Origin of the sequence: Agromyces litoreus (genome assembly GCF_040496015.1) — a bacterium.
Classification (GTDB): domain Bacteria; phylum Actinomycetota; class Actinomycetes; order Actinomycetales; family Microbacteriaceae; genus Agromyces; species Agromyces litoreus.
Genome location: NZ_JBEPKA010000015.1, coordinates 1 through 56,334, shown reverse-complemented (window position 1 = coordinate 56,334; position 56,334 = coordinate 1). Strand labels below are relative to the sequence as shown.

Here is a 56,334-nt window from a genome sequence, read left to right as displayed (position 1 = left end):
GCCGCCAAGGGCCGCATCGCGGAGGGCGCCGACGCCGACCTGGTCGTCCTGGCGCCCGACGAGCCGTTCACGGTGGATGCCGGGGCGCTGCACCACCGGCACCCCATCACGCCGTACGACGGGATGGACCTCGTCGGCGTGGTGCGGGCGACCTACCTCGCCGGGGTCGAGGTCGACGGCGCCGTCCCGCGCGGGAGGCTCCTGCGGCGGGCAGGATCGGAGGGTGGGCCGGGCGATGACGCTTGACGGGTTCAACGATGCCGACCGCGACGACGCGATCGCGTTCCTGCGGCCCTGCCTCGACGTGGACCGCTGGTGCGCCGATCTCGCCGACGGCCGCCCGTACGCGTCCGTGGACGCGCTCGCGGCACGGGCCGAGGCGGCGGCGTCGCCGTTCACGCGTGCCGAGGTCGACGGGGCGCTCGCCCACCATCCGCGCATCGGCGAGCGACCGGCGGGCTCGGGTGCCGAGGCGGCGATGTCGCGTGCCGAGCAGGCCGGCGTCGATCCCGCCGACGCCGAGGTCGCCGCCGCGCTCGAACGAGGCAACCGCGCCTACGAGGAGCGGTTCGGCCGCGTGTTCCTCATCCGCGCCGCGGGCCGGTCCTCGCGCGACATCCTCGAGGCGCTGAGCGAGCGCCTCACCCACACGGCGGAGGAGGAGGAGCCCGTCGTCGCCGACCAGCTCCGACAGATCGCCGTGCTCCGACTGAAGGGACTCCTCGCATGAGCACCGCCGACCGCCCCGCCACGCGCATCACGACCCACGTGCTCGACGCCACGAGCGGTCGGCCCGCCGAGGGGGTCGCCGTCGAGCTGTTCGCCCGGGCGCCGTCCGCGGGCGACGATCACGGGTCCTCGCCCGGTCGATGGCGTCGTCTGGACGCCGCTGCCACCGACGCCGACGGCCGGATCTCCCGGATCGGACCGGACGCCCTGCCGCCCGGCGACTACCGCCTGCGGTTCGACACGGAGTCGTACTTCGGCGCGACCGGCACCGAGTCGTTCTATCCGGAGGTCGTGCTCACGTTCCGCGTCGCCGACGACGGCCGGCACGTGCACGCGCCGCTCCTGCTGAGCCCGTTCGCCTACTCCACCTATCGAGGGAGCTGATCATGTCCGAGCCCGCCATCGTCCTCGGCCCCAACCAGTACGGCAAGGCGGAGGTGCGCGTCGTGAAGATCACGCGCGACACCCCGCGACACGTGATCGACGACCTCAACGTCACGTCCCAGCTGCGCGGCGACTTCGAGGCCGCGCACGTGCGCGGCGACAACGCGCACGTCGTCCCGACCGACACTCAGAAGAACACGATCTTCGCCTTCGCGCGCGACGGGATCGGCACGCCCGAGGCGTTCCTGCTGCGCCTGGCCGACCACTTCACGGGCTCGTTCGACTGGGTGAGCGGCGGTCGGTGGGAGGCGGAGCGGCACCCGTGGACCCGGGTCACCGCGGACGGCCGCCCGCACGACCACGCGTTCGTGCGCAGCGGCGCCGAGGTGCGGACCGCCCTCGTCGTCGCGGACGGCGCGGACCGCCACGTGATCGCGGGCATCCGCGGCCTCACCGTGATGAAGACGACGGAGTCCGGATTCGAGGGATATCCGAAGGACCGCTACACGACGCTGGTCGAGACCCGCGACCGCATCCTGGCGACTGACATCACGGCCCGCTGGCGGTACGCGCGCCGCGACGTCGACTTCGACGAGCGGCACGCCGGCGTCCGCGCACTGCTGCTCGAGGCGTTCGCCCAGACGTACTCCGCCGGCCTGCAGGCGACCCTGTACGACATGGGGCGCCGGGTGCTCGAGACGTTCGACGACATCGCGGAGATCCGGTTCTCGATGCCGAACAAGCACCACTTCGTGGTCGACCTCTCGCCCTTCGGGCTCGACAACCCCGACGAGGTCTTCTACGCCGCGGACCGGCCGTACGGGCTGATCGAGGCGGCCGTGGTGCGCGAGGGACTGGAGAGCCCACGGGTGGCGTGGGACGGCATCGCCGGGTTCTGCTGACGGGATGCCCGCCGCCGGCTGCGTCTAATTATCCAACTGGACAATTCGCGTCGAGCGGGCTACCGTACCTGCATGCGAATCCTCCTCATCGGTGCGGGGGGCGTGGGCGATGCCATCGCCAAGATCGCCGCCCGCCGCGACTTCTTCGAACTCCTCGTCGTCAGCGACTACGACGAGAGCCGCGCCCGCCGCACGGTCGACTGGATCGCCGCGAAGCACGGCGACGACGTGGCGGCGCGCTTCGCCACCGCGCAGGTCGACGCGAGCGACCCCGAGGTCGTGGCATCCGTCGCCCGCGAGCACGGCGCCACCCACGTCATGAACGCCGTCGAGCCGAAGTTCGTGCCATCGATCTTCCGCGGCGCGCTCGCCGCCGGCGCCGACTACCTCGACATGGCCATGAGCCTGTCCGAGCCGCACCCGACCGAGCCGTACGCCGAGCCCGGCGTGAAGCTCGGCGACGACCAGTTCGCGCAGGCCGACGACTGGGAGACCGCCGGGCGGCTCGCGCTCGTCGGCATGGGCGTCGAACCGGGGCTCTCCGACGTGTTCGCGCGGTACGCGGCCGACCACCTCTTCAGCGAGATCGACGAGCTCGGCACGCGCGACGGCGCGAACCTCGTCGTGCGCGACGAGGAGGGCAACGAGGTCTTCGCCCCGAGCTTCAGCATCTGGACGACGATCGAGGAGTGCCTGAACCCGCCCGTCGTCTGGGAGCAGGACCGCGGATGGTTCACCACCCCGCCGTTCAGCGAGCCCGAGGTGTTCGAGTTCCCCGAGGGCATCGGCCCGGTCGAGTGCGTGAACGTCGAGCACGAGGAGGTCCTCCTCATGCCACGCTGGGTCGACGCGAAGCGCGTCACCTTCAAGTACGGCCTCGGCGACGAGTTCATCAACGTCCTGAAGACCCTGCACCTGCTCGGCCTCGACTCGACGACGCCGATCCGCGTGCGGAGCGCGAACGGACCCGTCGAGGTCGCCCCGCGCGACGTCGTCGCGGCCGCGCTGCCCGACCCCGCCACGATCGGCCCGAAGATGACCGGCAAGACGTGCGCCGGGCTCTGGGTCACCGGCACCGGGACGGACGGCGCACCTCGCGAGGTGTACCTGTACCACGTGAGCGACAACGAGTGGACGATGCGCGAGTACGAGTCCCAGTGCGTCGTGTGGCAGACCGCGCTCAACCCCGTCGTCGCGCTCGAGCTGCTGGCCACGGGCGCCTGGCAGGGACGCGGCGTGCTGGGTCCCGAGGCCTTCGACGCGCAGCCGTTCCTCGACCTCATGGCGCGGCCGGAGGCCGACGGCGGCTACGGCCAGCGGTGGGGCATGGAGGACCGGCTCGCCCGCTGACCGGCGCGGTCCGACGCGGCGGCGTGCCGCGCGGGCGCGATAGGGTCCGGTCCATGACGGATGCCGCGACCCTCGCCCGCGCGCACGCGCTCGCCGACGCAGAGGACCGTCGGGCGGGCGTGGTCACCCGGCAGGCCCGTCCCGACGAGCTCGCCGGCGCGCTCGCGAGGTTCGACGCGACCTGGGGCGCGGGCCGCACGGTCGACCTGCCGTCGCTCATGGCCGTCGCACATGCCGGGAACACCGTGCTCGTGGCCGTGCCGACGGGGGATGCGCCGCACGGCGGCCTCCCGCTCGGGGCGGCGCTCGGATTCCTCGGCTGGGCGGGCGGCCTGCACGTGCACTCGCACATGAACGCCGTCGACCCGCACGCGCGGGGGCGCGGCATCGGCGTGGCGCTGAAGCTCCGCCAGCGCGCGATCTGCCTCGACCACGGCGTCGACGAGGTGCGCTGGACCTTCGATCCCCTCATCCGCCGCAACGCCCGCATGAACCTCGTCCGGCTCGGTGCCGACGTCGCGGCGTACCATCCGGACTTCTACGGCGAGTTGCGCGACGCGATCTCGGGCGGGGATCGCAGCGATCGCTTCGAGGTGCGCTGGCGGCTCACCTCGACGCGCGTCGCGCGGGCCCTCGAGCGGATGCCGCAGCCCGCGTGGCGCGCCGACGGCGGGCTGCGGCTCGACCCCGACTTCGAGGCCGTCCGCGCCGCCGACCCCGCGGCCGCCGCGGCGCTGCGCGACGCGTCGCGCGAGGCGTTCGCCGCGCTCGCCGACGGCCGGCTGCGGCCCGAACTCGACGCCGGCGGCGACTGGGTCTTCACCGCAGACGATCCGGATCGCACCGCCTGACGGGACCGGAGGCCCCGCAGCGCGCTACCGTCGTGGAGGGGGCGGTCGCTCCGTGCGCCGGCCCACCCCGCCGGACGAGCCGATGGAGGATCGATGACCGACGCGAGCACCAGCCCGACGCCCCGCATCGAGGCGATCGACCTGCACCGCCTCGAGGTGCCGCTCGTTCGCCCCTTCGAGACGTCCTTCGGCCGGGAGACCGCGCGCGAGGTGCTGCTCGTGCGCGTGCGGACCGACCGCGGCGACGGCTGGGCGGAGTGCGTCGCCGGGCGCGACCCGTTCTACTCGGGGGAGTACGTCGCCGGTGCGGCCGCGGTCATCGAGCGCTACCTGGCCCCCGCCCTGCTGCGTGGCCCGCAGCACCACGTCGACGACGACGGCCACGTCTCCGGGGTGCTCATCGAGGACCCGTCGCACCCGGCGGGCGTGTGGATCGACGACCGCGAGCAGCACGTCGATGGTGCTGCGCCGACCGGTCGTCGTGGCGGAGCGGCGGCATCGATCGCGAGCGTGCCGCTCGCGGCATCCGTCGCCCCGGCGCTCTCGTTCGTCGCCGGGCACCGGATGGCGAAGGCGGCGCTCGAGACGGCGGTGCTCGATGCGGAGCTCCGGGCGCAGGGCCGATCGATGGCGCAGTGCTTCGGCGCCGTTCGCGAGTGGGTGGACTGCGGCGTCTCGGTCGGCATCGCGCCGACGCTCGAGGAGCTCCTCGACGAGGTGACCGGCTACCTCGATGAGGGGTACCGGCGCATCAAGCTCAAGATCAAGCCCGGATGGGACCTCGTCCCCGTCGCCGCGGTGCGCGAGCTCATCGGACGCGACGCGCTGCTGCAGGTCGATGCGAACACGGCGTACACCGCGGACGACATCGCCCTGCTGACCGGACTCGACGCCTTCGACCTGCTGCTCATCGAGCAGCCGTTCGCCGAGGAGGACCTCGCGACGCACGTGCGCCTGGCTCGCGCGTGCGAGACCCCGATCTGCCTCGACGAGTCGATCGTCGACGCGACGACCGCGATCGACGCGATCGAGCGCGGGGCGACGAGCATCGTGAACATCAAGCCCGGCCGGATGGGCGGCTTCCTCGAGGCGCTGCGCGTGCATGACGCGTGCGTCGAGCGCGACGTGCCGGTCTGGTGCGGCGGGATGCTCGAGACCGGCGTCGGCCGGGCGGCGAACGTCGCGATCGCGGCGATGCCCGGGTTCGTGCTCCCGGGCGACACGTCGGGTTCGGGGCGCTACTTCGCGGAGGACCTCACCGAGCCGTTCGTGCTCGGCGAGGGCGAGCACCGCGGGCAGCTGCGGGTGCCGGAGGGGCCGGGCACCGGCGTCGCCGTGCGCGAGGGCCCGGTCCGCGACTGGGCGGCGACCGCGCCGGTCACGATCGCAGCGGGCTGACCACCGGGCGCGCCGCGAACGCCGGGTAGGCGAACCCCGCGAGCGCCGAGCCGAAGACGCCCCACACGAGGTCGCCGATCGTGTCTCGGTAGTCGACGTAGATCGTCTCGTCGATGTACGTCTTGCCGAACCACTCGAACACCTCCCAGATGACGGCGAGCCCCGAGCCGAACGCCGCGCACAGCAGCACCGCCGCGACGACCGGACGCGCCGACCTCGCGGGATCGCCGATGATCCGCACCCGCACGAGGAGCAGCACGCAGACCACCGCGGCGAGGCCGTTCATGAGGAAGTGCATCGGGATGTCCCACCACAGCACCGCCACGTAGAGGTCGGTCACGCTGCTCCAGACCGACACGAGCGCCACCGCGCCGAACGCGAGGTCGAGCGCCGGACGGACCCGGAGCGCGCGGGGGATCACCATCCCCGCGCTGACGAACGCGAGGCTCACCATCCCGAGCGGGCCCCACCCGATCCCGGCGATCGGGATGCAGGCGAGCGCCACCAGCCGCAGGACGTCGGCGGCGACCTCGCCGGGTCCGTCGGCCCTCCGCGCCACACCGCTCCAGAAGCCGCGCATCATCCGCCTCCTCGTCGTGCCTCGCCCGCCCGGCCGCCCGCATGGCGGAGCACCGCCTGGACGGGCTCGTGGTCCGACGCCGCCCGTCCCTCGAAGCGCACCGCATTGATCCCCGCGCTCGCGACCTCGGCCGCGCCGCCGACCAGGATCAGGTCGATCCGCCGTCCGCCGGCCCGGCGGGGTCCGTAGTTGGAGAACGTGCCCCAGTCGGGCGTCAGTCGCTCGGGCGCCGCCTGCCAGGCGTCGCGCAGCACGTCCTCCGCGGTGAGCCGGCGGTGCACCGCCGAGCGCTGGTCGGCGTTGAAGTCGCCGGTCACCACGATCGCGGCATCGGGCTCGTCGACGCGGAGGTCGTGGGCGAGCCGCGCGATCATCAGGGCCGACTGCAGGCGCGAACGCCGCGACAGGTGGTCCAGGTGGGTGTTCAGCACGTGCAGCCGTGCGCCGGTCTCGCGATCGGTGAAGGCGGCGGACACGAGCGTGCGGCGGGTGAGGTTGCCCCACGAGCGGGAACCGTGCTCCTCGGGGGTGGCCGAGAGGGCGTGCTGGCGCCATCCGGTGAGCTCGAGCCGTTCGGCATCGTAGTAGACGGGGGTGGCCTCGCCGCGGCCGCCGGGGTCGCGGCCCGTGCCGATCCAGCGATGGGACGGGCCGAGCGCGGCGCCGACCTCCTCGACCTGGTCGCCGAGCGCCTCCTGCACCCCGAGCACCGTCGGCCGCTCGGCGGCCAGCAGCCGCCGGACGAGCGGCCGCCTCACCGCCCATCGGTCGGGGCTGCCCGGGCGGTTGCGCGGCATCGGTCGACGGACGTTGAACGACATCACGTGCCAGTCGGGTGCCCCGACCGGTCCGATGAGCGGTCGATCCGTCATCATGCGGCCAAGGGTACGCCGCGCTCGCGCGCCGAATGGGCCGTTCAGCCCAGCAGGTCTCGCCGAGCCTCGGGGTAGCCGAGCAGGTTGCCCTCGGTCGTGGCGGCGCCGCGGGCGAGAAGGTCGGTCGGGCACCAGCCCGTCAGGGCCCCGAGCGCGAGGAACGTCGCGCACACGCCGGCGGGGATCGCGCACCACCAGGCGTCGAGGTTCGAGACGGCGAACGCCGCCAGGAACACCGCGACGACGGCGCGCACGATGCGATCGGAACGACTCGCCGCGCAGGACCGCACGGCGAGCGCCCGTGGGAGGGGCCTCACGCCTGGGGCGCGGGGGCCTGCTCCGCGGCGGCGGCCTGCTGCTCGGCGAGCTGGCGACGCACGTCGTCCATGTCGAGGGCCTTGGTGCCCTCGATGACCTGCTCGAGCTGCGCGGCGTTCAGCGCGCCCGGCTGGGCGAAGACGATGATGCCCTGGCGGAAGACGACGAGGGTGGGGATCGAGGTGATGCGGAAGCCCGCGGCGAGCGCCTGCTCGGCCTCGGTGTCGACCTTGCCGAAGACGACGTCGGCGTGCTGCTCCGAGGCGCGCTCGAAGATGGGGCCGAACATGCGGCACGGACCGCACCACTCGGCCCAGAAGTCGAGCAGGACGATGTCGTTGTCGCGGATGGTGGACTCGATGGTGTCGTGGGTGATGTTCACGGAAGCCATGCCACGATTCTACCAGACGATACCCCGGGGGTATCATGGGAGCATGATCACCCGGTTCCAGTGCACCAGCCAGACCCCATCCGTCGCGTCCGCCCGCGGCATCCGACCCGCCCTCGTCGCCGTCGTCGGCGCCGCAGCGCTCGCGCTCACCGGGTGCGCGGCATCCGACCCGATCGAGCTCACCGACGAGACCGTCGTGGTCGACGTGCGCACCCCGGGCGAGTACGCCGAGGGCCACCTCGACGGCGCCACGAACCTCGACCTCACCTCCGGCGAGCTCGCCGCCGAGATCCCCGCGCTCGATCCGTCGGACGAGTACGTCGTCTACTGCCGATCCGGGAACCGCTCGGCCCAGGCGGCGCAGCTCATGGAGCAGGCCGGGCTCGACGTGGTCGACGCCGGATCGCTCCAGAACGCCGCGGACGCCACCGGCCTTCCGATCGTGCGCTGACGCGCCGGGCGCGTCGGCGCGGTCAGCGCGAGTCGCCCACCGCGAGCCCGGCGGCCGTCTCGCCGATCCGCGCCGCCGACTCGCCGCGCTCCGGACGGTCGTCGAGCAGGAACCACGTCGACGAGAGCGCGCACCAGGCCACGAGCCAGTCGCGCAGGCGCCGGGGCGAGAAGCCCGTCGCGCGCACCGTCACCTCGAACTGGCGGGCCAGCCGTCCGGGTCGGAGCGCCCGCTCGTGCGAGGGGTTGCAGAGCAGGTTGCACGCGTCGAACTCGGCGTCGCCGAGCAGGCCCTTCGGGTCGATCGCGAGCCAGCCGCGTTCGCCGAAGTCGAGCACGTTGCCGTGGTGCAGGTCGCCGTGCAGCACGACCGGCTCCCGCTGCTCGTCGAGTCGTCGCCGGGCGAGGTCGGCTCCCGCGCGATGCACCGGGCCGAGCCCGTCCGCGTGCGCGAACAGCTGGCCGAACCACGTCTCGAGCGGGACCAGCGGCGGCGCGACGGGCCCGGACCGGACGTGGTCCGTCTGCCCGTGCAGCCGGGTGCCGACGTCGCAGATGATGCGCGTCGCCGCATCGTCGTGGCCGTCGCGCACCATCCGCACGAGGTCGTGCGTCCCGGCCGCCCGCGCGAGCAGCAGCGCTCGCCCGTCGCGGCGGAGCACGGGCGCGGCGCCGTTCCCGTCGAGCGCCTCGAGCAGCGCGGCGCCGCGGGCCTCCTCGGCCTCGTGCGCGAGCTTGAAGACCGCTGCGGCGCCCTCCTCGGTGCGCACGGGCACGATCCGGCTCGTCGGCGTCGCCCATGCCTCGCCGTCGGGTCGGAGACGCCACCGGGAGAGCCACTCGGCCTCCAGCCCGTGTCCCGGGTCGACCGGTCCGAGGCCGCTCATCGGCCGGTCCCGACGGACCCGCGGCGCCTCGACCCGGCACGACCGTCCCGGGCGCCGTCCGCCGCCTCGGTGCGATCACGGACGCGCCCCGGCCCCGATCCGGAGACGACCACCACGCCGCCAGTATCCCGGCGCACGGCGTCCCGGGCCGTGCACGGGCCCGGTGGGCCGTGATCCCGCGAGACGGTGCGGGAGTCGCGGGTCCTGCGGGGTGGCCGCGGCTAGGATCGGGCGCATGTCGGATGACGCGGTGCAGCGTGCTCGGGAGGCGGCCGAGGCCGCGGCGGCGGCGGCCGCGGATCTGCAGGCCAGGGCCGCGGAGGCCACGCGACGCGCGGAGGAGGCCGCGGCGCACGCGGAGGCCGCGGCGCGGGCCGCGGACGACGCGTCCGATGCCGTCGCGGGCGGTGACGACGCGGGAGCCCCGGGAGGCCCGAACGCCGGGACCTCGGCCCCCGCATCGGACGGCCCGCTCGACGCCGCCGAGGTCGAGCGGATCCGCCTCGGCTACGCGTTCGACGGCGCGGCGCTCGAGCTCGGGGCGCTCGTGAACGGCGAGGCGATGCCCGACGTGCCGGTCCGCATCCCGATCGCGATGACCAACCGGCACGGTCTCGTCGCCGGCGCCACCGGCACGGGCAAGACCCGCACGCTCCAGCTACTGGCCGAGCAGCTCTCGGCCAACGGGGTCGCCGTGTTCGCCGCCGACGTGAAGGGCGACCTCTCGGGCCTCGCCACGCCCGGCGAGCCGAGCGAGAAGCTGCGCGCGCGCACGGACGGCATCGGGCAGGAGTGGAGCGCGACCAGCTTCCCCACCGAGTTCTTCTCGCTCGGCGGCGTCGGTCGGGGAGTGCCGATCCGCGCGACGATCTCGGGCTTCGGCCCGCTGCTGCTCTCGAAGGTGCTCGGGCTGAATGCGACGCAGGAGTCCAGCCTCGGCCTCGTGTTCCACTACGCCAATCGCAATGGCCTCGCCCTGCTCGACCTCGCGGACCTGCGGGCCGTCCTGACCTACCTCATCGGCGACGAGGGGAAGGCCGAGCTCGAGGGCCTCGGCGGGCTCTCGAAGGCGACCGTCGGCGTCATCCTGCGCGAGCTCATCGCGTTCGCCGACCAAGGAGCCGACGTGTTCTTCGGCGAGCCCGAGATCGACACCGACGTGTTCCTCCGCACGGCCGCGGACGGCCGCGGCGTCGTCAGCCTGCTCGAGGTGCCCGGCGTGGCCGACCGGCCCGCCCTGTACTCGACGTTCCTCATGTGGCTGCTGGCCGACCTCTACGCGGGGCTGCCGGAGGTCGGGGACCTCGATCGCCCCAAGCTCGTGTTCTTCTTCGACGAGGCGCACCTGCTCTTCCGCGACGCGTCGAAGGACTTCCTGGCGCAGGTCGTCCAGACCGTCCGGCTCATCCGATCGAAGGGCGTCGGCGTCTTCTTCGTCACGCAGACGCCGAAGGACGTGCCCGGCGACGTGCTCGCGCAGCTCGGCTCGCGCGTGCAGCACCAGCTGCGGGCGTTCACGCCGGACGACGCGAAGGCCCTGCGCGCGAGCGTCTCCACCTACCCGAACTCGGGCTACGACCTCGAGGAGACCCTCACCGTGCTCGGCACGGGCGAGGCGATCGTCACCGTCATGAACGAGAAGGGCGCGCCGAGCCCCGTCGCGTGGACGCGGCTGCGCGCGCCGCAGGCCTCGATGGCCCCGACCCCGGACGCCGCGATGGACGCCGCGGTCGCGGCATCCCCCCTGATGTCCGAGTACGGCACGCCCGTCGACCGCGAGTCGGCCCACGAGCTGCTGGCGCAGCGCATGGCGGATGCCGCGGCGGCGGCCGAGGCCGCGGAGGCCGCCGAAGCGCGTGCGAAGGCCGATGCGGAGTACGAGAAGATGCAGGCGAAGATCCGTGCCGAGCAGGAGAAGGCCGATCGGAAGGCGCGCGCCGAGTACGACCGGATCATGAAGCGCACGTCGGGATCATCGCGGTCCGGCTCGCGGTCGCGATCGTCGCAGCGCTCGCCCTTGGAGGAGGTGCTCGGCTCGAAGGCGACGCAGCGGGCGATCACCGAGGTGCTGACCGGCCTCTTCGGCATGGCGAAGCGCAAGTGAGCGGCGCCGAGCCGGTGATCCGGCCCTACCGGGCCTCGGACCGGGACGCGGTCGCCGAGGTCTGCCTGCGCACCGCCGCCGCCGGCGGCGACGCCTCCGGGGTGTACCGTGACGACACGCTCATGCCCGAGGTGTACGCACTGCCCTACGTCGACTACGCCCCCGACCTGGCCTTCGTGGTCGAGCTCGACGGCCGGGTGGCCGGGTACGTGCTCGGTGTCGCCGACACCGCGGACTTCATGGAGTGGTACGCCCGCGAGTGGGCGCCGGCCTTCCGCCGCCGGCACCCCGTCGCCGGCCCGCCCACCGAGTACCGCCCCGCGTACACGGAGGCGCAGCTCATCGCCGACGGCGGCGATCCCGAGCGCATGCGCATCCCGGAGCTGGACGCCTATCCGGCGCACCTGCACATCGACCTCCTGCCGGAGCTGCAGGGTCGCGGGCTCGGCAGGCGACTCATCGACACGCTGCGCGCCGCGCTCGCCGAGCGCGGGGTGCCCGCCGTGCACCTGGGACTCGACGCGGCGAACGTCGGAGCGCGCGCGTTCTACGCGCGCCTCGGCTTCCACGAGCTCGCATCCAGTCGGCCCGAGGCGCCGAGGCTCGGCATCCCGACGACCTGATCGCCGTGCGAGACGCGCGACCGGGCGGCGTCACGCGGCGTCGGCGCGTCACCCCCTGAGGCCGCGCCCCTCGAACCAGTAGAGCAGTCCGGGATCGGACTCCCGGAGTTCCGACATCGTGACGGGCTCGGTGCGCACCGTCTCCGGCATCCCCAGCGCCTCGGCGACGAGGTCGAGCGAGGCGTCGTCCCAGAACGTGCCGCGCAGGCGGAGGCGGCATCGGCCGGCCGCGTCGACGGCGAACAACTGCTTGACGGTCTCGAGGCTGTCGCCGCGGTAGGTCTCGAGGCGGATGACGTCTACGATGTCGCGGCTCGCGGTGCTCTGCAGCCGACCGAAGAACCCGCGCTCGACGATGCCGTGCCGGCTCACCGTGACCTCGGTTCGCTGGTAGCCGAACCAGGCGGCGGCGCCGAGCACGACCAGGGCGGTGGCGACCACGGCGGTGGCGATGACGGCGGGTGCGCCGAGCGGCGCGACGATCCACGCGAGGGTCGCCAGCACCGGCAGCAGGAGGGCCAGCACCGGGAGCCCGATCGAGCGGGTCAGGGTTCGGCGGGGTCTCAGGGTGAGCACCCTGAGACCCCGTCGCTCTGCCGGGCCGGTGCGGGATTCCCCTGCGTCCCCGTTTCCCGATCTCACCGTTGCCACTGACATCGAGACCATGATGTTCCGACGCCGCGGCGGGCGCCATTCGGCATTAAGGAGGACTTGCGGACGTCGTGGTCGCCGTGCTCACCCGAGGACGGGGAGGACCGCTGCTCGATCGGCTTCGCCGTTGCCGGGTTCGGGGGCGGAAACGATCGAACCCCCGGCCGGTTCGGCCGGGGGTTCTCGGTGGCGGAGGATGGGGGATTCGAACCCCCGAGGGCTTTCACCCAACACGCTTTCCAAGCGTGCGCCATAGGCCACTAGGCGAATCCTCCTGGGACCCCTCACGCACCCGCCAGAGCCCGGTTACCCTTGCTGCGTTTCCGCCCTGGGGGAGTTGGCCTGGATGGCGCCACGTGAGGAGCCTCGGACAGTCTACCCGAGCGAACGGGTGCGTCGAACCGCGAGGTACTCCTCGAACGCCTCGCGGCTCGTCCGGCCCGGCGTGTAGCCGAGGTCGCGCTTGAGTCGGGTGTTGTCGAGCACCGGGCGGTATCGGAGGAAGCCGACCCGTTCGGGCCCGTGCACCGTGAGCCTCAGCGCGTGCGCGACGCGCAGCGCGCCGGCGAGCAGCGCGGGCGGCACGGTGACGGTGGGCGTGCCGATGGCGTCGGCGATCTCGCCCACGGTGACCCGGCCGTCGCCGGCGACGTTGAAGGCGCCGGTGACCTCGCCGGTGGCGCCGGCGACGATCGCCCCCACCACGTCGTCGACCCAGACGAAGACGAACGGGCTGTCGCTGCCGGCGATGCGGAGGATGCGGGGACCGTCCCAGAGCGCGGTGATCTGGTTCGCGACGGTGGGTCCGAGGATGGTGCCGATACGGAGCACCACCTGGCCGAGTGCGGGGTGCCGGTCGCGGTACTCGGCGAGCATCTCCTCCACGAGGCGCTTGTGGCGCGAGTAGCTGAACTCGTCGTTGCCGCGGATCGGGTCGTCCTCGGTGAGCCACTCCGGGTTGTCGGCGTGGTACCCGTATGCGGCGCCGGAGGAGGACACGACGATCCGGCCGACGCCGCCCGCGACAGCCGCGTCGAGCACGTTGCGGGTGCCCTCGACGTCGACGCGGTACTCGACCTCCTCGCTGAGTCCGCCGGGGTTCACGATCGCGGCCAGGTGCACGATCGTGTCGACCCGATGGCGGGTGACCACGTCGGCGACGGCCGCGCCGTCGGTGACGTCGCAGGCCTCGACGACCACGCCCTCGGGGACGGCCGTCGCGGGCGGGCGCACGTCGCCGGAGACGACGAGCTCGACGTCCGGGTGCCCGGCGAGCGCCCGGACGGCATTCGAGCCGAGGAAGCCGCTGCCGCCCGTGACGAGGACGCGCCTCACGAGGTGGCCTCCGAGTCCGGCGAGGCGGGGCCCGCGGCCCGGTCGCCGCCCGGATCCTCGGACGCCCCCGCCGCGACGGCCTCGCCGTCGGCGGCATCCGACCCACGCGTGCGCCGCGCCCAGATCGTCGCCAGGGTGAGCCCCGCGATGATGTCCCAGATGCCCCACCAGCCGGCCACGATCGCCATGCCGCCGATGCCGCCGAAGAACGCGAACACGAGGCCGAGCCCCAGCCCGGCGTTGCGGATGCCGACCTCGAACGTGATGGCCTTCCGGTCGCGCACGCCGAGGCCGCCGATGCGGGCGCTCGCGTAGCCGAGCCCGAGGGCGATCGCGTCGTGGAGGAAGACCGCCAGCAGCACGACGCCGATGTAGGCCATGAAGATCGCCCAGTTGCCGACGAGCGCCGCGACGATGAAGCCGACGAGCCCGGCGAGGCTCACCCAGCGCATGGTCGGCTGCACGCGGGCCGCGAAGCGCGGCCAGAGCGCCCGGATGCCGAAGCCGACGAGGAACGGCAGCCCGATGATGAGGAAGATGTCGAGCAGCATCTGCCAGCCGTCGAGGCTGACGGCCCGGACGAGCTCGGACGCCTTCGGGTGCAGCCCGCCCCAGAAGGCGATGCTGAGGGGCAGCACGAAGATGTAGATCACGTTCGCGACGGCCGTCATGGAGACGGAGAGCGCGACGTTGCCCCGTGCGCGGTAGGTGAGCACCTGCGAGACGTTGCCGGGCGGGCAGGCGGCGACGAGCAGCATCCCGAGCGCGATCGACGCCTGCACGTCGAGCAGGAGCGTGAGGCCGAACGTGACGGCGGGCAGCAGCACGATCTGCGCGACGAGGGCGATGAGCATCGCCTTCGGCGCGCGCGCGACGGCGCGGAAGTCCGAGGGCGCCGTGTCGAGCGCGATGCCGAACATGATCAGGCCGAGCACGATGTTCAGCGCGATGAGCGAGCCCGGCGAGAAGTTCAGGACGACGTCGTCGATGTTCATGCCCGCGCTCCGGTCCGGGAGCCGGCGTCGGCGCGGCCCGGTTCCGCCGCGTCGGCGGGGGCGGATGCCGCGGGGCGCGCGTCGCCGCCCGGCGTCGGGAGGCTCCGCAGCATCCGCTTCATGGTCCGCCGGTAGGCGTCCTTGTTCACGTAGTACGACATCCGGTCGAGGCCGAGGTAGTGGTAGCCGCCGGTGAGGTCGGGCCAGCGGCGGGCCGCGCCCTCGCGGAAGCGGGTGGCCGACTCCGGGTCGTCGCGCACCGCGGCGAGGTAGGCCGCGATCAGTTCGGCCTGCTCGTACCGCCCCTGCCAGCCGATGCCCGACGCCTCGATCATGCCGAGCACGAACAGGCCGTTGAAGGCGGGCGGGAAGATGTTGAGGTAGAGCTCGGGTGCGGCGCTGGTCCAGTTGAGGTGCTCGCGCGCCACGAACGGGTAGTCGAGCTTGTAGCCGGTGGCGAGCATGACGAGGTCGTACTCGCCGGAGGTGCCGTCCGCGAAGTGCACGGTGCGGCCGTCGAAGCGGTCGATGTCGGCGACGACGCGCAGGTCGCCCTGCCCGAGGTGGTTGAGGATCAGCGTGTTCACGATGGGGTGCGACTCGTAGATCCGGTAGTCCGGCTCGGGGAAGCCGAACTTCACCGGGTCGCCCGTGAAGGCGCGCAGCACGCGCCGGTCGACGAACTGCTTGATCCGCGCGGGCAGCGGCCGGCCCTGGTTGAGGGTGTCGGCCGGCCGGCCGAAGAGGTAGCGCGGCACGAAGTAGTAGCCGCGGCGCACCGACATGTCGACGGATTCCGCGTGGTGCACCGCGTCGACCGCGATGTCGCAGCCGGAGTTGCCGGCGCCGATGATGAGCACGCGCTTGCCGTCGAAGACCCTCGGCGACGAGTAGGCGCTCGTGTGCATGAGCTCGCCGGTGAACTCGCCGCGGAAGGTCGGGACGTTGGGCTCGGCGAGGGTGCCGTTGGCGAGCACGACGGCCGGGTGCTCGGTCGTGGTCTCGGCGCCGTCGGGGCCGACGGCGGTGATGCGCCATCCGCTCGCGCCGCTCGCATCGCCGTCGACGGGCTCGACCGAGGTGACCTTCGTCTCGAACCGGATGTGCCTGCGGAGGTCGAACGCGTCGGCGTACGAGCGGAAGTAGCGCAGGAGCTCGCGGTGGCCGGGGTAGTCGGCGGTGGAGTCCATCGGGAACTCGGCGAACTCGGTCGTGGTGCGCGAGGAGATGAGGTGCGCCGACTCGTACATCGTCGAGCGCGGGTTGTCGATGTTCCAGAGGCCGCCCACGTCGGGGCCGGCCTCGAAGACGGTGAAGGGGATGCCGGCGCGGCTGAGCGCGCGGGCGCCGGCGAGACCGGACGGGCCCGCTCCGATGAGGGCGATGGGGTTCACGGGGGTTTCCTGTGCGTCGTGGCCGCGCTGTCGGGGCCGGCGCGGCGCTGGGCCCGATCAGCATAAGCGAATACCGCTCGGGTTCTGAACCCGCGCACCGCGACGCGAGGCGTGTCCAGTGCTCGCCCAGTGCCCGTCGATAGGCTGGCCGAGTGGCGCACAGCATCTACATCTGCTCCGCCGAGGGCAACACCGGCAAGTCGACGGTGGCCCTCGGAACGCTGGACACGCTGAGCCGTCGGGCGACCAGGGTCGGCGTCTTCCGGCCGATCGCCCGCTCGACGCAGGAACGCGACTACGTGCTCGAGCTGCTGCTCGCGCACGACGGCGCGATCGAGCTCGACTACGACGACGCGATCGGCGTGACGTACGAGGACGTGCACGCCGACCCGGACGCCGCGCTCGCGACGATCGTCCGCCGGTTCAAGGCCGTCGAGGCCCGCTGCGACGTCGTCGTCGTCATCGGCTCGGACTACACGGATGTGGGCAGCCCGACCGAGCTGGCGTTCAACGCGCGCATCGCGGCGAACCTCGGGGCGCCCGTGCTCCTCGTGATCGGGGGGCGCGTGACGCAGGGCCGCGGGGCCAGCGAGCGCCTGGGGTACACCGACGCGCGCACGCCCGACGAGCTCGCCTCGATCACGGAGCTCGCGATCGAGGAGCTCGACCGCGAGCACGCATCGGTGCTCGGGATCGTGGCCAATCGGGCCGACCCCGACCGCCTCGACGACATCGTGGCGGCGCTGCGCGCCGCGTCCGGCGGGTCGTCCTCCGACCGCGGCGGGTCCGCCGGTGGCCGCGGCGGCGTCCGCGCCGCCGACCTCGCCGTCTGGGCGATCCCGGAGGACGCGTACCTCGTGGCGCCGTCGATGCGCTCGATCATGCGCGCCGTCGGCGGCACCCTCTACGCGGGCGATGCCGACCTGCTGGAGCGCGAGGCGCTCGGCGTGGTGGTCGCGGCGATGTCGATGGAGAACGTGCTCGCCTGGCTGACGGACGGCGCGGTCGTCGTCGTCCCGGGCGATCGCAGCGAAGTGCTGCTCGGCGTGCTCACGGCGCACGCCTCCGCGACGTTCCCCTCGATCTCGGGCATCGTGCTGAACGGCGGGTTCCCCGTCTCCGAGACCGTGGAGCGCCTGGTCGAGGGCCTGAAGTCGGGCCTGCCCATCATCCGCACCGAGCTGACCAGCTACGACACCGCGGTCGCGATCACGCAGACCCGCGGCAAGCTCGCCGCCGAGTCGCAGCGCAAGCGCGACACCGCGCTGGCGCTGTTCGAGAAGCACGTGGACGGGTCCGAGCTGCTCGATCGCCTCGACGTGGCGCGCACCGATGTCGTGACCCCGCTCATGTTCGAGTACGGCCTGCTCGCGCGGGCGCGCGAGGCGCGCAAGCACATCGTGCTGCCCGAGGGGTACGACGACCGCATCCTCCGCGCGGCCGCCACCCTGCTCTCGCGGGACGTGGCCGAGCTCACGATCCTCGGGGAGGAGATCGAGGTCCGCTCGCGCGCGATCGGCCTCGGCCTCGACATCTCCCGGGCGACCGTGCTCTCGAACCACGACCACGTCCTCGTCTTCCGCTTCGCCGACGAGTACCAGCGGCGGCGCGCGCACAAGGGCGTGACGCTGGAGCAGGCGCGCGAGACCGTCCAGGACGTGTCGTACTTCGGCACGATGATGGTCGAGCTCGGGCTCGCCGACGGCATGGTCTCCGGCGCCATGCACACGACCGCCCACACGATCCGGCCCTCGTTCGAGATCATCAAGACCCGGCCCGACGTCGACGTCGTCTCGAGCGTCTTCCTCATGGCGCTCGCCGACCGCGTGCTCGTCTACGGCGACTGCGCGGTGGTGCCCGACCCGACCGCGGAGCAGCTCGCCGACATCGCGATCTCGTCGGCGATGACGGCCGAGCAGTTCGGGATCGAGCCGCGCGTGGCGATGCTGTCGTACTCGACGGGCGAGTCCGGTTCGGGCGCGGATGTCGACAAGGTGCGTCAGGCGACCGCGCTCGTGCGCGAGCGGGCGCCCGAGCTCCCGGTCGAGGGGCCGATCCAGTACGACGCCGCCGCCGATGCGGCCGTCGCCCGCACGAAGCTGCCGGACTCCTCGGTCGCGGGGCGTGCGACGGTGTTCATCTTCCCCGACCTCAACACGGGCAACAACACGTACAAGGCGGTGCAGCGCTCGGCGGGCGCGGTCGCCATCGGCCCCGTGCTGCAGGGCCTGAACAAGCCGGTGAACGACCTCTCGCGGGGTGCGCTCGTGCAGGACATCGTGAACACTGTCGCGATCACCGCGATCCAGGCGGCGTCGTGAGCACCGTCCTCGTCGTCAACTCCGGATCGTCGTCCCTGAAGTACCAGCTCGTCGACGTCGCCGCGGGCGTGGCGCTCGCGTCGGGCGTCGTGGAGCGCATCGGTGCCGGGCCGGGGCCCGCGGCGCACACGGATGCCGCGGGCGCGACCACGCGCGAGTCCGTGTCGGTCGCCGACCACCACGCCGCGTTCGCGTGGATGCTGGAGGCGTTCGCCGAGCACGGCCCGTCGCTCGCCGAGCACGCCCCGGTCGCCGTCGGGCACCGCGTGGTGCAGGGCGGTGCGCGCTTCTTCGAGCCGACGGTGATCAGCGAGCTCGTGAAGGTCAACATCGACGAGCTGTCGGTGCTCGCCCCGCTGCACAACCCGGCGAACCTCGCGGGGATCGTCGCGGCGGAGCGGGCCTTCCCCGACGTGCCGCACGTCGCGGTCTTCGACACCGCGTTCCACCAGAGCATGCCGCCGGCGGCGTACCTCTACGCACTGGACCGCGACCTGGCGGAGCGGCACCGGATCCGCCGCTACGGGTTCCACGGCACGTCGCACCGGTACGTCTCGCGCGCCGCGGCGGCCCACCTGGGGCGTCCGGTCGAGGAGCTGAAGCTCATCGTGCTGCACCTCGGCAACGGCGCGTCGGCGTGCGCGGTCGACGGCGGCCGTTCGGTCGAGACGAGCATGGGGATGACGCCGCTCGAGGGCCTCGCGATGGGCACCCGGTCGGGCGACCTCGACCCGGCGGTGGTGCTGCACCTCCAGCGGCGCGCCGGGCTCGACGTCGACGGGGTGGACGACCTGCTGAACAAGCGCAGCGGCATGCTCGGCCTCGGAGGCCACGCCGACATGCGCGACCTCACCGAGGCGGCCGAGGGCGGCGACGAGCGCGCGGCGCTCGCGCTCGAGGTCTACGCGCACCGCATCCGCTCGTACGTGGGGGCGTACGCGGCCCAGCTCGGCCGCGTCGACGCCATCGTGTTCACCGCCGGGGTGGGCGAGAACGCCCCGCTCGTGCGTCGCATGGCCCTCGACGGGCTCGACGGGTTCGGCGCGAGCGTGGACCCGGAGCGCAACGCGGTGCGCTCCCGCGAGGCGCGGCGCATCTCGCCGGACGACTCGCGGACGGCGGTCCTGGTGGTGCCGACGAACGAGGAGCTCGAGATCGCCCGGCAGGCGCTCGACGTCGTCACCGGCTGACGTCGGGCAGCGCGGAGGGGCGTCCCGACGTCCCATCCCATGATGCACAAGAAGTGTTGCGCAAGAATTCTTGTGAATATAGCCTGAGCGCATGGCCGAGCCCGGACGACCTCCCGCCGACTCGAACGTGCACCTGCACGATCCGGGGCCGATGCGCGCGCTCGCGCACCCGACGCGACTGCGGATCCTCGGCATGCTCCGCATGGACGGTCCGGCCACGGTCGGGGCCCTCGCCGAGCGGACGGGGGAGGCCCCCGGCGCCGTGAGCTACCACGTCGCCACCCTCGCCAGGCACGGCCTCGTCCAGGAGGCGCCTGAGCTCGCCCGCGACCGACGCGAGCGCTGGTGGCGCGCCGCGCACGAGATGACGAGCTGGGATCCGGTCGAGTTCCGGGACGACCCGGCCAGGCACGCGGCCTCCGAGGCGATGCGGCGCACGGTGCTCGAGAGCTACCACGCCGAGCTGCTCGCCGCCCTCGCCGCCGAGTCGGCGCTGGAGCCGGAATGGGTCGAGGCCTCCGACTCGTCGGACGGGGCGGCGCAGCTGACGCTCGAGGAGTTCCGCGAGCTCGCCGCCGAGCTCGCCGTCGTGCGGGAGAAGTGGTGGGCGCGGGGTCGCGAGCCGCGCGAGGGCACGCGGTCGGTGCGCTGGATCACGCACGCGTTCCCGAGGGGCGGCACGTGAGCCGCACGCCCGAGGCGGTGCGCCCGCGGCGTCGGCGACTGCCGCTCGTCGTGCTCTACGCGGCGCAGCTCTGCTCGGTCGGCGGGAACGCGATCGCGCTCGTGGCGATCCCGCTCATCGTGCTGCAGCAGACGGGCTCGCCGCTCGCCGCCGGCGTCGCCGGCATCTTCGCGACCGTGCCCCTGGTGATCGGCGGAGCCCTCGGCGGGGTCGTCGTCGACCGCGTCGGCTATCGCGCCTCGAGCATCGTCGCCGACGCCGCCAGCGGCGCCACGGTGCTCGCGATCCCGCTCCTCGACGCGATGGGCGCGCTCTCGTTCGGCGCCCTGCTCGCGCTCGTCTTCCTCGGCGGCCTCCTCGACCCGCCGGGGGACACCGCGAAGACGGTGCTGATGCCCGACCTCGCCGCGCTCGCGCGGGTGCCGCTCGCGCGGGCCGCCGGCGCGCAGTCCGCGGTCCAGCGCACGGCCACGATGCTCGGCGCGGGCGCCGCGGGCGTGCTCGTCGCGTTCGCGGGGCCGATGGCGGCCCTCGTGGCCGATGCGGCGGGGTTCGCCGTCTCGCTGCTGCTCGTGGCGCTGCTCATCCCGTCGCGAGCCGCGACGGGTCCGGTCCATCGTCCCGGCGATCCCGATGGCGGCCCGGACGGCGCCGAACCGGCCGAGTGGGCGGCTCCGGCCACCGCGGGGTTCGTGGCGGGCGTCCGGTTCATCGCGCGGACGCCCCTCGCGCGCGCCGTCGTGCTGCTCGTGACGCTGACGAACGCCATCGACGCCGCCGGCCTCACGGTGCTGCAGCCGGTGTTCGCGGCGCAGGTCCTCGGCGACCCCGCCGCACTCGGCTTCATGCTCGGGACGTTCTCGGCGGGGGCGCTCGCCGGGGCGGCGCTGTTCGGGGCGGTCGGGCACCGCGTCTCGGGGCGGCTGGTGTTCGCCGCGTGCTTCGTGCTCGCCGGTGCGCCGCCGTATCTCGCGATGGCGCTCGGTGCGCCGATCGAGGCGCTGCTCGTGGTGCTCGCCCTCTCGGGCCTGGCCGCCGGCGGGATCAACCCGATGATCTCGACCGCACTCTTCACGGTGGTTCCCGACGGCATGCGGGCGCGGGTGTTCGGCGCGATCACCGCCGGCGTGGCGGCGTCGATGCCGATCGGCGCGGTGACGGCCGGAGCCTCGGTCGACGCGTTCGGGTTCGTCCCGGTCGCTGCGGTCGCGGGAGTGCTGTACGCCGTGCTCGGGGCGAGTCCGCTCGTCCTCCGGGCGTTCGACGGGCTCGCCGGTGCACGCTCGTCGGGCGCCGGCGACCGTGACCCGGGCGTCGCCGCGTCGGCGCCCGCCGAGGGACGCCAGCCGGCGGCCGCCGATCACCTGCGCGGGGACTGAGCCGGGGTCAGCGCACGAGTCGCGCGCAGTCGATGCAGTGCGTCGCGGTCGGACGCGCCTCGAGCCGCCCCACGGTGATCTTCGCGCCGCATCGCTCGCAGACGCCGTACGTGCCGTCCTCGATGCGCGCGAGCGCGCGGTCGATGTCGGCGAGCTCGTGCTCCACGTCGTGCAGCACCGCCGTGCGCTGCGACCACTCCTGGCTCATCGTCGGACCGTCGGGGTCGTGCTCGTCGTCGACGGATGCGTCGGATCTCGCCTCGCGCACCGCCGTGATGCCCTCGCTCTGCTCGAGCAGGCGCTCCTCGGCCTCCCGGCGCTCGATCAGCAGGAGCTCTCGGAATCGCTCGAGCTGCTCGGCTGTGCGGACCCCCGTCACGTGACCACCTCCGTCGTCGGTCACCGGCGCGGGACGGATGCGGGGTGCCGCGCCGATGCGGTCCCCCGATCCTATGCCCGGCCGCCGACACGTGGGCCGGGTCGAACGGCCCGGAGTGTCGCGCCGGCCCGCCCCGGGCAGCGGCAGCCCGCGACGCCGCGGAACCGGCCGCGGTGTCGGCGGCCGCGACTACCATTGACGGGTGGTCACCGCCCTCTATCGCCGCTACCGGCCCGAGACGTTCGCCGAGATGATCGGCCAGTCCCAGGTCACCGAGCCGCTCATGACGGCGCTGCGCACCGATCGGGTGAACCACGCCTACCTCTTCAGCGGTCCGCGCGGCTGCGGCAAGACGACCTCGGCACGCATCCTGGCGCGCTGCCTGAACTGCGCCGAGGGGCCGACCGACACGCCGTGCGGCGTGTGCGCGAGCTGCGTCGAGCTCTCGCGCGCCGGCGGCGGCTCGCTCGACGTGGTCGAGATCGACGCGGCCAGCCACAACGGCGTCGACGACGCCCGCGACCTGCGCGAGCGCGCGGTCTTCGCGCCCGCGCGCGACCGCTTCAAGATCTTCATCCTCGACGAGGCGCACATGGTGACGCCGCAGGGCTTCAACGCGCTGCTCAAGCTCGTCGAGGAACCGCCCGAGCACGTGAAGTTCATCTTCGCGACCACCGAGCCCGACAAGGTGCTCGGCACCATCCGCTCGCGCACGCACCACTACCCGTTCCGCCTCGTCCCGCCCTCGCCGATGCTCGACTACGTGCAGACGCTCTGCGACGAGGAGGGGGTGTCGGTCGAGCCCGGCGTGCTCTCGCTGGTCGTGCGCGCGGGCGGCGGCTCGCCGCGCGACACGCTCTCGCTGCTCGACCAGTTGATCGCCGGGTCCGAGGGGTCGACCGTCGGCTACGAGCGCGCGGTGGCGCTGCTCGGGTACACCCACGGTGCGCTGCTCGACGACGTCGTGGAATCGATCGGCGCCGCCGACGCCGCCCGCGCCTTCGCCGCGGTCGACCGGGTCATGCAGACCGGGCAGGATCCGCGCCGCTTCGTCGAGGACCTGCTCGAGCGACTGCGCGACCTGATCGTCGTCGCCGCGACGAGCGCCGAGACCGCCGGCGCGGTGCTGCGCGGCGTTCCCGCCGACGAACTGGCGCGCATGGCGACCCAGGCGACCGCGTTCGGTCCGGCCGAGCTCTCGCGCGTCGCCGACCTCGTGAACCAGACCCTCACCGAGATGACCGGGGCGACCTCGCCGCGGTTGCACCTCGAGCTCATGCTGGCCCGCGTGCTCGTGCCGTCGACCGACGAGTCGGAGCGCGGCGCCGTCGCGCGGGTCGAGCGACTCGAGCGTCGCGTCGGCGTGGCGAACGTCGCGGCCGCGCCGGCGCCCGCGGCCGCGCGACCCGAGGTGCGAGCGGAGGCCGCGGCCGCACCCTCGACGCCGCCGGCCGCACCCTCGACCGCCGAGCCCCCGCAGCCCCCGGCGTCGACACCCGGCCGCGCCGACGAACCGCCCGCGCCCGCGCCCGCGCCGACCCGAGCCGCCGACCCGACGCCGGCCCCCGCCCCGACGCACCCGGTCGGACCGGTGACGGTGGAGCAGGTGCGCGACGCCTGGCCCGAGGTGCTCGCCTCCCTGCAGCGCACGAAGCGGAGCGCCTGGATGGTGGCGTTCACCGCGCAGGTGCTCGAGTACCGCGACGACGACGTGCTCGTCCTCGGCTTCCCGAGCGAATCCGACATGGGCAGCTTCCGATCCGGGCCCACCGGGCAGAGCGTGAGCGACCTCCTCCGCGCCGCGATCGCCGAGGTGCTCGGCGTCCGCGTGAAGTTCCTCGGCCGCGTCGGCTCCCGGGCGGCGGCGCCCGAGGAACCGGGTGCACCGCACCCGGCGCCGTCGAGCGAGTCCGGCGGGTCGCCCGCGAACGCGGCCGCCGGGCGTTCGAGCGGCCCCACCCAGGCCGAGCCCGGCTCCGGCGGTGCGTCGTCCCGGAACTCGCCGCGCGACGGCGGAGGCGCCGGCACGCGTGCCGACGCGCCCGCAGGCCGCGCACCGGCGCCCGCGTCGGCGCCGAACGCGCCCGTGGACTCGTGGGCGACGGTCTCCATCCCGGCCTCCGACCCGACCGCGACCGAGTCGTCCGCGTCCGCCGCCGCACGGCCGACCGCATCGGCCGCGCAGCCGGCGGCCGCCTCCTCGCGGACGGCGCTCGCCGAGCGACCGGGGTCACCCGCCGTCGACGACGTGCCGCCGCCGGACGACGCCGACGCCCCGCCGCCCGACGACGAGCCCGACTTCGACCCGGGACCCGACCCCGGCGCCGGGCCCGTCGCGGAGGCACGGCCCGCATCGCGGGCGGCGACGACCGCACGCCCCGAGCCCGAGGCGGCCCGCGGCGACCGCCGCAGCGGCGCCCCCGCCATCCAGCGCTACGGCGAGGCGGTCGTCCGCGACCTCCTCGGTGCGACCTTCCTCGAAGAGGTCGAGTCGCCGCAGGCACGATTCGGCGAGCGGGGGTAGCGCGTGTACGAGGGCATCGTCCAGGAGCTCATCGACGAACTCGGCCGGCTCCCCGGCATCGGGCCGAAGTCGGCGCAGCGCATCGCGTTCCACATCGTCCAGACCGAGCAGTTCGACGTGTCACGGCTCGCCGAGATCCTCATCGAGGTGCGCGACAAGGTGAAGTTCTGCGAGATCTGCGGCAACGTGGCCGAGCAGTCCACGTGCTCGATCTGCCGCGACCCGCGCCGCGATGCGAGCCTCATCTGCGTCGTCGAGGAGGCGAAGGACGTCGTCGCGATCGAGCGCACGCGCGAGTTCCGCGGGCTCTACCACGTCCTCGGCGGCGCCATCAGCCCGATCGACGGCATCGGCCCCGACGAACTGCGGATCCGCCAGCTCATGCAGCGCCTCGCCGACGGCAGCGTGTCCGAGGTGATCATCGCGACCGACCCCAACCTCGAGGGCGAGGCGACCGCGACCTACCTCAGCCGGCTGCTGACCACGCTCGAGATCCGGGTCACGCGCCTGGCCTCGGGCCTGCCCGTCGGCGGCGACCTCGAGTACGCCGACGAGGTCACCCTCGGCCGCGCGTTCGAGGGCCGGCGCGCCGTCGGCTGAGCGCCGCCAGGCTCGACGAGCGGCGGTCGCGCCGCATCGGCGCCACCCGTTGACGGGTGTCGGCGGGCCGCACTAGAACGGACCCCATGAGCGCAGGAACCGAGTGGGTCGCCGGCTACGTGCGGGCGTGGGAGAGCAACGACGCCGACGAGATCGCGGCGCTGTTCACCGAGGACGCCGTGTACGAGTTCAGCCCCGACGACCCGGATGCGCTCCGCGGCCGGGAGGCGATCGTCGCCGGCTGGCTCGACTCGCGCGACGAGCCCGGCGACTGGTCCTTCGACTGGGAGGTGCTCGACGAGCGCGAGGACCTCGTCGTCGTGCAGGGCCGCACCGACTATCCGGCCGCGAAGCTCTACGACAACCTGTGGGTCATCCGCCTCGCGCCCGACGGCCGCGCGACGCGCTTCACGGAGTGGTACATGGAACGCGATCGCTGACGCCGCGCGACCGGGTGGCGCGGCGCCCGGGCCGTCACATGGCAGGGGGCGTATGCGCGTCGCCGTATGATGGACCTTCCGGCGCCGGGTGACCGTTGCCCCGGCCCAGACACCCCCGGGAGCGCCCACGTGAGCTTGATCGTGCAGAAATACGGCGGATCGTCCGTCGCCGACGCGGAGAGCATCAAGCGGGTCGCCAAGCGCATCGTCGAGACCCGCAAGGCGGGCAACGACGTGGTCGTGGCGGTCTCCGCGATGGGCGACACGACCGACGAGCTCATGGACCTGGCCGACGAGGTCACGCCCATCCAGGCCCCCCGCGAGCTCGACATGCTGCTGAGCTCGGGGGAGCGCATCTCGATGGCGCTCCTCGCGATGGCGATCAAGGCGCTCGGTCACGACGCCCGCTCGTTCACCGGCAGCCAGGCGGGCATGATCACCGATTCCGTGCACGGCGCGGCCCGCATCGTCGACGTCACGCCGGTGCGCCTGCGCGAGGCGCTCGACGAGGGCGCCATCGTGATCGTCGCCGGCTTCCAGGGCTTCAGTCGCGAGTCGCGCGACATCACGACCCTGGGTCGCGGCGGCAGCGACACGACGGCCGTCGCGCTCGCGGCGGCGCTCGAGGCCGACGTGTGCGAGATCTACACCGACGTCGACGGCGTGTTCACTTCCGACCCTCGCGTCGTGAAGCGGGCGCACAAGCTCGACCGCATCACGAGCGAGGAGATGCTCGAGCTCGCGGGCTCCGGCGCGAAGGTGCTGCACATCCGCGCCGTGGAGTACGCGCGCCGGCACGGCGTCACGCTGCACGTGCGTTCGTCGTTCAACAACAGCGAGGGGACGATCGTCTACGACCCCGAGCGCCTTCCCGAAGGAGGAGCCGTGGAAGAGTCCGTCATCGCGGGTGTCGCGATCGACCTGTCGCAGGTGAAGGTCACCGTCGTCGGGGTGCCCGACGTCCCCGGGGCCGCGGCCAAGATCTTCAAGATCGTCGCCAACACCAACGCCAACGTCGACATGATCGTGCAGAACGTCTCGGCGGCCGCGACGGGCCGCACGGACATCTCCTTCACGCTCCCGAAGTCCGACGGGGAGAAGGCGCTGAAGGCGCTCTCCAACGCCAAGGACGCCCTCGGCTTCGAGTCGCTGCAGTACGACGACCAGATCGGCAAGCTCTCGCTCGTCGGCGCCGCCATGCGCTCCGCGACCGGCATCTCGGCGCGGCTCTTCGAGGCCCTCTACGAGGCGGGCATCAACATCGAGATGATCTCCACCAGTGAGATCCGCATCTCGGTCGTCACGCGCGCCGACAGCGTCAACGACGCCGCGCGCGCCGTGCACCGCGCGTTCGACCTCGACGGCGACGACGACGCCGTCGTGTACGCGGGCACGGGGCGCTGACGACGAGCGGATGCCGCGCCCGCCCGGGCCACGCGCCATCCGCCCCCGGAGGGGTGCATCGTCGACGCACTGCCGGATTCCGCGGGAACGCTGCCAGTTCGCGCAGGAACGGATGCCGGGCGGCGCAGCCCCGCCCCCGGGTCCTGAATACTTGAGGTCGAGAGAGGAAGCACCATGGCACACGGAGTGAACATCGGCGTCGTCGGCGCCACCGGACAGGTCGGCGCGGTCGTTCGCCGGCTGCTCGAGGAGCGCGACTTCCCGGTCGCGTCGATCCGCTACTTCGCCTCGGCGCGGTCGGCGGGCACGACCCTGCCGTTCAAGGGCGAGGACATCGTCGTCGAGGACGCTTCGACGGCCGACCCGACGGGGCTCGACCTCGCGATCTTCTCGGCGGGCGCCACGCTCTCCAAGGCGCAGGCGCCGCGCTTCGCCGCCGCGGGCGTCACCGTCATCGACAACTCCAGCGGATGGCGCATGGACCCCGAGGTGCCCCTCGTCGTGAGCGAGGTCAACCCGCACGCGATCGACGAGGCGGGGAAGGGCATCATCGCCAACCCGAACTGCACCACCATGGCCGCCATGCCGGTGCTGAAGGTGCTGCACGACGAGGCCGGGCTCGAGCGGCTGATGGTCTCGACGTACCAGGCCGTCTCCGGCGCGGGCCTCGCGGGCGGCGAGGAACTGCTCGAGCAGGCGCGGGCGGCGGTGGCCCAGGACGCGATCGGGCTCGTGCACGACGGTGCCGCGGTCACGATGCCCGACCCGGTCAAGTTCCCCCGGCCGATCGCGTTCGACGTGGTCCCGCTCGCCGGGTCGATCGTCGACGACGGCGACCTCGAGACCGACGAGGAGAAGAAGCTCCGCAACGAGAGCCGCAAGATCCTCGAACTGCCGGGGCTGCGTGTCGCGGGCACGTGCGTGCGCGTCCCCGTCTTCACCGGCCACTCGCTCTCGATCCACGCCGAGTTCGCGAACCCGATCACGCCCGAGCGCGCCACCGAGCTGCTCGCCGAGGCGCCCGGGGTCGAGCTCAGCGACATCCCCACCCCGCTGCAGGCGGCCGGGAACGACCCGAGCTACGTCGGCCGCATCCGGCAGGACCAGTCGGCGCCCGACGGGAAGGGCCTCGTGCTCTTCGTCTCGAACGACAACCTGCGCAAGGGCGCGGCGCTGAACGCCGTGCAGATCGCCGAGCTCGTGGCCGCGAAGCTGCCCGCCTCGGTCTGATCGCCGAACCGCATCCCGACGGCCCGCCCCCGGAGGCGGGCCGTCGGCGTCTCCCGTGACCGATGCGACCGGATGGCGCATCGCCCGCCCCGGGTCAGCCGAGGTCGCGTCGCGCCGCGACGTCCTGGTGCGCGAGCCGCCGCAGCGCGAGCAGCACCGGCTCGTAGAGCGCGGTGCCGAGCACGGTGTACTCGACCGCCTCGTGCGGCTCGTCGGGGAGCCCGCCGAGGTCGAACTCGGCGATCTCATGGGCGTGCCGCCCGTACTCCCGCAGCCGTTCGTCGCCGATCGGGAGGCCGGCCGCCTCCGCGGCCTCGAGGGCGACCTCGAGCTGCGCCACCGCGGCGTACGAGGGGTCGTAGAGCTGGCCGAGGGCGGCGAGCGCGGCACGCGCCCGCGGATACGGGTCGGGACCCTCGGCCGCGGAATCCGAAGTGGCGGGTGGCAGCGCCGCGACCGCGCTGCCGAGCGTGACGTAGAGGTCGTCGCCCGGCTCGTCGACGAGGGCGAGGATCGTGCGTGCCTGCTGCACGCTGAGCCCGACCGGTCCGGTGAGCGCGCGCACCAGCCTGAGGCGCCGCACGTGCGCGTCGCCGTACTCGGCCTGGGTCGCGGAGGTCGCGACGCCCGCGGGGAGCAGGCCCTCGCGCAGGTAGTACTTCACGGTCGCGACCGGGAGGCCGGCGGTCGCGGCGAGGGCGGACATGCGCATGCGGGGCTCGCTTCCCATCCGAATTGGATACTGCTACTCTCCATTATTGGAGAGCAACACTATCCAATCATGCCGACCCACCCCGAGGAGCACGCCATGCCGTCCGCCATCGACCTCATCCTCATCGGAGCCCTCCTGCTCGCGCTCGTCACGGTCGAGACCGGCGGGATGTTCCTCGTGCGCGTCGTGCGCGGGCGCGTCCCGGTCAACGCCCTGCAGCAGGGCTTCTTCCGCGCGGGGCACGCGCATGCGGCGGTCCTGCTCGTGCTCTCCATGCTCATCCTCTCGGTGCTGCCGTACAGTGCGCTCGCGGGCGGATGGCTCTGGGTCGCGCGCCTCGGCGTGCCGGTCGCCGCCCTCCTCATGCCCGCCGGCTTCTTCCTCTCGGTCACCGGGCGCGACCCGCAGCGACCGAACCGGGCCGTGGCGCTGGTCTGGATCGGCGCGGTCTCGCTGACCGTCGGGCTCGTGACGGCGGGCGTCGGCGTGCTGGCGGGCGGCATCGCGGCCCGCTGACCCGGCTCGCCGACGCCGTTCGCCGGTGCGGCGTCCGCGGACGATGGGGCTGGTCAATGCGTACATCCGACCGCCCATACACTGGAACGCGTGAATTCCGAGGAAACCGTCGACGTCGTCCTGATCGGCGGGGGCATCATGAGCGCGACGCTCGGCTCCCTGATCTCCAGGCTGCAGCCCGAATGGAGCATCCGCGTCTACGAGCGCCTCGGCCGCGTCGCCCAGGAGTCCTCGAACCCGTGGAACAACGCCGGCACCGGTCACGCCGCCCTGTGCGAGCTCAACTACATGCCGGAGTCGGCCGACGGCACCGTCAGCGCCGCCAAGGCCGTCTCGATCAACGAGCAGTTCCAGGTCAGTCGGCAGTACTGGGCGCACCTCGTCGAGTCCGGCGCGCTCGAGGACCCGAAGACGTTCATCAACTCGACCCCGCACATGACGTTCGTGCGCGGCCGGGCGAACATCGAGTACCTGAAGAAGCGCGTCGACGTCCTGCGCGACGAGCCGCTGTTCCAGGGCATGGAGTACTCGGAGGACCTCGACACCATCGCCGAGTGGGCTCCGCTGCTGGCCAAGAAGCGCAACCCGAAGGCGAAGATCGCCGCGACGCGCATCGAGTCGGGCACCGACGTCGACTACGGCGCGCTCACCGTGCAGCTCCTGCGCGACATCGAGTCGCGCGGGGCGCAGATCCGCACCGACCACCAGGTCATCAACCTCACGCGGCTGAAGGACGGCACCTGGCGGCTCAAGGTGCGCAACCTCGTCGGCGGCAACCTCGAGACCGTGCGCGCGAAGTTCGTCTTCGTCGGTGCCGGCGGCGGCGCGCTCGCACTCCTGCAGCACTCGGGCATCCCCGAGATCAAGGGCTACGGCGGATTCCCGATCTCCGGCCAGTTCCTGCGCACGACGGACCCGAAGATCGTCGCGCAGCACCAGGCGAAGGTGTACGGCAAGGCCGCCGTCGGCGCCCCGCCGATGTCGGTGCCGCACCTGGACACCCGCGTCGTCGACGGCGAGACCTCGCTGCTGTTCGGGCCCTACGCCGGCTTCACGCCGAAGTTCCTGAAGACGAGCACCTGGTTCGACCTGCCGTTCTCGATCCGCCCGCACAACATCATCCCGATGCTGCAGGTGGGCCTGCGCAACTTCGACCTCGTCCGCTACCTCGTCTCCGAGCTGCTCGCCTCACGCGAGAAGAAGGTCGACGCGCTGCGCGAGTTCATGCCCACCGCCAAGTCGAAGGACTGGGAGCTCATCACGGCCGGCCAGCGCGTGCAGGTCATGAAGAACGACCCGGAGAAGGGCGGCGTCCTCCAGTTCGGCACCGAGGTCATCTCGGGCGCGGACGGGACGATCGCGGGCCTGCTCGGCGCCTCGCCCGGCGCCTCGGTCTCGGTGCCGATCATGCTCGAGGTCATGGGCAAGTGCTTCCCCGACCGCATGGGCGAGTGGGAGCCGAGGCTGCGCGAGATGATCCCGTCGCTCGGCACCACGCTCTCGGACGACCCGGACGCCGCGGCGGCCTCGCTCGCGCGCACCGCGGCCGCGCTGCAGCTGACCGACTGACCGGTCGAGGGCGGATGCTGCGGCATCCGCCCTTCCCCTGTGCGCGGTCGGCTGCTACGCTCGACCCCGCTATGAAGTGAGCACATCCCACCGTCCCGCGCCCGAGGCGCCGTCGACACCGGGGTGTGCGTCCACGCACTGATCGCGACCGTGCTCGCGCGCGCCCAGACGACGGCAGATGCCCGGCGGGACCATCACCCAGCCCCCGGGCCGTCGTCGCCGTCCACGTGCGCGGTCGGTCCGGTCCGACGTGTCGTCCCGCGCCAATCGCGCGCGCGGACGCGCGACCCGGCCCGGGGGCCGTTCGCGAAGGGATTCCTCCGCATGCCCGTCTCCGTCACCCATTCCTCCCATCTGCGCGGCGACGGCCTGTCGATCGCGTTCAGCGACCGCCGGGTCGTCGGCGACCTCGCGCTCGCCGTCGCCCCGGGCCACCGCCTCGGGCTGATCGGCGAGAACGGCGCCGGCAAGTCCACGCTGCTCCGCGTCCTCGCCGGCGCCCACCTCCCCGGCGCGATGCTCGACGGCCGCATCACGCGGCCGATTCGGACGGCCCTGCTCGCGCAGGACTTGCCCTTCGCACCGGATGCGGTCGTCGACCGAATCCTCGAGGCGGCCGTCGCCGAGGTCCGCGGGCTCGAGCGCGAACTCGATGCGGCGGCGATCGCCCTCGCCGAGCCGACCCTGCGGTCCGGACCGGGGGAGTCCGCCGCCGACCACGGCCGTGCGGCGGCCGAGGAGCGATACGCGCGCGCCCTCGCGGCCGCGGAACGCGCCGAGGTGTGGTCGGTCGAGCGGCTCCGCGACGAGCTCCTCGACGGGCTCGGCATCGGTGGGCTCGGCCGCTCGCGTCGTATCGACGAGCTCTCGGGCGGCCAGCGCAGTCGCTTCGCCCTCGCCGCCCTGCTGCTCTCCACGCCGGATGCGCTGCTGCTCGACGAACCGACGAACCACCTCGACGACGACGCCGCGGCATTCCTCGAGGCCCGGTTGCGAGCCTGGCGCGGGCCGGTCGTCTTCGCGAGCCACGACCGCGAGTTCCTCGATCGCGTGGCGACGGGCCTGCTCGACCTCGACCCGGCCGCGCCCGTGGTCCTCCCGGACGCGGGATCCGGCGTCCGCGAATCCGAGCCCGGGCGCGAGCGCGCGCTCGCGGCATCCGCCGGCACCGCCTTCGGCGGGACGTTCAGCGCCTACCTGGAGGTGCGGTCGCGCGAGCGCGAACGGTGGCGGAGTCGCTTCGAGGCCGAGCAGGCGGAGCTCCGGCGCCTGCGCCGGGAGGTCGCCGAGACGGCTCGGAGCGTCGCGCACGGGCGTGCGCCGACCGACAACGACAAGTTCCTCAAGCACTTCAAGCGCGAAGGCGTCGAACAGGCCGTGTCGCGGCGCGTCCGGAATGCCCGCGTCCGCCTCGCCGAACTCGAGCGCGCCCAGGTGCTGCGTCCGCCCGAGCCGCTCACGTTCGGGGGCATCCCGGCCGGTACGCACGGGCTCGCCGATGACACGGGCCGGCTGCTGCACCTCGCGGGGGTGCGGGTGCGCGGGCGGCTCGACGTCCCCGCGCTCGAGGTGGTGCCCGGGACGCGGCTGCTCGTCACCGGAGCGAACGGCTCGGGGAAGTCGTCGCTGCTCGCCGTCCTGGCCGGTCGCCTGTCGCCGGAGCAGGGCGTCGTGCATCGACGGCGGGGCCTGCGCGTCGGCCTCCTCGAGCAGGACGTCCGCTTCGCCGACCCGGGCGCCTCCGCGCGTGCCGTCTACGCACGGACGCTGGGGGAGCGCCGTGCCGAGCGCGTCCCGCTCGCCGGGCTCGGGCTGATCGGCTCGCGCGACCTCGACCGCCCGGTCGGGCGACTCTCGGTCGGGCAGCAGCGACGGCTGGCGCTCGCGCTCGTGATCGCCGCGCCGCCGCACGTCTTCCTGCTGGACGAGCCGACGAACCACCTCTCGCTCTCCCTCGCGGAGGAGCTCGAGGAGGCGCTGGGCGGGTACCCGGGCGCCATCGTCGTGGCGAGTCACGACCGGTGGCTCCGGCGTCGGTGGACGGGCGAGGAACTCGCGCTCGGGCCGGTGCGCCGCGCGGCGTGACGCCCGTGCCGCGGCGTGACCCCGGCCGCCTCGCGGTGGCCGTGCCCGTCGGTCAGCGACGTCGGCGCTGGCGGACGACCTGCGCGGCGATCGCGTACGCGAGCGCGCCGAGGGCGGCGCCGGCGGCGTTCGCGACGACGTCGCGCAGGTCGAACGTGCGATCAGGCAGGTAGCGGTACTGGATGATCTCGGCGGCGAGGCTCGCCGCCCCCGCGAGGAGGGCGGCCGAGATCGCCAGGTGCGCCCGGGGTCGACGGAACCACGCGGCCCAGAGCAGCCCGAACGGGAGGAAGAGTGCGGCGTTCAGCGAGTTCTGCACGAGCGGGTAGCGCACCCCGGCGGGCACGCCGAGCCGGCCGAGGAGGTCGATCACGCCGTCCACCCGGATCAGCCCGCCCTCGCCGTCGACGTGGACGGGCCAGAACAGCACGATGCCGAGCCCGATTCCGTAGGCGATGCCGACGATCACGAGGATGACGCGACGCCAGGCGAGCGCGCGACGCGACGGCCGGTCCGTCGGCGCGACGGCGGTTCGCACGGGTTCGGGCGTCCGGGACATCGCCACAGCGTAGTCCGGGCACGTGACGTCGGCGTGACGGACGGCGTCGACTTGCCGTGGATTCGAACATGTGTTCGAATGTCTCGTATGCGATGGAACGGCCAGGAGCTCGGGATCGAGCAGGAGGGTACGCTGCCGGGGCTCGCTCGCCTGAACAACCTGGTCCGCACCGTGCGCACACCGGACTTCGCGGGGGTCACCTTCCACGAGGTCCTCGCGAAGTCGGCGCTGAACCGGGTTCCCGGCCAGTCGTACGTCCCGTTCGGCTGGACCATCAACCCGTATCGAGGGTGCAGTCACGCCTGCGTCTACTGCTTCGCCCGGCCGACGCACGAGTACCTCGACCTCGACGCAGGCCACGACTTCGATCGCGAGCTCATCGTCAAGGTGAACGTGTCCGAGGTGCTCCGGCGCGAACTCGCCCGGCCCGCGTGGCGTCGCGAGCCGGTCGCGCTCGGAACCAACACCGACCCGTACCAGCGGGCGGAGGGCCGGTACTCGCTGATGCCCGGGATCATCGAGGCGCTCGCCGCCGGCGGCACGCCGTTCAGTGTGCTCACCAAGGGCACGCTGCTCCGACGCGACCTGCCGTTGCTCGCGAGCGCGCGAGCGCACGTGCCGATCGACCTCGCGATGTCCATCGCGGTGTACGACGACGAGCTCCAGCACTCGCTCGAACCGGGGACGCCGAGCACGGCGGCCAGGCTCGCGACGGTCACCGCCGTCCGCGATGCGGGCTTCGACTGCACGGTGTTCCTCATGCCCGTCCTTCCCTACCTCACCGACACCCGTGCGCACCTCGACGAGGCGCTGCGGCGCATCGCCGCCTCCGGTGCGACGAGCGTGGTGTACTCGGCGCTCCACCTGCGTGGGTCGGTCAAGCCGTGGTTCCTCGCGTGGCTCGGGCGCGAGCACCCGGAGCTCGTCTCGCGCTATCGCGCCATGTTCCCCGGTGCGTCCGCCTACGCGCCGAAGGAGTACCGGAGCTGGCTCGGGGAGCGGATCAGGCCGCTGCTGCGCGCGCACGGGCTCGAGCGAGGGCGCGAGGACGTCGTCACCGGCGGAGTGCGCTCCTCGGCGCCGGGTTCGCCCTCCCGGCGGGCAGGATCGGACCGGGCACCGAACGGAGCGGTCCGGTCCCGGTTCGGCGGCGGGAACCGACCGCCCGACTCGGCGATCGCCGCGCTCGATGCGGCGGGTCCGAGCATGCTGTTCTGAGGTCGACGGGCGGCGCATGCCGTTCGGGCCCGGCGGCCGGCCGTTCGGCGGTGCTCGTGCACAGGCTCCCCGACTGGGAGGAAGCGGGCCGGTGCTGAGATAATCCGGCCATGCCGTGACCCCCAGCACGGTCGGATCGGAGCGCACATGACCCTCGGCCTGCCCGAGCACCTCGCGCGCGCCTCCCTCAGCCGCGCCATGGCCAGCGCGGGGCACGCGGCCGGTGCGGTCTGCCTCGCCTCGGCGCTGGTCATCGCGACCGCCGGGTTCATCACCGCGCCCCCGGACGGTCCCGCCGGACGCGGTCCCGCGACGGTCGCACTCGCCCTCCTGCTCGTGCAGGGCGCGCTGTTCGCCCTGGTCGTCGCACGACCGACGGTGACGCTCACCGTCGCCTACCTGCTCGGGGGAACGGCGGCCGTCTTCGGCCTGACCGTGATCGTGATGGCGCCCGGCAACGCGTTCGAGACCACGAACAACGCGCTCCTCGCGATGCCGCGGACCGCGCTCCTCCTCGTGGGCGGCGCGGGCATCGGCTCGCGGATCGCGATCGCCTGGGCGTGCCTCGGCTGGGGTCTCGGCGAGGCCGCGTCGCTGCTCGGCGCCGCCGTCGTGGGAGCGGCATGGGCGCCCAACGTGGCCGCCACGGCCGCCATCGTGCTCGTGGTCGTCGTGCGAACCTACGATGCGGCATCCAGGACCGACGACCGGCGAGAGACGGCGCTGCATCGCGCCAGCCAGCAGACCCGGGAGCTCGTCATCCGGCACGACTACGAGATCCGGGCCATCGCGCGCCTGCACGACACCGCGCTCAGCCACCTCGTCGCCGTCGCCTCGTCCGGGTCCGGTCCCGTCGACGAGCGGCTCCGCGCCGGCATCCGGCACGACCTCTCGCTCATCGTCGGGCGCGATTGGGCGGCCGAGCACGGCGACGAGCCGGCTGCGGCGCCGTCCGCGTCATCCGGTGCCGGCGATGCACCCGGGACGGTCACGACCCCGTCGTGGTCCGCACGGCTGCCGCAGGCACTCGCCGTCGCGGGCGATGCGGGCCTCTCGGTCCGTCTCTCGGGACCGGTGGGCGCACTCGAGCGCCTCGGGCCGATCCGGCTCGCCGTGCTCGACGCGGCGCTCGCGCAGTGCCTCGTGAACGTGGTCCGGCATGCCGGCGTGGACGACGTCGAGGTCGCGGTGGGCGCCGCGGACGGCGAGGTGACGGTGGTGGTCGTCGACAGCGGGCGCGGATTCGACCCCGCGCTGGTCCCCGACGATCGGATCGGCCTGCGCACGTCCATCCGTGCCCGGATCGAACAGGAGGGCGGCAGTGCCCGCGTCTGGTCGACGCCCGGAGTCGGCACGACCGTGCTCCTCAGCGTGCCGGAGCGCGGCGAATGAGCGGCGCGCTCCGGCTCACGCAGCAGGACGTCGATCCCATCGGCGGCATCGGCGCGACGCGGCTCGTCATGATCGGTGCATCGCTCGCGCTCCTGATCGCGATCGCGCTCACCGCATGGCACTGGGATGAGGTGGTCTCCCCGACGGCCGCGATCGCCGGGATCGTGCTGGTGGCCGCCGCGGGGGCGGTCGCGGTCGTCTCGGCGCTGCCCGATCGCGCTCCCTTCACGGTCGACCGGCTCTGGTTCGCGACCGCGCTCGCCGTCGGCGGGGCGATCGCCGAGTACCTCAGCACCATCGGGTCCGACCGCTTCCTGTACGACGACTACGGACCCATCGCGGTGGGCATCCTCATCCTCGCCGTCGCACCGTACTGCACGTGGATCTCGCAGGTCGTGGCCGGGGTGGTGGCCGCCGCGGTGCTCTCGATCCTCGCCGTCGGCGCGTCGGGCGACACGGCGGTCGACGCGCCCACGGCATCCATCATCGCGGTGAACTCCGTCGCCGTGCTGGCCCTCTCCGCTGCCGGCGCCGCGTACTCCGCGACGATCGTCCGCGCGAGCCTCGAGTGGCACCGCCGCGCGAACGCCGCGGCGCTCGAGCGCGATGGCGGGCTCAGGGCCGGGATCGTCCGTTCGGTCCAGCAGGGCCGTGTCTCGGTGCTCGGCCGCGAGGTGCTGCCCTTCCTGGCGAGCGTGATGGCAGCTGAGCGCATCGAGGTCGCCGACGCCGACCGTGCGCGAGAGCTGGCCGAGATGCTCCGCCGGGCGCTCAAGGCGGGCATCGAGTCGACGTGGCTCGACGGGCTGGCCTCCTCGATCTCCGCCGCGCGCGAGGTCGAGGTCGCCGTCGACGACCCGGCGGCCGCCGCCGCCGGTCTCCCGGGCGACCAGCGGCCGCCGCTGACCGCGCTGCTGTCGTGGCTGACGACGATGGACCGTTCGGAGGCGGTGCGCGTGCGCGTGCGAGCAGTGGACGGCACGACGACGGTCGACGTGACTGCGCGGCTGGCCGGGCCGGCGCCCGCCCGGCGCGAGCTGGAGCGCTTCCTCGCCGTGGCGCGGTCGGTGGGCGTGCGCGGCGAGATCGAGATCACGCGCGAGAATGTCAGGGTGGAGTTCCGTCATGCCGCCTGAGCGCCCCGCCGGCGACGTCGCCCGGGTCGCGGTCCTCGATGACCATGCCCTCATCGTCGACGGGCTCGCGAGCTGGATCACCGACCGTGCCGAGGACCTCGAAGTCGTCATCCGGAGCACGCGCTGGCTCGACCTCGTCCGAGATGCACGATTCCCCGTCGACCTCGTGCTGATGGACCTGCAGCTGGATGACACGGTCTCGATCGAGTCGCGCATCCGCGCGTGCCGTGCGGCCGGCTCCGTCGTCGTCGTCGTCACCGCGCTCGACGACGACGCGTCGCGGCAGCGGTGCCTCGCGGCCGGTGCGGCGGCCTTCGTCTCCAAGACGCTCCCCACCGAGCGGCTCGTCGAGATCGCGCGCGGCGCGCTCCGCGGGCAGTCGCCGATCGAACCGACCGCGCCGGCGCCGGCGGCGGCGCCCGAGCCCGATGACGCGGCGCTGAGCGCGGCGGAGCGACGCGCGGTGGGCCTGTACGCCCAGGGCCTCTCGACGGCCGGCGTGGCCGAGCGCATGCAGGTCGGCTACGAGACGGCCAAGACCTACCTGCGCCGGGCGCGCGACAAGTACGCCCGAGCCGGTCGTCCCGCGGGACGACGCTCGGAACTGACCCGCCGTGCGGCGGAGGACGGACTGCTCGAGTAGATGGCGAAGCTCTACTTCCGATACGGGGCCATGAACTCCGGCAAGTCGACGGCGATGCTGCAGGCCGCGTTCAACTACGAGGAGCGCGGCCACCGGGTGCTGCTCGCGAAGCCCTCGGTCGACACGAAGGGCGATCGTGACATCGTGTCCCGGCTCGGCGTCGTGCGAGCGGTCGACTTCACGATCGCCCCCGACGACGCGGTCTTCGACCTGTTCGAGCACCACCGCGCGGCCGTAGTGGAGGCGAGCGGGAGGGACGTGAGCTGCCTGCTCGTGGACGAGGCGCAGTTCCTGGGCGGCGACCAGGTCGACGACCTGCTGCGGATCGCCCTGCTCGACGACATCCCCGTCCTCGCCTACGGCATCCGCACCGACTTCCAGACGGTCGCGTTCGGCGGAAGCCGCCGACTGCTCGAGGTCGCCCACAGCCTGGAGGAACTGAAGACGATCTGCCGGTGCGGACGCAAGGCGATCTTCAACGGCCGGCGCATCGACGGCCGGTACGTCTTCGACGGTGACCAGGTCGCGATCGACGGGGCCGAGGTCGCCTACGAGTCGCTGTGCGGCGTGTGCTACCTGCAGGAGAGCGGTGGCCGGTTGCGCGGTCGGCAGGCCTGAGCCGAGCCGGTGCTCGGGCGCGCCCTCGCCCCGCCCGAGCATCGCAGCCCCACTTCGGGGGACACTTCGCGGTCGGTCCTCGAAACGGGGGACCGGGCCGCGTTACCCTGTGGAGTGCCCGCCGACCCGACGGCGGGTGCTCGGGGGGGCCCGGCCCTCGGGTCCGTTCGGCCGCGGAGGTGGTGCATGACCCTCACGCGACCGTCGGAGGAGATCAGCCCGGCGGCCGTCGTCGACGGCTGGCAGCGCGCGTACGCCCGCCGCCTGCTCATCACCGACCTCGTGGTCATCGTCTTCGCGGTCTACGGGTCGCAGTTCATCCGGTTCGGCACCACGGGCACCTCGCTGCGCATCCCCGGCCTCGACGACGGCCCCGACTACCTGCTCAGCTATGCGACCGTCTCCGCCATCCTCGCGGCGGGATGGTTCGTGTCCCTCGCGATCTTCGCGACCCGCGACCGCACGATCATCGGCGCCGGCACGGCCGAGTACCGGCGGATCGCCGATGCCAGCATCCGGGTGTTCGCGATCCTCGCGATCCTCGCCTTCCTGCTCCGTTCGGAGGTCGGTCGCGCCTACGTCCTCGTCGCCTTCCCGCTCGGGCTCGTGCTGCTCATGACGGGCCGTTGGGCGTGGCGCAAGTGGCTCATCCGCCGGCGCGCCGAGGGGGAGTACCTGCATCGCGCGATCCTCATGGGCGAGCGCGGCAAGTCGGCGCACGTGGCGCAGCAGATCATGCGCGACGGCGTCTCCGGCCTGCGCATCGTCGGCGCCGTGACCGAGCACGGCGAGTCGGCACGGGAGCTCGCGCCCGGCATCCCGGTGCTCGGGGACTACGCGTCCCTCGACCGGGCGCTGATCGAGGCCCGCGCCGACACCGTCGTGTTCACGGGCGCCGACACGATCGACCCGCGTGACATGCGCGAGCTCGGCTGGCAGCTCGAGGCCACCTCGACGAACCTCGTCGTCGCGCCGGCGCTGACGGACGTCGCCGGGCCGCGCATCCACGCCCGACCCGTCGCCGGCCTGCCGCTCATCCAGGTCGACTACCCGGAGTTCACGGGCCGGAAGTACGCCGCGAAGCGCGCGTTCGACATCGTGGTGTCCGCCATCGCGCTCGTCGTGCTCAGCCCGGTCTTCCTCGCGATCGCCGTGCTCGTCCGCCGCGACAGCCCCGGCCCGGCGTTCTTCGCCCAGGAACGCGTCGGCCTGAACGGGCAGCGCTTCCGCATGCTGAAGTTCCGCTCGATGGTCGTCGACGCCGAGTCGCGCCTGCCGACGCTGCTCGACCGGACCGACGGCAACGGCGTGCTCTTCAAGATGCGCACCGATCCGCGCGTCACGCGCCTCGGCGCGGTGCTCCGCCGGTACAGCCTCGACGAGCTGCCGCAGTTCGTGAACGTGCTCCGCGGGGACATGTCCCTCGTCGGGCCGCGCCCGCCGCTGGCGGACGAGGTCGAGCGCTACGACGACTGGGCCAGACGACGCCTGCTCGTCCGTCCCGGCATCACCGGCCTGTGGCAGACCCAGGGTCGCTCCGACCTGTCGTGGGACGACAGCGTGCGGCTCGACCTGTACTACGTCGAGAACTGGTCGCTGACCGGCGACGTCATCATCCTGTACCGAACGGCCCGGGCCGTCCTGCGCGCGCAGGGCGCCTACTGATGGCCGCCACGCCGCGCGCGCCACGGCGGGCCGTCGGCGTCTACGATTGGGCAGCGTGACGTCCACTGAGTTCGTGCTTCCGCCCGCGAGGCCCGAGCGCCCCTCAGAGCACCGTCGCCGGAAGCGGCGCCGGCGGATCTTCCACACGATCTTCTGGCCCCTCCTCGCGATCGTCCTGCTCGTGGTCGTCGGCGGGGGCCTCGTCGCCTGGTGGTTCGCGTCCAACGCGTTCGACGTGCGCGACGACCTCGAGGCGGCCCGCGTGGAGGTCGTGGCGTTCCAGAAGGCGGCGGACGAGCGCCGCTTCGCCGACATGCCCGCAATCGCGGACCGGCTCTCCGCCGCGGCGGAGAGCGCCGTCGAGCCGACGACGAACCCGCTGTGGGGCGTCGCCGAGGCCGTCCCGGGTGTCGGCGAGAACGCGCGGGCCGTGAGGATCATCGCCGAGGGCGTCGACGACGTGGCGACCGAGGTCGTCCAGCCCGCGACCGGCCTCCTCGACTCGTTCGCGATCACGCGCCTCGACGACGGCTCGCTCGACCTCGAGCCGCTCCGCGCCGCCACGACCATCGCGGCCGACGCGCAGGGCATCCTCGACGGACTCGAGACCGACCTCGCCGGCGTCGACACCGATGCGACGATCAGCCAGGTCGGCGACGCCGTCACCGAGTTCCGCGGGGTCGTCGACGAGGCGCAGGGCGCCATCCCCGGCATCAACGCCGCGCTGGCCGGCGCCGGCGCGATGCTCGGCATCGACGGCCCGCAGACGGTGCTGCTCGCGTTCGAGAACAACGCCGAGGCGGCGCCGCTCGGCGGCGGGCCGGCGGCGCAGACGCTGCTCAGCGTCGACGACGGCACCGTGAAGATCGACCGCCAGGTCTCGAGCACCGAGCTCGACAACCAGGCCCCCGTACGGGTCGACCTGCCGGCGAGCGCCGAGCAGCTCTACAACGACATCCTCTTCACCGAGATCAACGCCAGCACGAGCCGGCCCGACTTCCCGACCGGCGCCGAGATCCTGCGGGCGCGCTGGGAGCGCGACCAGGGACTCACGCCCGACACGATCGTGATGACCGACCCGATCGCGGTGTCCCGCATCCTCGAGGTGACCGGGCCGGTGACCCTCCCCGGCGGGGACGTCCTCACGAGCGAGAACGTCGTCTCGAAGCTGCTCAACGAGATCTACTTCCGCTACCCCGAGGGCGGAGCCGAGTCGGACGCGTACTTCGCCTCGGCGTCGGCCGCCATGTTCGACAAGATGATCTCGGGCGACTACGACGTCTGGGAGATGGCGCAGGCGCTCATCGACGTCACGAACGCGGGCAGCCTCATGATGTGGACCTCTGACGAGTCCACGCAGGCGCTCATCGACGGTGCGCGGCTGGACGGCCGGCTGCCGGCCACGAACGACGGGGCGACCGTCCTCGGCGTCTACTTCCGCGACCGGTCGATCTCCAAGATCGACACCTACCTGAGGACGGCCACGCAGGTCACCGTCGACCGGTGCGACCCGGACGCCCCGACGTACACGGTCGAGGTGCGGCTCCGGATGGACATCCCGACGGATCTCGTGCTCCCCGAGTACGTCGATGCGCGCGAGCCGGGATCGTATCGGACCGAGGTGTTCGTCTACGGGCCGGTCGCCGGTTCGACGACCGCGGTCGCGGTGCCGGAGGGGGCGAACGGCACGGTCACGGGCCCCTCTGTCATGGACCTCGGCCGCCCGGCCGAGAAGTTCACGATCGACATGGTCAACGGACAGCGGGCGGTGGTCACGGCGACGTTCGCGGGCGAGCCGGACGCCGGACCGCTCGAGGTGCGGACCACGCCGATGATCAACCGCACCGCCGTCGAGGTCGTCGAGGCGACCTGCGGCTGAGCCGATGACCTCCGGCATCGATGCCCCGGGCGCGACCCGGCGCGCCGGCGACGTCGCGAGTCGCGCGCCGGAGCGCTGGCGGCGTCGCGCCGGGACCTCCGGCCGCGTGACCGGCGTCGACGTCGCCCGTGGCCTCGCATTGATCGGGATGTTCGTCGCGCACGTCGCGCCTGCCGCGACGACGGAGGCGGGTGCGGAGCTGATCGCCCTCGCCGACGAGCGGCCGCGCCTGCTGTTCGCCCTGGTCGCCGGCGTGGGCCTCGGACTGCTCACCGGTGGGCGGAACCCCGGCCGGTGCGATCCGCCGACGGCGCGACGGCAGGTCGCGATCCGGGGAGCGCTGCTCGTCGCGATCGGGCTCGTCGTCATCGAGGTGGTCCGGCCGCTCGTCTTCGTCATCCTCGACGTCTACGGCGTGGCGTTCCTCGTGATGGTGCCGCTGCTGTTCATCCCGGCGAGGTGGGCGCTCGCGGCGGGCGTCGCGCTCACGGTGGTCATGCCCGCCGTCGTCGTCGCGGCGGACGGTCCGCTCGACGCCGTGGCGGTGCCCGACGCCGGACGGCTGGTGCTCGACTGGTTCGTCACCGGCGCGTACCCCGTGGTGATCTGGGTCCCGGTGATGCTCCTCGGCCTCGGCATCGCGCGTGCGGGGATTCGCGAACGCCGCGTCGTGCACCTCGCCGCGCTCTGGGGCGCGGCCGCGGCGGTCGTCGGCCTCCCGGCGGCGCGGGTGCTCGGGTCGCCGCTCCCGCCGACGGGATCGGCGCAGGAGGCGATCCGGGCCGGGCTCGAGACCGCCGGGAACGTCGGGGTCGGGCTCGTCGTGCTCGCGGCCTGCGTCGCGCTCGGCGAGTTCGCGCCGCCCGCCCTGCGCACGACGTGGTCTTCGCTCACCTCGCCCGTCGCGGCGATGGGGGCGATGCCGCTCACCGTCTACACGGCCCACCTGGTCGTGATCGCGGGCGCGAAGCGCGTCGAGGACGGCATCGTGACGGACGATTCGTGGCCCCTGCTGCTCGGGCTCGTCCTCGGGTCGATGGCCTTCGCGTGGACGTGGCAGCGCTTCGTGGGCCGGGGTCCGCTGGAGATGCTCATGCGGGCGGCGAGCGGCCGGGACCGGACGGTGGAGGGCTCCGGGCCGTCCGCGCCCTGATCGTACGGCAGAATCTATGGGGGTCTCGAAAGGAACAGCATGCGTATTTCGGTCATCGGTTGCGGCTACCTCGGTGCCGTGCACGCCTCGGCAATGGCGGAGCTCGGCCACGACGTGATCGGCATCGACGTCGACGAGCGGAAGATCTCCGACCTCCGGGACGGACGGGCGCCCTTCTTCGAGCCGGGCCTGGACGAGATCCTGACCTCGGCGACGGCCACCGGCCGCCTGCGCTTCAGCACCGACATCGCGGATGCCGCGGGGGCGGAGCTGCACTTCATCGCGGTCGGCACGCCCCAGGCCGCCGACACGAACGCCGCCGACCTCCGGTACGTCGACGCGGCGTTCGAGGCGCTCATCCCGCACCTCGCCGAGGACGCGCTGGTCGTGGGCAAGAGCACGGTTCCGGTGGGCACGGCGCAGCGGCTCGCCGAGCGCCTCGCGGAGGCCGCGCCGAACGCGAGGCTGGCATGGAACCCGGAGTTCCTGCGCGAGGGCTTCGCCGTCAAGGACACGATCGAGCCCGACCGCCTGGTCTACGGCGTGGCCGATGAGCGGGCCGTCGAGCAGCTCGACGAGATCTACGCCCGTGCGCTCGAGGCGGAGACGCCGCGCATCGTCACCGACTACGCGACCGCCGAACTCGTGAAGGTCGCCGCGAACGCCTTCCTCGCGACGAAGATCAGCTTCATCAACGCGATGGCGGAGATCGCGGAGGCGACGGGCGCGGACGTGACCCAGCTCGCCGATGCGATCGGGCACGACGCGCGGATCGGCCGGCGGTTCCTGAACGCCGGGGTCGGGTTCGGCGGCGGATGCCTGCCCAAGGACATCCGGGCATTCACGGCACGTGCCGAGGAGCTCGGTCGCGGCGACTCGGTCGCCTTCCTCAAGGAGGTCGACGCCATCAACCTGCGCCGTCGCGCGCGCGTCGCCGAACTGGTCGTCGACGGCGCCGGCGGCTCGGTGGTCGGCAAGCGCGTGGCCGTGCTGGGCGTGACGTTCAAGCCGGACTCGGACGACGTCCGGGACTCGCCCGCGCTCGACGTGGCCGTCAGGCTCAAGGGCCTCGGCGCCGATGTGGTGGCGACCGACCCCGAGGGCATCCGGAACGCCCGCGCGCGGCACCCCCAGATCGAGTACGCCGAGGCGCTCGAGGACGCCCTCCGCGGCGCCGACGTCGTGGTGCTCGTGACGGAGTGGTCGCAGTACCGCGAGATCGACCCGGCCTGGGCCTCGGGCATCGTGGCCGATCCGGTCATCGTGGACGGCCGCAACGTGCTCGACCCCGCGAGCTGGCGCGAGGCCGGCTGGAACTACCACGGGCTGGGCCGCCCCTGACGGCCTCCTCAGCCCCTCGTGCAGGCCGGTCGACGCCTCGGGGTCGGCCGGCCTCTCTCGTGCCCGGACACGGGCTCGTGCGGGCGAGGTGCTCGTGGCGTGCGGTCCGGGCGGACGTCGACTGCCTGGCAATGTCGACTGCAGAAAACGCGAACGGCTCCCTCATCAGAGGGAGCCGTTCGCAGTGCGTGGTCGGGGTGACAGGATTTGAACCTGCGACCTCTTCGTCCCGAACGAAGCGCGCTACCAAGCTGCGCCACACCCCGGTGGCCCGTGGGCCTCAACAAGGATAGCGGATAATTCGAGCGCTCCCGACCACTCAGCGCGCGGTGGGCGTGAGGGTGAGCAGCGTCGCCTCCGGCGGGCATGCGAAGCGGATCGGCGCCGTGATCGCCGTGCCGAGTCCGGCCGAGACGTTGAGGTACGCCGAACGGAGCCCGTGCCGCCACACGCTCAGCCCGCTGGCCTGCGAGCGCGGGATGTCGCAGTTGGTGACCAGCGCGCCGAAGCCGGGCAGGCACACCTGGCCGCCGTGCGTGTGCCCCGCCAGGATGAGCTGCGCGCCGTGCGTGACGAACGAGTTCAGCACCCGCTGGTACGGGGCGTGCGTGACGCCGACGGTGAGCGTGGGCCGCCCGGCCGGCTGCGCCGAGGGGCGGTCGGGCCACTCCTCGTCGCCGAGCGGATCGTCCGAACGGAGGTCGTCGATCGCCGCGGTGATGAGGTCGAGTCGGTCGTACCCGCGGTGCGGGTCGTCGACGCCGAAGAACTCCAGGTGGGTCCCTCGGATGTCGAGTGCCGCGGCGCGATTGTCGAGGTCGGTCCAGCCGAGGTCGGCGAACAGGTCGAGCATCGCCCCGGTGTCGAGCCGAGGCGCTCTGGTGAGGTGCTTCGACGGACCGCCGAAGTAGCCGAGCGGGTTCTTCAGGACGGGCCCGAAGTAGTCGTTGGATCCGTTGACGAACACGCCCGGTACGCCCCGGAACGGCGCGAAGGCGCGGCGGATCCCCTCGAGGCCGCGCTCGTGTCCGAGGTTGTCGCCGGTGTTCACGACGAGGTCGGGTCGGAGGCGGGCGAGGGAGGCGACCCAGTCCTGCTTCGACCGCTGCCAGGGCGCCATGTGCAGGTCGGAGACGTGGAGCACCCTGATGGGCGCGGAGCCGGCCGGCAGCACGGGGACGTCGACGCGGCGGAGCGTCCAGCGCGTGCGCTCGACGAAGGCGCCGTACGCCCCGACGGCGAACGCCGCCACGCCGACCGCCGAGGCGATCCGCGTGACGGCGTTCGAGCTGAGCGGACTCACCCGTCGGTTCCCGGTGTGTTGCCGCCGGGCAGGACGGGCCCCTTCTCGTCGAACTTGCCGACGACGATCGTGACGCGATCGCCCGACTTCGCCGTCGCGCCGGCATCCGGCGACTGCGAGATCACGAAGCCTTCCGCCGACTGGTCGGTGACCGGTTCCTCACGCACCTGCACCTTGAAGCCAGCGTCCTTCAGGGTCTGCTCGGCGGTGTTGCGGTCCATCCCGCGCACGTCCGGTACGCCCGACACCTTCCCGTTGCTGATCAGCACGCGGATGAGGGTTCCGCGGCCGGCCTGGCCGGACGGATCGGTACCGGCGACGGTGCCCTTGGGCAGGTCGCTGTCGATCTCCCCGCCGGTGCCGAACTGGAAGCCCGCGGCCTCGATGGCCTGCTTCGCCTGGTCGACCGTGAGCCCGGTCACGTTCGGGATGTCCACGAGGGTCTGCTTGAAGAACTTCGCGTCGGCCTCCGGGAACGCCGCCCCGCCGTACTTGCCGTCGGCGACCGTCATGATCGCGCTCCAGATGCGGTGACGCGCGGACGCGCCGTATCCGCTCGCGAAGTCGATCGATCGCAGGCTCGTCCGGTTGTCGCCTCCCGTGACGTTGCCGACCCAGACCGCGGTCGCGACCTTCGAGCTCGCGCCGTTCATCCAGGTGTCGAACGCGTAGTCGGTCGTTCCGGTCTTGCCGATGTGCGGGACGCCCGAGTAGGTCTCCGACGGCGAGGCGGTGCCGCCGGCGAAGGTCTGCTGCATCGCGTACTGCATCGCGTGGGCGACCTCGGGCGTGACCGACTGCGTGCACTCGGACTTCGGCGGCGCGATCTCCTCACCGGACTGGTCGACGATGCGGTCGATGGCGATCGGCGTGCAGGTCTTGCCGTCGTTCGCGATGCCCGCGTAGGCGGCGACCATCGTGAGCGGGGCGACCTCCTGGGTGCCCAGCACGTCCGACGGGTGCATGGTGAGGTCGCCGCCGTCGGCGCGGTGCATCCCGAACGCCTTCGCCGTCTTCTTGATGTTGCAAAGGTCCATCTGCTCGGCCATCGCCATGAAGGCCGAGTTCACCGAGTACTTCGTGGCCTGCACGGCGTCGTTCGCCGAGTTGGAGTCGTCGTTGTTCGGTGCGTAGGAGCCGACGAAGTCGCCCTCGCAGGAGTTGGTGAAGCGCGTGAACTCGCGCTGCGAGCCGTTGAACGACTCGAGCAGCGAGTGCCCTTCGTTCAACCACTCGGCGAGGGTCCAGACCTTGTAGGTCGAGCCGGGCTGGAAGCCGCTCGAGCCGCCGTACTCGTAGTCGGTGCTGTAGTTCACGGCCGAGTACTCGTTGCTCGTCTCGAGGACCTCGGGGTCGGCGGAGTACTTCTTGTTCTGCGACATCGCGAGGATCCGGCCGGTGCCGGGCTCCACGCTCACCGCGACGGAACCGACGTCGAAGCGCGGGTCGCTGAACGGCACGTTCTCGGCGATCGCCGTCTCGGCGCGGTTCTGCAGGTCGAGGTCGAGGGTCGTGTACACCTTGAGACCGCGCTGCTGGAGCATCACCGTGCCCTCGTTGACGTCCTCGGTCTCGGGGTCGTCGTACTCGGTGCGGATCACGTTCGCGACGTAGTCGCAGAAGAAGGCGGATCCCTTGGCCGTCTGGCATCCGGTGCTCGGCTCGGAGATCTTGGGCTCGACGGGCTCCGCGATCGCCGCGTCGTGCTCCTCCTGGGTGACCTTGCCGTACTCCAGCATCTTGCCGATGATGTAGTCGCGCCGGTCCTTGTTCGCCGCGTAGGGAACCTTCTCGCCGTTCACGACCGTCTCGGCGCCGTTCGTCTCGCTGTCGGGACGGTCGAGGCGGAGCTCGTTCGGGAAGTTGACGATCGCGACCAGGCTCGCCGCCTGCGCGAGCGTCAGGTCCTTCGCGTGGGTGCCGAAGTAGTACTGCGACGCCGACTCGATGCCGTAGACGCGTCCGCCGAACGCCGAGATGTTCAGGTAGCCGAGGAGGATCTCGTCCTTCGTGGCCTCCTTCTCGAGGGCGATCGCGTAGCGCATCTCCTTGAGCTTGCGCTCCGCGGAGACCTCGGTCGCCTGCTCGTAGGCGGCCTCCTTCTCCTCCTCGGTGGTGGCCTGGTTCACGCCGTTGTTGATGAGCACGTTTTTGACGTACTGCTGCGTGATCGAGGAGCCGCCCTGGACGTCCTTGCCGGTCACGGTGCTCAGGGCGCCGCGCACGGTGCCCTGGATGTCGATGCCGCCGTGCTCGTAGAACCGGGGGTCCTCACCGGCGACCGCGGCGTCCTTCGCGTACTGGCTGACGTCCTCCCACGCGACCTCCTCGCGGTTCTGGTCGAAGAACGAGGCCAGCAGCGCCTCGGACCCGTCGGAGCGGGTGGCGTAGATGTCCGTCTTCTGCGAGAGCTCGTCGATCTTGAGGTACCCGGGGAGGTTCTCGAACATGTTGATGCTGTTGTTCGCGGCCATGCCCGTCACCGCGAGGGCGGGGGTCACCGCGGCGGTCACGAGGAGGCCGGCGAGCGCGCTCATCCCGAGGAAGCCGAGCACGCCGGAGGCAGCGTCGCTCGTGAGTTTTTGGGCAGACATATAGTGGAGCGTAACGGAGAAGACTGGCAAAAACCGCCATGCGGGTCGCCACGTCGGCGTCCGGCCTGCCCGCCGGGCCTCCGGTGCCACATCCACTCGGCTCGAAGGAGCGTCATGCCCGCCTGGGAGTACATCACCACCCCGCTGCTGATCCACAACACGGCCGCGATCCTGAACAACTGGGGGTCCGAGGGCTGGGAGCTGGTGCAGGTCGTCCAGGGTCCGGAAGGCGGGCTCGTCGCCTACCTGAAGCGCCCGGTCGGCGAGCAGGCCTCCGCCGCGGCCTCCGCAGGCCAGGCCGCGGCGTCCAAGGCCGCCGCGCAGTTCGAGCAGGAGGGCTGATGTCGGCCATCGAGTCGCGCCTCGCCGAACTCGGCGTCGAACTGCCCGAGGTCGCCGCACCGGTCGCCGCATACGTGCCCGCCGTCGTCACGGGGGACCTCGCCTGGACCTCCGGGCAGCTCCCGTTCGTCTCCGGCGCGCTGCCCGCGACCGGGAAGGTCGGCGACGGCCACGGGCTCGTGCCGGCCGGCGACGCGAAGGAGTACGCGCGACTCTGCGCACTCAACGCGCTCGCCGCCCTGAAGTCGGTCCTCGGCTCGCTGGACCGCATCACCCGAGTCGTCAAGGTCGTCGGCTTCGTCGCCTCCGACCCCGCGTTCACCGGGCAGCCCGGCGTCGTCAACGGCGCCTCGGAGTTCATCGGCGAGGTCTTCGGCGACGCGGGCGTGCACGCCCGTTCGGCCGTGGGCGTCGCGGTCCTCCCGCTCGACGCGCCCGTCGAGGTCGAGGTCGTCGTCGAGTTCGCGTAGCGTCGCGCCGGGTCGCCGGGTCGGACGCGCGGATGCCGCGGCGGCGACTCCGCCGCGGCATCCGTCGTCTCGGGGTCAGCGAACCTGGTCGCTGATGATCTGCATGATCGAGGTGTCGGCCAGGGTGGTCGTGTCGCCCACCTCGCGACCCTCGGCGAGGTCGCGCAAGAGGCGCCGCATGATCTTGCCCGATCGGGTCTTGGGCAGCTCGTTGACGATGAACACCTGACGCGGCCGCGCGATCGCCCCGATCTGGGTCGCGACGTGGCGTCGGAGCTCCTCGCTGGCGACCTCGGGATCGGCGGCCTTCGCCGCCTGGCTCGCCTTGAGGATGACGAAGGCGACGACCGCCTGCCCGGTGGTCTCGTCCGATGCGCCCACCACGGCGGCTTCGGCCGTCCAGGGGTGCGCGACGAGGGAGGACTCGATCTCGGCGGTGGAGAGGCGGTGGCCCGAGACGTTCATCACGTCGTCGACGCGGCCGAGCAGCCAGATGTCGCCGTCCTCGTCGCGACGGGCGCCGTCGCCGGCGAAGTACCTGTCGCCGAACTTCTCCCAGTAGGTCTCCTTGAACCGCTCCGGGTCGCCCCAGATGCCCCGCAGCATCGACGGCCACGGCTCGGCCACGACGAGCAGGCCGCCGCCTTCGCCCTCGACCTCCACGCCGTCGTCGTCGAGGATGTCGATCGAGATGCCGGGGACCGGCACCTGCGCCGAACCGGGCTTCAGGTCGGTGACGCCGGGCAGGGCGGAGATCATGATCGCGCCCGTCTCGGTCTGCCACCACGTGTCGACGACGGGGATCGAGCCGCCGCCGATGACGTGCCGGTACCAGATCCAGGCCTCGGGGTTGATCGGTTCGCCCACCGAGCCGAGCAGCCGCAGGGATCGCAGGTTGAACTCGTGCGGGATCTGGCGCCCGAGCTTCATGAACGAGCGGATGGCGGTCGGCGCGGTGTAGAGGATCGTCACCCCGTACTTCTCGACGATCTCCCACCAGCGTCCGGGGTGCGGCGTGTCGGGCGTGCCCTCGTAGATCACCTGCGTGGCGCCGTTCGCGAGCGGGCCGTAGACGACGTACGAGTGCCCCGTGATCCATCCGATGTCGGCGGTGCACCAGTAGACGTCGCGCTCGGGGTGGAGGTCGAAGACGTTCCGGTGGGTGAACGCGGCCTGCGTGAGGTAGCCCCCCGAGGTGTGCAGGATGCCCTTGGGCTTCCCGGTGGTGCCGGAGGTGTAGAGGATGAACAGCGGGTGCTCGGCCTCGAACGCCTGCGCCTCGTGCTCGGGCGACGCCGTGGCGACGGTCTCGTGCCACCACCGGTCCCGATCGTCGTTCCAGTCGACCTCGTTCTCGCCGCGCCTGACGACGAGGACCTTCTGCACCGATCCGGCGGTCTTCGCGAGCGCCTCGTCGACGACCGGCTTCAGCGGGAAGACCCGGCCCTTGCGGTAGCCGCCGTCGGCGGTGATGACGACGGATGCCTCGGCGTCGTCGATACGCGAGGCGAGGCTGTCGGCGCTGAACCCGCCGAAGACGACCGAGTGGATCGCGCCGAGCCGCGCGACCGCGAGCATCGAGACGACGGCCTCGGGGATCATCGGCAGGTAGATCGCGACGCGGTCGCCGGAGCGGACGCCGAGGTCGGTCAGGGCGTTGGCAGCGCGCTTGACCTCCTCGGCGAGCTCGGCGTAGGTGATGTCGCGCGAGTCGCCGGGCTCGCCCTCCCAATGGAGCGCGACGCGGTCGCCGAGGCCGGCGTCGACGTGGCGGTCCAGGCAGTTCACGGCGACGTTGAGCTCGCCGTCGTCGAACCACTTCGCGAACGGCGGGTTCGACCAGTCGAGCGTGCGGGTGAAGGGCTTCTCCCAGTGGAGCAGCGTGCGGGCCTGATCGGCCCAGAATCCGAGCCGGTCGGCGTGAGCGGCGTCGTAGAGGCCCTCGTCGGCGACGGCCTGGGCGGCGAACTCGGGACTCGGGCGGAAGCGCCGGATCTCCTCGAGCGCGTGATCGATCTGCGCGTTCATAGTGGTGCGATCGCTCCTTCGCGATGGGTTCCTATCGGTGGGTCGCCTGCCCCACACAGCACCCTAGCGCCCGTCGCCGGCGTATGTCGTCGCGGGTCTCGCGGTCGGAGGGGGCGGGCCGGCCGGTCACCCGAGCGCGTCGTTCGCGGCGGAGCGCGGCGGGGGCGTACCCTCGGGACGGGGTTCGGAGGCCGGTCCGGGCATCGCCTCGGGGCCGTGCGGCGGACCCGCCGGACCGCCGATGCGAACGACGACGGATTTCGTCGAGGATCCCTCGTCTCGGCTTCGATTTCAGTGGTTCTCCACCACAGGACTGGAGGATCTCGCACAGAATTCTGTGTGTCGGCACAAATGAGGACAAATAGTGCTTGCGCATGGATCTCCAGCCCATACACTGGGACCGCTCGAACATTACGATTCGAAGCCTGCAGCGCTGAGATTCCCCCCAATCCACGCGCTGCCGAGGCGGCACCTGTTCCCCCCAATGGGTGCCGCCCCCTTCTTTTTAAGGCGGCGTCCACCGGGTGCCCGTGAGACGAGCCCTCCTCCACAACGGCGTGGAGGGGGGTTCATCGCTTCCTCCCACCACCGTTCCGCCGAGCGCCCGAAGTCGCTCCTACGGTCGTCGCCATGACCTCCACCTTCGTCGCCGTGCCCTCATGGGAGACGGATGCCGCGCCCGAGTGGGCGCCGCCGGCCGAGCGTCGTTCACGCGCCGTGTCGGCGGCGGCGCCGGCCGAGCCGGCATCCGGCGGCTCCGGATCGTCGGGCGACCGCCTCGGCGCCGCCGCCGCCATCGATCCCGACGACCTCGAGCTGCTCGGGCCGCTGGCCCCGTTCGCCGAGGATCGCGCGGTCACCGACCTCTTCGTGAACGGGGCGAGAGGGCTGTGGCTCGATCGCGGCGCGGGCGCGGAGCGCGAGCCGGCGTGGGTCGCGACAGAGGCCGAGGTACGTGCGCTCGCGGTGCGCCTCGTCGCGCTGGGCGGGCGACACGTCGACGAGGCGACGCCGGCGATCGACGTCCGGCTCGGCCGCGGCATCCGGGTGCACGCCGCCATCCCGCCCGTCTCCGCGTCCGGCACCCTGCTCTCCGTGCGCATCCCGCGGGCGGCGGGCCTGCGGCTCGCAGACCTCGCTCGTGCGGGGATGCTCGACCGGACGACCGAGGAGCGGCTGCGACGGGCGGTGGGCGAGCGACGGAACCTGCTCGTCTCCGGCGCCGCCGGAACCGGGAAGACCACGCTGCTCTCCGCCCTGCTCGCCGAGGCGGCGCCCACCGAGCGCATCGTGCTGCTCGAGGATGTCGCTGAACTGCGACCCGACCATCCGCACGTCGTCACGCTCGAAGCGCGGCAGGCGAACCTCGAGGGGCGCGGACGGATCGGCCTCGACGTGCTCCTCCGGGAGGCCCTCCGGATGCGGCCCGACCGCCTCGTCGTCGGCGAGTGCCGAGGTCCCGAACTGCGCGAACTGCTCTCGGCGCTCAACACGGGGCACGACGGCGGCGCAGGAACACTGCACGCCAATTCGCTGCGGGAGGTCCCGGCGCGACTCGAGGCCCTCGGCGCCGCCGCCGGCATGCCCGCTGCCGTCGTCGCGCGACAGGCCGCCGGCGCGTTCGACCTCGTCGTGCACCTGGAGCGCGTCGACGGGCGACGCCGGGTCGCCGGGGTCGGTCGCCTCCGGTCCCACGGGGACCGGATGGAGGTGGAGCCGTGCTGACGGACGTGCTCGACCGCAGCGTCACGGCCGGCCGGACCGTCCTCGACCGGCTCCGGCCCCGGCGACCCGGCGAGGCATCGCAGCTCGACGAGGTGGCCGAGGTCGCCGAGCGGCTCGCCGCCCTCCTGTCGGCCGGGCTCGCTCCGGCCGCCGCCTGGCGTGCGCTCGCCGAGGCGATCGAGCGAGGCGAAGACGGCGACGGCGACTCGGGCGCCTCGTCGCGGGTGACCGCCTCCCTCACGGCCGGCCGGCGTCCGCGTCCCCGCGGGGTCCGTCGGGGGGAACGCGCGGGCCGCGGCGCGGCCCCGGACCTGCTGGTCTCGGCGGCGCGCTCCGCGTCGGCCGGTGAACCGGTCGCCGACGCGCTCGAATCGACCCGGCTCCGGGTCGGCGCCCACCCTGCCTGGTCCGTGCTCGCGGCCGCGTGGGCGGTCGCGGATGCGGCGGGCGCGCCGCTCGCGCGCTCCCTCGCGGGCATCGCCTCGGCGCTCCGCGACGAGGCCCAGTCCCGCCGCGAGGCGACCTCGATGCTCGCGGGGCCCGCCGCGAGTGCGCGGCTCGTCGCCGCGCTGCCGGTGATCGCGGTCGCGTTCGGCAGCCTCCTCGGCTTCGACACCGTCGGCGTCCTCGTCGGCGGTCCGGTGGGTCTCGCGTGCCTCGTCACGGGCGGGACGCTGCTGTGGGCGGGGGCGAGGTGGAACCGGGCGCTCGTGCGACGGGCCGGCGCCGATCGCCCGGCCGACGGGCTCCGACTCGAGCTGGTCGCCGTGGCGCTCGCCGGCGGGATCGCGCCGGGTCGGGCCCGGCGGCTCGTGGCCGGGGCCGTCGCACGACACCTGCCCGAGCTCGGGGGCCACGACCCGACCGGGGATCTCGTCGCCGTCGCCGAACGCGCGGGTGCGCCGGTCGCCGAGCTCCTCCGGACGGAGGCGGCGCGCCGCCGCGGAGCCGCACGCGCCGCGGCCGCCGCACGTGCTGCGACCCTCGGCGTACGGCTCATGATCCCGCTCGGCTGCTGCGTGCTGCCGGCCTTCGTCCTCCTCGGCGTCGCGCCCCTCATGCTCTCCGTCGTCGCCGGCACCCTCGGGGCCGCGTCGTGACGACGGACGTCCCGACTCGTGCCGATGATGCCGCGTCCGCGGCGGAGAGAGAGGAACACCATGCACGATGTGCCGCCCACCCGAGAGTGCGCGCCCCGATCGACCGGTGCCGTCGTCCGAGGCGGCCGGTTCGCTGCTGCGATCCGTGCCGTCGCGCACCGGGTCGCGGGCGAACGCGGCGCCGCCACGGCGGAGTACGCGGTCGCGACCATGGCCGCGGTCGGCTTCGCCGGACTGCTCGTCGTGATCCTCCGCGGTGACGAGGTCCGCGGCATCCTGACCGACCTCGTGCGGAATGCGCTCACGGTCGGCTGACGGCGAGCGGGGCAGCGTGACGGCGGAGTTCGCCGTCGCGCTGCCCGCGATCGCGCTCGTCCTGGCCGCAGCGCTGGCGTCCGTGCACGCGGTCGCCGTCCAGGTCCGGCTCGGGGACGCGGCCGCCGACGCCGCGCGAGCACTCGGCCGCGGCGAGTCAGCCGGCATCGCTGCCGGAATCGCCGCGCACCACGTGCGAGGGGCGGGGTTCGCCTCCTTCGATGACGGCCCGTTCGTCTGCGCCCGGATCACGGGCTCGGCCGGCGGGGTGCTCGCGGCGCTTCAGCTCGAAGCCGAGGCCTGCGCGCTCCGGGGCGGACTGTGACGGGGGCGGCCGTGGCCGCGCGGATCGCCGCCGCCACCGTCGCGGATCCTCGTCGCGCGGCGAGCCACGGAGAAGCCGGCGCCGCGGGAGTCGTGGCGATCGCGATCGTGGGAGCGACGATCTCGCTCGCGGCGGGCGTGCTGGCGATCCTCGTCACGTCGGTGGCCGCGCAGGCAGCGGCGAACGCCGCCGACGCCGCGGCGCTCGCCACGGCGGACGCTCGGTCCGGAGCCGTGGCCGGCGAGCCGTGCGACCTCGCCGAGTCCCTGGCGCGGCGCCATGGCGCGCGGCTCCTCGGATGCGAGACGGACGGCCCGGTGGCCGAGGTGGTCGTGGCGGTCGAACGGGGGCCGGTTCGGGTCTCCGCCACCGCCCGTGCCGGCCCACCGGGCTGGATCGGCTGATCACGAGGCGACCGTTGTATACATCCCGGCGGCTCTCGGTAGTCTGAGTGGCAGATCTGGAGCTGAGCGTGCCGATATGTATACACTGCACTGGCGGCGACGTGGGGAGGGATGCCATGCGGGCGGGAGATCGTGCCTATCGGACCCTTCGCGGCGAGATCCTCGATGGCGTGCTCGCGCCTGGCGCCCTCCTCCAGGAGGTCGACCAGTCGGTCCGGCTCGGCGTGAGCCGGACGCCGGTCCGCGAGGCGCTCCGCCGGCTCGCCGGCGATGGACTGGTCGTGGCATCCGGTCGCGGAACGATCGTCACCGGGATCTCCCGCGACGACGTCGTCGCGCTCTACGAGCTCCGCCAGGCGTTGGAGTCCCGCGCCGCGAGCCTCGCCGCACGGCGACGCGATCGGGAGCCGTTCGCCGCGATCCGCTCGCGCCTGGAGGACGCGCCCGGGCACCTCGACGACGGGGCCGACGGCCTCGCGCAGTACTTCTCGATCGTCGATGAACTCGACCGTGCCGTCGAGGGCGCCGCGGACAACGTGTTCCTCGCGACCGCCCTGCGCAGCGTGCACCTGCACTCGGTGCGCATCCGTCGGCTCTCCCGCCACAACCCCGATCGGTTGCGTGCGGCCGCCGGCGAGCACCTCCTCATCGTCGACGCGATCCTCGACGGCGACGCCGAGCTCGCGGCCCACGCGACCCACGTGCACCTGCACCGGAGCCTCACCAACGCACTGGCGACCGTGCCCGCGGCCGCCTCCACCCACTGAAGAAGGACGTGATCCTCGTGAAGATCCATCATCTGCGTACGCATCGGAGTGATGAGGGCTTGGGCCGGGAGGGGCAGTTGGCGTGGCAGTTGGCTGGGGTGGCGGT

The 56,334-nt window shown here is 72.9% G+C and carries 54 protein-coding genes, 2 tRNA genes and 1 other RNA gene (1 of these 57 only partly in view); 39 read left to right on the top strand and 18 right to left on the bottom strand.

The genetic code is table 11. From position 1 onward, the window contains the following. From allB to menC, 7 genes are all read left to right on the top strand, one after another. A protein-coding gene (gene allB / locus ABME01_RS12120) for an allantoinase AllB (protein WP_353828672.1) crosses the window boundary here: on the top strand, window positions 1–246 show its end. The gene continues 1,116 nt to the left of window position 1, outside the view; the window shows 246 of its 1,362 coding nt (coding positions 1,117–1,362); its start codon lies beyond the left edge, outside the window; the stop codon is at window positions 244–246. Next, window positions 236–730 carry a 2-oxo-4-hydroxy-4-carboxy-5-ureidoimidazoline decarboxylase gene (gene uraD, locus ABME01_RS12115; protein ID WP_353828671.1) on the top strand — a complete coding sequence of 165 codons (495 nt, stop codon included), beginning with the start codon at window positions 236–238 and terminating at the stop codon, window positions 728–730. Before allB ends, uraD begins: the two co-directional genes overlap by 11 nt. Then, window positions 727–1,113, top strand: coding sequence for a hydroxyisourate hydrolase (uraH, locus tag ABME01_RS12110; protein ID WP_353828670.1), 387 nt, complete (start codon window positions 727–729; stop codon window positions 1,111–1,113). Before uraD ends, uraH begins: the two co-directional genes overlap by 4 nt. Before the next feature lie 2 nt (window positions 1,114–1,115). Next, window positions 1,116–2,015, top strand: coding sequence for a factor-independent urate hydroxylase (gene pucL / locus ABME01_RS12105; RefSeq protein WP_353828669.1), 900 nt, complete (start codon window positions 1,116–1,118; stop codon window positions 2,013–2,015). Window positions 2,016–2,087: 72 nt separating this feature from the next. Next, window positions 2,088–3,365 (top strand): saccharopine dehydrogenase family protein, encoded by a 1,278-nt coding sequence (locus ABME01_RS12100; RefSeq protein WP_353828668.1) that lies wholly within the window; start codon window positions 2,088–2,090, stop codon window positions 3,363–3,365. 53 nt (window positions 3,366–3,418) lie between these two features. Further along, entirely contained in the window at window positions 3,419–4,216 is a 798-nt protein-coding gene (locus tag ABME01_RS12095) for a GNAT family N-acetyltransferase (protein ID WP_353828667.1), read from the top strand. Window positions 4,217–4,309: 93 nt separating this feature from the next. After that, window positions 4,310–5,614, top strand: coding sequence for an o-succinylbenzoate synthase (gene menC, locus ABME01_RS12090; protein WP_353828666.1), 1,305 nt, complete (start codon window positions 4,310–4,312; stop codon window positions 5,612–5,614). Here the strand turns inward: menC and ABME01_RS12085 are convergent. The 4 genes from ABME01_RS12085 to trxA are packed head-to-tail and all read right to left on the bottom strand — an operon-like array spanning window position 5,595 to window position 7,778. Beyond that, window positions 5,595–6,197, bottom strand: a complete 603-nt coding sequence (locus ABME01_RS12085; RefSeq protein WP_353828665.1) for a DUF2238 domain-containing protein — start codon at window positions 6,195–6,197, stop codon at window positions 5,595–5,597. The two genes, menC and ABME01_RS12085, sit on opposite strands and share 20 nt — an antisense overlap. Beyond that, a complete protein-coding gene (locus tag ABME01_RS12080; RefSeq protein ID WP_353828664.1) occupies window positions 6,194–7,069 on the bottom strand; it encodes an endonuclease/exonuclease/phosphatase family protein in 876 nt (291 codons plus the stop codon). The genes ABME01_RS12085 and ABME01_RS12080 overlap by 4 nt, the downstream gene beginning before the upstream one ends. Window positions 7,070–7,110: 41 nt before the next feature. After that, window positions 7,111–7,323 carry a YgaP-like transmembrane domain gene (locus tag ABME01_RS12075; RefSeq protein WP_353828663.1) on the bottom strand — a complete coding sequence of 71 codons (213 nt, stop codon included), beginning with the start codon at window positions 7,321–7,323 and terminating at the stop codon, window positions 7,111–7,113. A 59-nt stretch (window positions 7,324–7,382) separates the two neighbouring features. Further along, a complete protein-coding gene (gene trxA, locus ABME01_RS12070) occupies window positions 7,383–7,778 on the bottom strand; it encodes a thioredoxin (RefSeq protein WP_353828662.1) in 396 nt (131 codons plus the stop codon). Window positions 7,779–7,821: 43 nt separating this feature from the next. On the opposite strand from trxA, the gene ABME01_RS12065 reads away from it, so the two are divergent. Beyond that, entirely contained in the window at window positions 7,822–8,229 is a 408-nt protein-coding gene (locus ABME01_RS12065) for a rhodanese-like domain-containing protein (protein ID WP_353828661.1), read from the top strand. Between the two features lie 22 nt (window positions 8,230–8,251). On the opposite strand, the gene ABME01_RS12060 is transcribed toward ABME01_RS12065, so the two are convergent. Continuing rightward, window positions 8,252–9,115 (bottom strand): aminoglycoside phosphotransferase family protein, encoded by an 864-nt coding sequence (locus ABME01_RS12060; protein ID WP_353828660.1) that lies wholly within the window; start codon window positions 9,113–9,115, stop codon window positions 8,252–8,254. Window positions 9,116–9,350: 235 nt separating this feature from the next. Here ABME01_RS12060 and ABME01_RS12055 point away from each other — a divergent pair, with 235 nt between their 5' ends. Together ABME01_RS12055 and ABME01_RS12050 are read left to right on the top strand one after the other, a co-directional pair. Further along, window positions 9,351–11,219, top strand: a complete 1,869-nt coding sequence (locus ABME01_RS12055; protein ID WP_353828659.1) for a helicase HerA-like domain-containing protein — start codon at window positions 9,351–9,353, stop codon at window positions 11,217–11,219. Then, window positions 11,216–11,842, top strand: a complete 627-nt coding sequence (locus ABME01_RS12050; protein ID WP_353828658.1) for a GNAT family N-acetyltransferase — start codon at window positions 11,216–11,218, stop codon at window positions 11,840–11,842. The genes ABME01_RS12055 and ABME01_RS12050 overlap by 4 nt, the downstream gene beginning before the upstream one ends. A 48-nt stretch (window positions 11,843–11,890) precedes the next feature. Here ABME01_RS12050 and ABME01_RS12045 read toward each other — a convergent pair whose 3' ends face one another. The 6 genes from ABME01_RS12045 to ABME01_RS12020 form a co-directional block, all read right to left on the bottom strand. Next, on the bottom strand, window positions 11,891–12,418 hold the full coding sequence (locus ABME01_RS12045) for a hypothetical protein (protein ID WP_353828657.1): 528 nt from the start codon (window positions 12,416–12,418) through the stop codon (window positions 11,891–11,893). A 262-nt stretch (window positions 12,419–12,680) separates the two neighbouring features. Continuing rightward, window positions 12,681–12,768: transfer RNA gene (locus ABME01_RS12040), tRNA-Ser, on the bottom strand. After that, an RNA gene (ffs, locus tag ABME01_RS12035) (signal recognition particle sRNA small type) lies at window positions 12,766–12,862 on the bottom strand. The genes ABME01_RS12040 and ffs overlap by 3 nt, the downstream gene beginning before the upstream one ends. 6 nt (window positions 12,863–12,868) lie before the next feature. After that, window positions 12,869–13,828 carry an NAD-dependent epimerase/dehydratase family protein gene (locus ABME01_RS12030; protein ID WP_353828656.1) on the bottom strand — a complete coding sequence of 320 codons (960 nt, stop codon included), beginning with the start codon at window positions 13,826–13,828 and terminating at the stop codon, window positions 12,869–12,871. Then, complete coding sequence (locus tag ABME01_RS12025; RefSeq protein WP_353828655.1) at window positions 13,825–14,823, bottom strand: bile acid:sodium symporter family protein; 999 nt, start codon at window positions 14,821–14,823, stop codon at window positions 13,825–13,827. Before ABME01_RS12025 ends, ABME01_RS12030 begins: the two co-directional genes overlap by 4 nt. Then, the gene (locus ABME01_RS12020) at window positions 14,820–16,217 is read right to left on the bottom strand and encodes a flavin-containing monooxygenase (RefSeq protein WP_353828654.1); all 1,398 of its coding nucleotides are present in this window, start codon (window positions 16,215–16,217) and stop codon (window positions 14,820–14,822) included. Before ABME01_RS12020 ends, ABME01_RS12025 begins: the two co-directional genes overlap by 4 nt. A gap of 152 nt (window positions 16,218–16,369) precedes the next feature. Here ABME01_RS12020 and pta point away from each other — a divergent pair, with 152 nt between their 5' ends. The 4 genes from pta (at window position 16,370) to ABME01_RS12000 (ending at window position 21,792) form a co-directional block, all read left to right on the top strand. Then, complete coding sequence (gene pta / locus ABME01_RS12015; RefSeq protein ID WP_353828653.1) at window positions 16,370–18,538, top strand: phosphate acetyltransferase; 2,169 nt, start codon at window positions 16,370–16,372, stop codon at window positions 18,536–18,538. Further along, window positions 18,535–19,728, top strand: coding sequence for an acetate/propionate family kinase (locus tag ABME01_RS12010; protein ID WP_353828652.1), 1,194 nt, complete (start codon window positions 18,535–18,537; stop codon window positions 19,726–19,728). Before pta ends, ABME01_RS12010 begins: the two co-directional genes overlap by 4 nt. Window positions 19,729–19,819: 91 nt before the next feature. Further along, on the top strand, window positions 19,820–20,413 hold the full coding sequence (locus ABME01_RS12005; RefSeq protein ID WP_353828651.1) for an ArsR/SmtB family transcription factor: 594 nt from the start codon (window positions 19,820–19,822) through the stop codon (window positions 20,411–20,413). Next, on the top strand, window positions 20,410–21,792 hold the full coding sequence (locus tag ABME01_RS12000; protein WP_353828650.1) for an MFS transporter: 1,383 nt from the start codon (window positions 20,410–20,412) through the stop codon (window positions 21,790–21,792). The genes ABME01_RS12005 and ABME01_RS12000 overlap by 4 nt, the downstream gene beginning before the upstream one ends. Before the next feature lie 7 nt (window positions 21,793–21,799). Here the strand turns inward: ABME01_RS12000 and ABME01_RS11995 are convergent, their stop codons facing one another. Further along, window positions 21,800–22,171, bottom strand: a complete 372-nt coding sequence (locus ABME01_RS11995) for a TraR/DksA family transcriptional regulator (protein WP_353828649.1) — start codon at window positions 22,169–22,171, stop codon at window positions 21,800–21,802. Between the two features lie 202 nt (window positions 22,172–22,373). Here ABME01_RS11995 and ABME01_RS11990 point away from each other — a divergent pair, with 202 nt between their 5' ends. From ABME01_RS11990 to ABME01_RS11970, 5 genes are all read left to right on the top strand, one after another. Beyond that, window positions 22,374–24,695 carry a DNA polymerase III subunit gamma and tau gene (locus tag ABME01_RS11990; RefSeq protein ID WP_353828648.1) on the top strand — a complete coding sequence of 774 codons (2,322 nt, stop codon included), beginning with the start codon at window positions 22,374–22,376 and terminating at the stop codon, window positions 24,693–24,695. 3 nt (window positions 24,696–24,698) lie between these two features. After that, window positions 24,699–25,295, top strand: coding sequence for a recombination mediator RecR (recR, locus tag ABME01_RS11985; protein WP_353828647.1), 597 nt, complete (start codon window positions 24,699–24,701; stop codon window positions 25,293–25,295). Between the two features lie 86 nt (window positions 25,296–25,381). Further along, on the top strand, window positions 25,382–25,735 hold the full coding sequence (locus tag ABME01_RS11980) for a nuclear transport factor 2 family protein (protein ID WP_353828646.1): 354 nt from the start codon (window positions 25,382–25,384) through the stop codon (window positions 25,733–25,735). Between the two features lie 129 nt (window positions 25,736–25,864). Further along, on the top strand, window positions 25,865–27,139 hold the full coding sequence (locus tag ABME01_RS11975) for an aspartate kinase (RefSeq protein WP_353828645.1): 1,275 nt from the start codon (window positions 25,865–25,867) through the stop codon (window positions 27,137–27,139). Between the two features lie 174 nt (window positions 27,140–27,313). Next, entirely contained in the window at window positions 27,314–28,369 is a 1,056-nt protein-coding gene (locus tag ABME01_RS11970; protein ID WP_353828644.1) for an aspartate-semialdehyde dehydrogenase, read from the top strand. A gap of 94 nt (window positions 28,370–28,463) precedes the next feature. Here ABME01_RS11970 and ABME01_RS11965 read toward each other — a convergent pair whose 3' ends face one another. Further along, window positions 28,464–29,099, bottom strand: coding sequence for a MerR family transcriptional regulator (locus ABME01_RS11965; RefSeq protein WP_353828643.1), 636 nt, complete (start codon window positions 29,097–29,099; stop codon window positions 28,464–28,466). Between the two features lie 51 nt (window positions 29,100–29,150). Between ABME01_RS11965 and ABME01_RS11960 the strand changes: the two genes are divergently transcribed. From ABME01_RS11960 to ABME01_RS11950, 3 genes are all read left to right on the top strand, one after another. Then, entirely contained in the window at window positions 29,151–29,597 is a 447-nt protein-coding gene (locus ABME01_RS11960) for a hypothetical protein (RefSeq protein WP_353828642.1), read from the top strand. A 138-nt stretch (window positions 29,598–29,735) separates the two neighbouring features. Continuing rightward, the gene (locus ABME01_RS11955) at window positions 29,736–31,166 is read left to right on the top strand and encodes a malate:quinone oxidoreductase (RefSeq protein WP_436407431.1); all 1,431 of its coding nucleotides are present in this window, start codon (window positions 29,736–29,738) and stop codon (window positions 31,164–31,166) included. A gap of 324 nt (window positions 31,167–31,490) precedes the next feature. Continuing rightward, window positions 31,491–33,251, top strand: coding sequence for an ATP-binding cassette domain-containing protein (locus tag ABME01_RS11950; RefSeq protein WP_353828640.1), 1,761 nt, complete (start codon window positions 31,491–31,493; stop codon window positions 33,249–33,251). Window positions 33,252–33,303: 52 nt separating this feature from the next. Here the strand turns inward: ABME01_RS11950 and ABME01_RS11945 are convergent, their stop codons facing one another. Then, a complete protein-coding gene (locus ABME01_RS11945) occupies window positions 33,304–33,810 on the bottom strand; it encodes a VanZ family protein (protein WP_353828639.1) in 507 nt (168 codons plus the stop codon). A gap of 87 nt (window positions 33,811–33,897) precedes the next feature. Between ABME01_RS11945 and ABME01_RS11940 the strand changes: the two genes are divergently transcribed. From ABME01_RS11940 to ABME01_RS11900, 9 genes are all read left to right on the top strand, one after another. Further along, window positions 33,898–35,028 (top strand): Rv2578c family radical SAM protein, encoded by a 1,131-nt coding sequence (locus ABME01_RS11940; protein WP_353828638.1) that lies wholly within the window; start codon window positions 33,898–33,900, stop codon window positions 35,026–35,028. Between the two features lie 147 nt (window positions 35,029–35,175). Further along, window positions 35,176–36,420, top strand: coding sequence for a sensor histidine kinase (locus tag ABME01_RS11935; RefSeq protein WP_353828637.1), 1,245 nt, complete (start codon window positions 35,176–35,178; stop codon window positions 36,418–36,420). Next, window positions 36,417–37,556: a hypothetical protein gene (locus ABME01_RS11930; RefSeq protein ID WP_353828636.1), complete on the top strand. Its 1,140-nt coding sequence runs from the start codon at window positions 36,417–36,419 to the stop codon at window positions 37,554–37,556. Before ABME01_RS11935 ends, ABME01_RS11930 begins: the two co-directional genes overlap by 4 nt. Continuing rightward, window positions 37,546–38,199 carry a response regulator gene (locus ABME01_RS11925; RefSeq protein ID WP_353828635.1) on the top strand — a complete coding sequence of 218 codons (654 nt, stop codon included), beginning with the start codon at window positions 37,546–37,548 and terminating at the stop codon, window positions 38,197–38,199. Before ABME01_RS11930 ends, ABME01_RS11925 begins: the two co-directional genes overlap by 11 nt. Further along, window positions 38,200–38,817, top strand: a complete 618-nt coding sequence (locus ABME01_RS11920; protein WP_353828634.1) for a thymidine kinase — start codon at window positions 38,200–38,202, stop codon at window positions 38,815–38,817. It begins immediately after the preceding gene. Between the two features lie 186 nt (window positions 38,818–39,003). After that, window positions 39,004–40,482: a sugar transferase gene (locus ABME01_RS11915; RefSeq protein WP_353828633.1), complete on the top strand. Its 1,479-nt coding sequence runs from the start codon at window positions 39,004–39,006 to the stop codon at window positions 40,480–40,482. Between the two features lie 55 nt (window positions 40,483–40,537). Continuing rightward, on the top strand, window positions 40,538–42,361 hold the full coding sequence (locus tag ABME01_RS11910; protein WP_353828632.1) for a DUF4012 domain-containing protein: 1,824 nt from the start codon (window positions 40,538–40,540) through the stop codon (window positions 42,359–42,361). Window positions 42,362–42,365: 4 nt separating this feature from the next. Continuing rightward, window positions 42,366–43,514 carry a heparan-alpha-glucosaminide N-acetyltransferase domain-containing protein gene (locus ABME01_RS11905; RefSeq protein ID WP_353828631.1) on the top strand — a complete coding sequence of 383 codons (1,149 nt, stop codon included), beginning with the start codon at window positions 42,366–42,368 and terminating at the stop codon, window positions 43,512–43,514. A gap of 39 nt (window positions 43,515–43,553) precedes the next feature. Beyond that, on the top strand, window positions 43,554–44,855 hold the full coding sequence (locus ABME01_RS11900) for a UDP-glucose dehydrogenase family protein (RefSeq protein ID WP_353828630.1): 1,302 nt from the start codon (window positions 43,554–43,556) through the stop codon (window positions 44,853–44,855). A gap of 189 nt (window positions 44,856–45,044) precedes the next feature. On the opposite strand, the gene ABME01_RS11895 is transcribed toward ABME01_RS11900, so the two are convergent. The 3 genes from ABME01_RS11895 to ABME01_RS11885 all read right to left on the bottom strand — a co-directional run bounded on the left by ABME01_RS11895 (window position 45,045) and on the right by ABME01_RS11885 (window position 48,752). Then, window positions 45,045–45,121, bottom strand: a tRNA-Pro gene (locus ABME01_RS11895). Between the two features lie 53 nt (window positions 45,122–45,174). Next, entirely contained in the window at window positions 45,175–46,158 is a 984-nt protein-coding gene (locus tag ABME01_RS11890) for a metallophosphoesterase (protein ID WP_353828629.1), read from the bottom strand. Beyond that, window positions 46,155–48,752: a transglycosylase domain-containing protein gene (locus ABME01_RS11885; protein ID WP_353828628.1), complete on the bottom strand. Its 2,598-nt coding sequence runs from the start codon at window positions 48,750–48,752 to the stop codon at window positions 46,155–46,157. Before ABME01_RS11885 ends, ABME01_RS11890 begins: the two co-directional genes overlap by 4 nt. 114 nt (window positions 48,753–48,866) lie before the next feature. Here ABME01_RS11885 and sp36 point away from each other — a divergent pair, with 114 nt between their 5' ends. Further along, entirely contained in the window at window positions 48,867–49,094 is a 228-nt protein-coding gene (gene sp36 / locus ABME01_RS11880) for a Sp36 family protein (protein WP_353828627.1), read from the top strand. After that, window positions 49,094–49,564: a RidA family protein gene (locus ABME01_RS11875; protein ID WP_353828626.1), complete on the top strand. Its 471-nt coding sequence runs from the start codon at window positions 49,094–49,096 to the stop codon at window positions 49,562–49,564. Before sp36 ends, ABME01_RS11875 begins: the two co-directional genes overlap by 1 nt. Window positions 49,565–49,639: 75 nt before the next feature. Here ABME01_RS11875 and acs read toward each other — a convergent pair whose 3' ends face one another. After that, a complete protein-coding gene (gene acs / locus ABME01_RS11870; RefSeq protein WP_353828625.1) occupies window positions 49,640–51,592 on the bottom strand; it encodes an acetate--CoA ligase in 1,953 nt (650 codons plus the stop codon). A 630-nt stretch (window positions 51,593–52,222) separates the two neighbouring features. Here acs and ABME01_RS11865 point away from each other — a divergent pair. The 6 genes from ABME01_RS11865 (at window position 52,223) to ABME01_RS11840 (ending at window position 56,228) form a co-directional block, all read left to right on the top strand. Next, a complete protein-coding gene (locus tag ABME01_RS11865; protein WP_353828624.1) occupies window positions 52,223–53,317 on the top strand; it encodes a TadA family conjugal transfer-associated ATPase in 1,095 nt (364 codons plus the stop codon). Beyond that, a complete protein-coding gene (locus ABME01_RS11860; protein ID WP_353828623.1) occupies window positions 53,311–54,417 on the top strand; it encodes a type II secretion system F family protein in 1,107 nt (368 codons plus the stop codon). Before ABME01_RS11865 ends, ABME01_RS11860 begins: the two co-directional genes overlap by 7 nt. A 141-nt stretch (window positions 54,418–54,558) precedes the next feature. Continuing rightward, on the top strand, window positions 54,559–54,732 hold the full coding sequence (locus ABME01_RS11855; protein ID WP_353828709.1) for a DUF4244 domain-containing protein: 174 nt from the start codon (window positions 54,559–54,561) through the stop codon (window positions 54,730–54,732). 16 nt (window positions 54,733–54,748) lie between these two features. Continuing rightward, window positions 54,749–55,057, top strand: coding sequence for a TadE family type IV pilus minor pilin (locus tag ABME01_RS11850; protein WP_353828622.1), 309 nt, complete (start codon window positions 54,749–54,751; stop codon window positions 55,055–55,057). An 11-nt stretch (window positions 55,058–55,068) separates the two neighbouring features. Then, window positions 55,069–55,461, top strand: a complete 393-nt coding sequence (locus ABME01_RS11845) for an Rv3654c family TadE-like protein (RefSeq protein WP_353828621.1) — start codon at window positions 55,069–55,071, stop codon at window positions 55,459–55,461. 116 nt (window positions 55,462–55,577) lie between these two features. After that, complete coding sequence (locus tag ABME01_RS11840; RefSeq protein ID WP_353828620.1) at window positions 55,578–56,228, top strand: GntR family transcriptional regulator; 651 nt, start codon at window positions 55,578–55,580, stop codon at window positions 56,226–56,228. Window positions 56,229–56,334: the final 106 nt, after the last annotated feature.

Bases quoted from the DNA above. Each gene is read 5' to 3' on its own strand.
- ABME01_RS12005 (WP_353828651.1), top strand. From the start codon at position 19,820: ATGGCCGAGCCCGGACGACCTCCCGCCGACTCGAACGTGCACCTGCAC.
- uraD (WP_353828671.1), top strand. From the start codon at position 236: ATGACGCTTGACGGGTTCAACGATGCCGACCGCGACGACGCGATCGCG.
- ABME01_RS11875 (WP_353828626.1), top strand. From the start codon at position 49,094: ATGTCGGCCATCGAGTCGCGCCTCGCCGAACTCGGCGTCGAACTGCCC.
- ABME01_RS12095 (WP_353828667.1), top strand. From the start codon at position 3,419: ATGACGGATGCCGCGACCCTCGCCCGCGCGCACGCGCTCGCCGACGCA.
- ABME01_RS11905 (WP_353828631.1), top strand. From the start codon at position 42,366: ATGACCTCCGGCATCGATGCCCCGGGCGCGACCCGGCGCGCCGGCGAC.
- ABME01_RS11920 (WP_353828634.1), top strand. From the start codon at position 38,200: ATGGCGAAGCTCTACTTCCGATACGGGGCCATGAACTCCGGCAAGTCG.
- ABME01_RS11915 (WP_353828633.1), top strand. From the start codon at position 39,004: ATGACCCTCACGCGACCGTCGGAGGAGATCAGCCCGGCGGCCGTCGTC.
- ABME01_RS11955 (WP_436407431.1), top strand. From the start codon at position 29,736: ATGAGCGCGACGCTCGGCTCCCTGATCTCCAGGCTGCAGCCCGAATGG.
- ABME01_RS12055 (WP_353828659.1), top strand. From the start codon at position 9,351: ATGTCGGATGACGCGGTGCAGCGTGCTCGGGAGGCGGCCGAGGCCGCG.
- ABME01_RS11945 (WP_353828639.1), bottom strand. From the start codon at position 33,810: ATGTCCCGGACGCCCGAACCCGTGCGAACCGCCGTCGCGCCGACGGAC.
- ABME01_RS11940 (WP_353828638.1), top strand. From the start codon at position 33,898: ATGCGATGGAACGGCCAGGAGCTCGGGATCGAGCAGGAGGGTACGCTG.
- ABME01_RS11900 (WP_353828630.1), top strand. From the start codon at position 43,554: ATGCGTATTTCGGTCATCGGTTGCGGCTACCTCGGTGCCGTGCACGCC.
- ABME01_RS12085 (WP_353828665.1), bottom strand. From the start codon at position 6,197: ATGATGCGCGGCTTCTGGAGCGGTGTGGCGCGGAGGGCCGACGGACCC.
- ABME01_RS11865 (WP_353828624.1), top strand. From the start codon at position 52,223: ATGACCTCCACCTTCGTCGCCGTGCCCTCATGGGAGACGGATGCCGCG.
- uraH (WP_353828670.1), top strand. From the start codon at position 727: ATGAGCACCGCCGACCGCCCCGCCACGCGCATCACGACCCACGTGCTC.
- ABME01_RS11980 (WP_353828646.1), top strand. From the start codon at position 25,382: ATGAGCGCAGGAACCGAGTGGGTCGCCGGCTACGTGCGGGCGTGGGAG.
- trxA (WP_353828662.1), bottom strand. From the start codon at position 7,778: ATGGCTTCCGTGAACATCACCCACGACACCATCGAGTCCACCATCCGC.
- ABME01_RS11970 (WP_353828644.1), top strand. From the start codon at position 27,314: ATGGCACACGGAGTGAACATCGGCGTCGTCGGCGCCACCGGACAGGTC.
- ABME01_RS12100 (WP_353828668.1), top strand. From the start codon at position 2,088: ATGCGAATCCTCCTCATCGGTGCGGGGGGCGTGGGCGATGCCATCGCC.
- ABME01_RS11960 (WP_353828642.1), top strand. From the start codon at position 29,151: ATGCCGACCCACCCCGAGGAGCACGCCATGCCGTCCGCCATCGACCTC.
- ABME01_RS11935 (WP_353828637.1), top strand. From the start codon at position 35,176: ATGACCCTCGGCCTGCCCGAGCACCTCGCGCGCGCCTCCCTCAGCCGC.
- ABME01_RS11885 (WP_353828628.1), bottom strand. From the start codon at position 48,752: ATGTCTGCCCAAAAACTCACGAGCGACGCTGCCTCCGGCGTGCTCGGC.
- sp36 (WP_353828627.1), top strand. From the start codon at position 48,867: ATGCCCGCCTGGGAGTACATCACCACCCCGCTGCTGATCCACAACACG.
- ABME01_RS11925 (WP_353828635.1), top strand. From the start codon at position 37,546: ATGCCGCCTGAGCGCCCCGCCGGCGACGTCGCCCGGGTCGCGGTCCTC.
- acs (WP_353828625.1), bottom strand. From the start codon at position 51,592: ATGAACGCGCAGATCGATCACGCGCTCGAGGAGATCCGGCGCTTCCGC.
- ABME01_RS12080 (WP_353828664.1), bottom strand. From the start codon at position 7,069: ATGATGACGGATCGACCGCTCATCGGACCGGTCGGGGCACCCGACTGG.
- menC (WP_353828666.1), top strand. From the start codon at position 4,310: ATGACCGACGCGAGCACCAGCCCGACGCCCCGCATCGAGGCGATCGAC.
- ABME01_RS12060 (WP_353828660.1), bottom strand. From the start codon at position 9,115: ATGAGCGGCCTCGGACCGGTCGACCCGGGACACGGGCTGGAGGCCGAG.
- ABME01_RS12065 (WP_353828661.1), top strand. From the start codon at position 7,822: ATGATCACCCGGTTCCAGTGCACCAGCCAGACCCCATCCGTCGCGTCC.
- ABME01_RS11840 (WP_353828620.1), top strand. From the start codon at position 55,578: ATGCGGGCGGGAGATCGTGCCTATCGGACCCTTCGCGGCGAGATCCTC.
- ABME01_RS12025 (WP_353828655.1), bottom strand. From the start codon at position 14,823: ATGAACATCGACGACGTCGTCCTGAACTTCTCGCCGGGCTCGCTCATC.
- ABME01_RS11965 (WP_353828643.1), bottom strand. From the start codon at position 29,099: ATGGGAAGCGAGCCCCGCATGCGCATGTCCGCCCTCGCCGCGACCGCC.
- pucL (WP_353828669.1), top strand. From the start codon at position 1,116: ATGTCCGAGCCCGCCATCGTCCTCGGCCCCAACCAGTACGGCAAGGCG.
- ABME01_RS11930 (WP_353828636.1), top strand. From the start codon at position 36,417: ATGAGCGGCGCGCTCCGGCTCACGCAGCAGGACGTCGATCCCATCGGC.
- ABME01_RS11950 (WP_353828640.1), top strand. From the start codon at position 31,491: ATGCCCGTCTCCGTCACCCATTCCTCCCATCTGCGCGGCGACGGCCTG.